The sequence below is a fragment of the Labilithrix sp. genome, from assembly GCA_019637155.1.
Taxonomy (GTDB): Bacteria; Myxococcota_A; Polyangia; order Polyangiales; family Polyangiaceae; genus Labilithrix.
Map to the genome: position 1 here is coordinate 1 of JAHBWE010000028.1, position 56699 is coordinate 56699.

The 56699-nt window shown below is 71.1% G+C and carries 53 protein-coding genes and 1 tRNA gene (1 of these 54 running past the window's edge); 32 read left to right on the top strand and 22 right to left on the bottom strand.

Translation table 11 applies throughout. The annotated features are described in order from the left end of the window. The 6 genes from KF837_40790 to KF837_40815 all read left to right on the top strand — a co-directional run. Positions 1 to 426, top strand: a 426-nt coding sequence (locus KF837_40790; GenBank protein MBX3233732.1) for an FHA domain-containing protein, incomplete at its 5' end; no start/stop codon positions are given. Next, on the top strand, positions 426 to 1349 hold the full coding sequence (locus tag KF837_40795; protein MBX3233733.1) for a hypothetical protein: 924 nt from the start codon (positions 426 to 428) through the stop codon (positions 1347 to 1349). The genes KF837_40790 and KF837_40795, both read left to right, overlap by 1 nt. A gap of 7 nt (positions 1350 to 1356) precedes the next feature. Further along, positions 1357 to 2445, top strand: coding sequence for a (Fe-S)-binding protein (locus KF837_40800; protein MBX3233734.1), 1089 nt, complete (start codon positions 1357 to 1359; stop codon positions 2443 to 2445). Then, positions 2429 to 4006, top strand: coding sequence for a HAMP domain-containing protein (locus KF837_40805; protein ID MBX3233735.1), 1578 nt, complete (start codon positions 2429 to 2431; stop codon positions 4004 to 4006). The genes KF837_40800 and KF837_40805 overlap by 17 nt, the downstream gene beginning before the upstream one ends. A gap of 379 nt (positions 4007 to 4385) precedes the next feature. Beyond that, positions 4386 to 5036, top strand: coding sequence for a universal stress protein (locus KF837_40810; GenBank protein ID MBX3233736.1), 651 nt, complete (start codon positions 4386 to 4388; stop codon positions 5034 to 5036). A gap of 45 nt (positions 5037 to 5081) precedes the next feature. Further along, on the top strand, positions 5082 to 6749 hold the full coding sequence (locus tag KF837_40815) for a cation:proton antiporter (GenBank protein MBX3233737.1): 1668 nt from the start codon (positions 5082 to 5084) through the stop codon (positions 6747 to 6749). Between the two features lie 3 nt (positions 6750 to 6752). On the opposite strand, the gene KF837_40820 is transcribed toward KF837_40815, so the two are convergent. Then, positions 6753 to 8351: a PilT/PilU family type 4a pilus ATPase gene (locus KF837_40820; GenBank protein MBX3233738.1), complete on the bottom strand. Its 1599-nt coding sequence runs from the start codon at positions 8349 to 8351 to the stop codon at positions 6753 to 6755. Between the two features lie 65 nt (positions 8352 to 8416). Next, positions 8417 to 8704 (bottom strand): ribosome-binding factor A, encoded by a 288-nt coding sequence (locus tag KF837_40825; GenBank protein ID MBX3233739.1) that lies wholly within the window; start codon positions 8702 to 8704, stop codon positions 8417 to 8419. Positions 8705 to 8785: 81 nt separating this feature from the next. Between KF837_40825 and rph the strand changes: the two genes are divergently transcribed. Beyond that, positions 8786 to 9559, top strand: a complete 774-nt coding sequence (rph, locus tag KF837_40830) for a ribonuclease PH (protein MBX3233740.1) — start codon at positions 8786 to 8788, stop codon at positions 9557 to 9559. Between the two features lie 87 nt (positions 9560 to 9646). Here rph and KF837_40835 read toward each other — a convergent pair whose 3' ends face one another. Beyond that, entirely contained in the window at positions 9647 to 10240 is a 594-nt protein-coding gene (locus KF837_40835; GenBank protein ID MBX3233741.1) for a biliverdin-producing heme oxygenase, read from the bottom strand. A 70-nt stretch (positions 10241 to 10310) separates the two neighbouring features. On the opposite strand from KF837_40835, the gene rdgB reads away from it, so the two are divergent. The 7 genes from rdgB (at position 10311) to KF837_40870 (ending at position 15497) form a co-directional block, all read left to right on the top strand. Further along, entirely contained in the window at positions 10311 to 10973 is a 663-nt protein-coding gene (gene rdgB, locus KF837_40840; protein ID MBX3233742.1) for an RdgB/HAM1 family non-canonical purine NTP pyrophosphatase, read from the top strand. A gap of 9 nt (positions 10974 to 10982) precedes the next feature. Continuing rightward, complete coding sequence (locus KF837_40845) at positions 10983 to 11297, top strand: AtpZ/AtpI family protein (protein MBX3233743.1); 315 nt, start codon at positions 10983 to 10985, stop codon at positions 11295 to 11297. Beyond that, positions 11290 to 11733, top strand: coding sequence for an ATP synthase subunit I (locus tag KF837_40850; protein MBX3233744.1), 444 nt, complete (start codon positions 11290 to 11292; stop codon positions 11731 to 11733). Before KF837_40845 ends, KF837_40850 begins: the two co-directional genes overlap by 8 nt. A 147-nt stretch (positions 11734 to 11880) precedes the next feature. Next, a complete protein-coding gene (atpB, locus tag KF837_40855; GenBank protein ID MBX3233745.1) occupies positions 11881 to 12711 on the top strand; it encodes a F0F1 ATP synthase subunit A in 831 nt (276 codons plus the stop codon). Positions 12712 to 12772: 61 nt separating this feature from the next. Further along, entirely contained in the window at positions 12773 to 13120 is a 348-nt protein-coding gene (locus tag KF837_40860) for an ATP synthase F0 subunit C (protein ID MBX3233746.1), read from the top strand. Positions 13121 to 13379: 259 nt separating this feature from the next. Beyond that, positions 13380 to 14174 carry a hypothetical protein gene (locus tag KF837_40865; protein ID MBX3233747.1) on the top strand — a complete coding sequence of 265 codons (795 nt, stop codon included), beginning with the start codon at positions 13380 to 13382 and terminating at the stop codon, positions 14172 to 14174. A gap of 174 nt (positions 14175 to 14348) precedes the next feature. Then, complete coding sequence (locus KF837_40870) at positions 14349 to 15497, top strand: endonuclease/exonuclease/phosphatase family protein (GenBank protein ID MBX3233748.1); 1149 nt, start codon at positions 14349 to 14351, stop codon at positions 15495 to 15497. Between the two features lie 6 nt (positions 15498 to 15503). On the opposite strand, the gene KF837_40875 is transcribed toward KF837_40870, so the two are convergent. Genes KF837_40875 through KF837_40895 form a run of 5 tightly spaced genes read right to left on the bottom strand, consistent with a single transcriptional unit; the run spans position 15504 to position 21832 of the window. Next, positions 15504 to 15878 (bottom strand): hypothetical protein, encoded by a 375-nt coding sequence (locus KF837_40875; protein MBX3233749.1) that lies wholly within the window; start codon positions 15876 to 15878, stop codon positions 15504 to 15506. Then, on the bottom strand, positions 15875 to 17605 hold the full coding sequence (locus tag KF837_40880; GenBank protein ID MBX3233750.1) for an AarF/ABC1/UbiB kinase family protein: 1731 nt from the start codon (positions 17603 to 17605) through the stop codon (positions 15875 to 15877). The genes KF837_40875 and KF837_40880 overlap by 4 nt, the downstream gene beginning before the upstream one ends. 19 nt (positions 17606 to 17624) lie before the next feature. Further along, positions 17625 to 18575 carry an SUMF1/EgtB/PvdO family nonheme iron enzyme gene (locus tag KF837_40885; GenBank protein MBX3233751.1) on the bottom strand — a complete coding sequence of 317 codons (951 nt, stop codon included), beginning with the start codon at positions 18573 to 18575 and terminating at the stop codon, positions 17625 to 17627. Positions 18576 to 18584: 9 nt separating this feature from the next. Continuing rightward, on the bottom strand, positions 18585 to 19910 hold the full coding sequence (locus KF837_40890) for a L,D-transpeptidase (protein MBX3233752.1): 1326 nt from the start codon (positions 19908 to 19910) through the stop codon (positions 18585 to 18587). After that, positions 19907 to 21832 (bottom strand): GAF domain-containing protein, encoded by a 1926-nt coding sequence (locus tag KF837_40895; protein MBX3233753.1) that lies wholly within the window; start codon positions 21830 to 21832, stop codon positions 19907 to 19909. Before KF837_40895 ends, KF837_40890 begins: the two co-directional genes overlap by 4 nt. A gap of 86 nt (positions 21833 to 21918) precedes the next feature. On the opposite strand from KF837_40895, the gene KF837_40900 reads away from it, so the two are divergent. Further along, positions 21919 to 22638 (top strand): polyprenol monophosphomannose synthase, encoded by a 720-nt coding sequence (locus KF837_40900; GenBank protein MBX3233754.1) that lies wholly within the window; start codon positions 21919 to 21921, stop codon positions 22636 to 22638. Here KF837_40900 and KF837_40905 read toward each other — a convergent pair. Continuing rightward, the gene (locus KF837_40905) at positions 22635 to 25367 is read right to left on the bottom strand and encodes a glycosyltransferase (GenBank protein ID MBX3233755.1); all 2733 of its coding nucleotides are present in this window, start codon (positions 25365 to 25367) and stop codon (positions 22635 to 22637) included. The genes KF837_40900 and KF837_40905 overlap by 4 nt on opposite strands. Then, the gene (locus tag KF837_40910) at positions 25364 to 27346 is read right to left on the bottom strand and encodes an SUMF1/EgtB/PvdO family nonheme iron enzyme (protein ID MBX3233756.1); all 1983 of its coding nucleotides are present in this window, start codon (positions 27344 to 27346) and stop codon (positions 25364 to 25366) included. The genes KF837_40905 and KF837_40910 overlap by 4 nt, the downstream gene beginning before the upstream one ends. 29 nt (positions 27347 to 27375) lie before the next feature. Between KF837_40910 and KF837_40915 the strand changes: the two genes are divergently transcribed. After that, positions 27376 to 27849 (top strand): hypothetical protein, encoded by a 474-nt coding sequence (locus KF837_40915; protein MBX3233757.1) that lies wholly within the window; start codon positions 27376 to 27378, stop codon positions 27847 to 27849. Between the two features lie 5 nt (positions 27850 to 27854). Here the strand turns inward: KF837_40915 and KF837_40920 are convergent, their stop codons facing one another. From KF837_40920 to KF837_40935, 4 genes are all read right to left on the bottom strand, one after another. Continuing rightward, positions 27855 to 28676 (bottom strand): hypothetical protein, encoded by an 822-nt coding sequence (locus KF837_40920; GenBank protein MBX3233758.1) that lies wholly within the window; start codon positions 28674 to 28676, stop codon positions 27855 to 27857. Continuing rightward, on the bottom strand, positions 28673 to 29413 hold the full coding sequence (locus KF837_40925) for a hypothetical protein (GenBank protein MBX3233759.1): 741 nt from the start codon (positions 29411 to 29413) through the stop codon (positions 28673 to 28675). Before KF837_40925 ends, KF837_40920 begins: the two co-directional genes overlap by 4 nt. Beyond that, entirely contained in the window at positions 29413 to 30819 is a 1407-nt protein-coding gene (locus tag KF837_40930) for a serine/threonine protein kinase (GenBank protein ID MBX3233760.1), read from the bottom strand. Before KF837_40930 ends, KF837_40925 begins: the two co-directional genes overlap by 1 nt. A 146-nt stretch (positions 30820 to 30965) precedes the next feature. Next, complete coding sequence (locus KF837_40935) at positions 30966 to 32195, bottom strand: glycoside hydrolase family 5 protein (protein MBX3233761.1); 1230 nt, start codon at positions 32193 to 32195, stop codon at positions 30966 to 30968. 254 nt (positions 32196 to 32449) lie between these two features. Between KF837_40935 and KF837_40940 the strand changes: the two genes are divergently transcribed. The 3 genes from KF837_40940 to KF837_40950 all read left to right on the top strand — a co-directional run bounded on the left by KF837_40940 (position 32450) and on the right by KF837_40950 (position 34203). Next, the gene (locus tag KF837_40940) at positions 32450 to 33361 is read left to right on the top strand and encodes a hypothetical protein (GenBank protein MBX3233762.1); all 912 of its coding nucleotides are present in this window, start codon (positions 32450 to 32452) and stop codon (positions 33359 to 33361) included. A gap of 4 nt (positions 33362 to 33365) precedes the next feature. Beyond that, complete coding sequence (locus KF837_40945) at positions 33366 to 33956, top strand: redoxin domain-containing protein (GenBank protein MBX3233763.1); 591 nt, start codon at positions 33366 to 33368, stop codon at positions 33954 to 33956. 170 nt (positions 33957 to 34126) lie between these two features. Continuing rightward, positions 34127 to 34203 (top strand) — tRNA-Arg (locus KF837_40950). An 80-nt stretch (positions 34204 to 34283) separates the two neighbouring features. On the opposite strand, the gene KF837_40955 is transcribed toward KF837_40950, so the two are convergent. Next, positions 34284 to 34784 carry a hypothetical protein gene (locus KF837_40955; protein ID MBX3233764.1) on the bottom strand — a complete coding sequence of 167 codons (501 nt, stop codon included), beginning with the start codon at positions 34782 to 34784 and terminating at the stop codon, positions 34284 to 34286. Positions 34785 to 35118: 334 nt separating this feature from the next. On the opposite strand from KF837_40955, the gene KF837_40960 reads away from it, so the two are divergent. Both KF837_40960 and KF837_40965 read left to right on the top strand, forming a co-directional pair. Beyond that, the gene (locus tag KF837_40960; protein ID MBX3233765.1) at positions 35119 to 35802 is read left to right on the top strand and encodes a hypothetical protein; all 684 of its coding nucleotides are present in this window, start codon (positions 35119 to 35121) and stop codon (positions 35800 to 35802) included. An 86-nt stretch (positions 35803 to 35888) separates the two neighbouring features. Further along, the gene (locus KF837_40965; GenBank protein MBX3233766.1) at positions 35889 to 36299 is read left to right on the top strand and encodes a type II secretion system protein GspG; all 411 of its coding nucleotides are present in this window, start codon (positions 35889 to 35891) and stop codon (positions 36297 to 36299) included. 19 nt (positions 36300 to 36318) lie between these two features. Here KF837_40965 and KF837_40970 read toward each other — a convergent pair whose 3' ends face one another. Further along, positions 36319 to 36825: a hypothetical protein gene (locus KF837_40970; GenBank protein ID MBX3233767.1), complete on the bottom strand. Its 507-nt coding sequence runs from the start codon at positions 36823 to 36825 to the stop codon at positions 36319 to 36321. 119 nt (positions 36826 to 36944) lie between these two features. Here KF837_40970 and KF837_40975 point away from each other — a divergent pair, with 119 nt between their 5' ends. From KF837_40975 to KF837_40985, 3 genes are all read left to right on the top strand, one after another. Further along, on the top strand, positions 36945 to 37136 hold the full coding sequence (locus KF837_40975; GenBank protein MBX3233768.1) for a hypothetical protein: 192 nt from the start codon (positions 36945 to 36947) through the stop codon (positions 37134 to 37136). A 57-nt stretch (positions 37137 to 37193) separates the two neighbouring features. Continuing rightward, the gene (locus tag KF837_40980) at positions 37194 to 37907 is read left to right on the top strand and encodes a 7-carboxy-7-deazaguanine synthase QueE (protein ID MBX3233769.1); all 714 of its coding nucleotides are present in this window, start codon (positions 37194 to 37196) and stop codon (positions 37905 to 37907) included. Between the two features lie 87 nt (positions 37908 to 37994). Beyond that, on the top strand, positions 37995 to 39230 hold the full coding sequence (locus tag KF837_40985) for a porin (GenBank protein ID MBX3233770.1): 1236 nt from the start codon (positions 37995 to 37997) through the stop codon (positions 39228 to 39230). On the opposite strand, the gene KF837_40990 is transcribed toward KF837_40985, so the two are convergent. Next, entirely contained in the window at positions 39224 to 40681 is a 1458-nt protein-coding gene (locus tag KF837_40990) for an amino acid permease (GenBank protein MBX3233771.1), read from the bottom strand. The two genes, KF837_40985 and KF837_40990, sit on opposite strands and share 7 nt — an antisense overlap. An 11-nt stretch (positions 40682 to 40692) precedes the next feature. Beyond that, complete coding sequence (gene fbp, locus KF837_40995) at positions 40693 to 41748, bottom strand: class 1 fructose-bisphosphatase (protein ID MBX3233772.1); 1056 nt, start codon at positions 41746 to 41748, stop codon at positions 40693 to 40695. Between the two features lie 96 nt (positions 41749 to 41844). Here fbp and KF837_41000 point away from each other — a divergent pair, with 96 nt between their 5' ends. Together KF837_41000 and KF837_41005 are read left to right on the top strand one after the other, a co-directional pair. After that, complete coding sequence (locus tag KF837_41000) at positions 41845 to 42771, top strand: class I fructose-bisphosphate aldolase (protein ID MBX3233773.1); 927 nt, start codon at positions 41845 to 41847, stop codon at positions 42769 to 42771. Positions 42772 to 43280: 509 nt separating this feature from the next. Further along, positions 43281 to 44036 (top strand): MBL fold metallo-hydrolase, encoded by a 756-nt coding sequence (locus KF837_41005; protein MBX3233774.1) that lies wholly within the window; start codon positions 43281 to 43283, stop codon positions 44034 to 44036. On the opposite strand, the gene KF837_41010 is transcribed toward KF837_41005, so the two are convergent. The 3 genes from KF837_41010 to KF837_41020 are packed head-to-tail and all read right to left on the bottom strand — an operon-like array spanning position 44023 to position 47351. Further along, positions 44023 to 44847, bottom strand: coding sequence for a hypothetical protein (locus KF837_41010; GenBank protein ID MBX3233775.1), 825 nt, complete (start codon positions 44845 to 44847; stop codon positions 44023 to 44025). The two genes, KF837_41005 and KF837_41010, sit on opposite strands and share 14 nt — an antisense overlap. Next, positions 44844 to 47201 carry a hypothetical protein gene (locus KF837_41015; protein MBX3233776.1) on the bottom strand — a complete coding sequence of 786 codons (2358 nt, stop codon included), beginning with the start codon at positions 47199 to 47201 and terminating at the stop codon, positions 44844 to 44846. Before KF837_41015 ends, KF837_41010 begins: the two co-directional genes overlap by 4 nt. A gap of 6 nt (positions 47202 to 47207) precedes the next feature. Beyond that, positions 47208 to 47351, bottom strand: coding sequence for a hypothetical protein (locus KF837_41020; protein MBX3233777.1), 144 nt, complete (start codon positions 47349 to 47351; stop codon positions 47208 to 47210). A gap of 24 nt (positions 47352 to 47375) precedes the next feature. Here KF837_41020 and KF837_41025 point away from each other — a divergent pair, with 24 nt between their 5' ends. The 3 genes from KF837_41025 (at position 47376) to KF837_41035 (ending at position 52600) form a co-directional block, all read left to right on the top strand. Then, positions 47376 to 48680, top strand: coding sequence for a CPBP family intramembrane metalloprotease (locus KF837_41025; protein MBX3233778.1), 1305 nt, complete (start codon positions 47376 to 47378; stop codon positions 48678 to 48680). Then, positions 48677 to 51517 (top strand): AAA family ATPase, encoded by a 2841-nt coding sequence (locus tag KF837_41030; GenBank protein ID MBX3233779.1) that lies wholly within the window; start codon positions 48677 to 48679, stop codon positions 51515 to 51517. Before KF837_41025 ends, KF837_41030 begins: the two co-directional genes overlap by 4 nt. A gap of 69 nt (positions 51518 to 51586) precedes the next feature. After that, positions 51587 to 52600 (top strand): hypothetical protein, encoded by a 1014-nt coding sequence (locus tag KF837_41035; GenBank protein MBX3233780.1) that lies wholly within the window; start codon positions 51587 to 51589, stop codon positions 52598 to 52600. 8 nt (positions 52601 to 52608) lie between these two features. Here KF837_41035 and KF837_41040 read toward each other — a convergent pair whose 3' ends face one another. Further along, positions 52609 to 54360, bottom strand: coding sequence for a PD40 domain-containing protein (locus KF837_41040; protein ID MBX3233781.1), 1752 nt, complete (start codon positions 54358 to 54360; stop codon positions 52609 to 52611). Between the two features lie 313 nt (positions 54361 to 54673). Between KF837_41040 and KF837_41045 the strand changes: the two genes are divergently transcribed. From KF837_41045 to KF837_41055, 3 genes are all read left to right on the top strand, one after another. Then, a complete protein-coding gene (locus KF837_41045; protein MBX3233782.1) occupies positions 54674 to 54856 on the top strand; it encodes a hypothetical protein in 183 nt (60 codons plus the stop codon). Positions 54857 to 55071: 215 nt separating this feature from the next. Beyond that, positions 55072 to 56469, top strand: a complete 1398-nt coding sequence (locus KF837_41050) for a hypothetical protein (GenBank protein ID MBX3233783.1) — start codon at positions 55072 to 55074, stop codon at positions 56467 to 56469. A 42-nt stretch (positions 56470 to 56511) separates the two neighbouring features. Then, positions 56512 to 56699 carry the 5' portion of an MBL fold metallo-hydrolase gene (locus tag KF837_41055; protein MBX3233784.1) on the top strand. 556 nt of this gene lie beyond the right edge of the window, so the window shows 188 of its 744 coding nt (coding positions 1–188); it begins with the start codon at positions 56512 to 56514; its stop codon lies off the right edge, out of view.

Genomic DNA, 56699 nt, shown 5'->3' on the forward strand with positions numbered 1-56699 from the left:
GGCGGTCCGCCGGGCATGCGCTCGAGCCCGCCCGGCAGCGCGGGCGGACCGCGCAGCGCGCCGCCTCCGATCCCGGGCGGACGCGCGCCCGGCTCGATGCCTCCCCTCCCCGGCGGCGGCGGCTTCAACGGCGGCCTCTCCTCCGGCGCGCCGCTCAGCATCATCTACCAAGGCGAGAAGCACGGCATCAACAAGGACCGCTACGTCATCGGCCGCGGCAAGCAGTCGAGCGACCTCACGTTGAAGGACCCGAACGTCTCGCGCCAGCACGCGATGATCGAGTACCAGAACGGCGTCTACTTCATGGTCGACATGGGCTCGACCAACGGCGTCGAGTACAACGGCCAGCGCATCGCGCGGAAGCAGATCGCCGAGGGCGACGTGTTCCGCATCTGCGATCACGACCTGCGCTTCACGTATCGCTGATGCACGTCGCCGTGTTCGGCGCCGGCGCGCTGGGCCTCGTCTACGGCGTGCGGCTCGCGACGCGCACGTCCACGTCGGTCACGTTCGTCGTGCGTCCTGCGCGCGTGACGGAGACAGCGCCGTACGCGATCGAGAGCGCGTGGAGCGGCAAGCGCGAGACGCTCGAAGCGCCGGTGCGCGCGGCGACGGTGCCGCCCGACGCGGACGTCGTGCTCCTCTGCGTCGGCACCGAAGACCTCGACGCGCTCGCGGGCCCACTCGCTTCTTCGAGCGCTCCGATCGTCGTCGTGACGCCGATGATGCCGCAGGACTGGAGGCGCATCCGCGGCGTCTACGGCGATCGCGTCCTCGCCGCGTTCCCGACGATGAGCTCGTACGTCCGCAAGGCCGACGGCGTCGTCCGCTACTGGCTCCTGCCGTCGCCGACGCTGATCGACGAGCCGCGCCCGCCGAGCGCTCCGATCGACGAGCTCGTCGGCGCGCTGAACCGCGCCGGCGTGTGGACGAAGCTCGCGCTCGGCGTGCACGAGTCGAACCCCGCGACGACGGTGGGCTTCATTCCGATCGGCATGGGCCTCTGCGTCGCGGGCAGCGGCGACGCGCTCGTCGCGGACGAGGAGCTGTGCGCGCTCGTCGCGCGCGCGGTCGACGAGGGCGGCCGCCTCGCGCATCGCATCGGCAAGCCGGAGCTCTTCAGCGTGTTCTTCCCCGTCGTCGCCTCGCGGTGGGCGCTCAAGCTCTGGCTCCGCGCGCTCCCCGCCGAGGCGCGCTTCTTCGCGGAGGACCACTTCGGCCGCAAGATCGCGGACCAGCACCGCGTGATGATCCGCCAGATGATCGAGCTCGCGATCGAGAAGCAGCTGCCGCACGAAGCGCTCGACCAGCTCGCGATCCGGCTCGACGCGTGCGTGGGAGCGGTATGATCGCGCCATGTCGCGCCCCGATGATCGGCCTCTGAGACGACTTCCGCAGCTCGAGGCGCGGAAGGCCGACCTCGAGCGCTGCGTCTTCTGCCCGAAGCTCTGTCGCAGCGCGTGCCCGGTCTCGAACGCCGACACGCGCGAGACCGTCACGCCGTGGGGCAAGATGAGCATGGCGTATTTCGTCGCGAACGAGAGCGTCGCGCTCGCGCCTTCGTTCGCGCAGCCGGCGTGGGCGTGCACGGGCTGCTTCGGCTGCCGCGAGCACTGCGACCACGAGAACGACGTCACCGGCACGCTCTTCGAGGCCCGGAGCGCGCTCGCCTCTGCGGGCGTCGCCCCGCCCGCCGCGCGGCGCGTGCTCGAGCGGTTCGATCCGCGCGCGGCGCTCGGGAAGATGCAGGTGCCGGACGTGGTTCTTGCCTCGGCCAAGACGATGGTGCTGGTGGGTTGCGAGCACGCGCGGCGCGGGACGCAGGCGGGGGTCGACACCGTACGCGCGACCGCGAAGCTCACGAACGGCAAGGTGTGCCTCGCGGAGGAGTGCTGCGGCGCTCCCCTCCTCTACGCCGGCGACAAGAAGCGGTTCGACGAGCAAGCGAGGCGCTTCGCGGAGCACGCCGCGCGCTGCGACCGCGTCGTCGTCGGCGACGCGGGCTGCGCAGCCGCCATTCGCGTGCATTCTGCACACAAAACGCCGCCCGTGCTCCACTTCTCCGAGCTCGCCGCGCGCGAGGTGGTGCGCCTCAAGCGGCTCGACGTGGGGGCGACGGTGCGGTGGCACGACCCCTGCCAGCTCGGCCGCGGCCTCGGCGTGTACGAGGCGCCGCGCCAGGTGCTCGCGCGCGTCCTCGGCCGCGCGCCGGCGGAGTTCTCCCGCGCGCGGGACGACGCGCGCTGCTCGGGCGCGGGCGGGCTCTTGCCGCTGACGATGCCCGACGTCGCGCGCGGCATCGCCGATCAACGCGTCGCGGACCACCGCGCGGAGGGGGGCGGGACGATCGTGACCGCGTGCGCGTCGAGCGCGCGATCGTTCGAGCGGAGCGGGGCGACGGTGCTCGACCTCGCGACGGTGGTGCTGCGTGCCCTCGAGCCGTGACAAGCCGAGCCGCACGCTCGCGCGGCGGATCTTGCTCTCGTTCGCGGTCACGCTCGTCGCGTTCGCGGTCACGGTCGGCTTCACCGTCGCGGCGCAGCGGCGCGCGGCGGAGGACAGCGAGGAGATGGCGCAGGGCTTCGTCCCCGTCGCGCTCAAGCTCGGGAAGCTGCGCGCGGTCCAGTCGACGCTCGCCTCGATCGTCGACGGCATCCCCGACGAGAAGAACCCGAACTCCACCCGCGACATCCTGAAGACGCTCGACGGCGAGCGCCGCTTGATGTTCGAGGAGACGCGCGCGGCGATCCAGGACGACCTGCGCGAGCTCGGGAGCGAGGAGACGCGCCAGCTCGCGCTCGTCCTCACCGGCGAGCTCGACGCGGCGGCGGCGGAGTGGGCGGGCGATCGCGAGGCGCGCGAGCGTGTCTTCGCCGCGCTCGAGTCGCTCGGCGAGGACGGCGCGGGCGATCGCGACGCCGTGAACCGCGAGCTCCTCGCGCTCGGCGCGATGGAGCACGCCGCCGACAAGCGCCTCCGCGCGCTCGCCGCGCACGTCGATCTCTCGATGAAGGCGCTCTCCGAGGCGGCGCGGAGCCGCGAGCGCCGCGCCGTCATCGAGCTCGCGCTCCTCGCCGCGCTCACGCTCGCGGTGGGCATCGGCGTCTCGGTCCACACGCGCCGGCTCCTCGGCCCGCTCGAGCGCGTGACGCAGCGCGCGAAGGCCGTCGCGCGCGGCGACCTCACGCCGCAACCCACCGAACAGACCGACGACGAGATCGGCGAGCTCGCGACCGCGTTCGAGGGCATGGTCGGCGCGGTGGCGAAGGCGCAGAACCGCGCCGTCGCGAACGAGCGCCTCGCCGCGATCGGCAAGATGGCCGCCCACGTCACGCACGAGATCCGGAACCCGCTCTCCTCGATCGGCCTCAACATCGAGCTCCTCGAGGAGAACCTCGCGGAGGCAGGGGCGTCGGGCGAGTCGAAGTCCCTCCTCGACGCGATCACGCGCGAGGTGCAGCGCCTCGAGCACCTCTCGGAGGAGTACCTGCGCGTCGCGCGCCTCCCCTCGCCGCGGATGGAGTCGGAGGACCTCGGCGGCAAGGTCCTCGAGATCGCGAAGTTCGCGAAGCCGGAGATGGATCGGGCCGGCCTCGAGCTGGTCCTCGACGTCGCCGACGACCTCCCGCTCGTGCTCTTCGACGACGGCCAGATCCGGCAAGCGATCCTCAACGTGCTCCGCAACGCGCGCGAGGCGATGGGCGACGGCGGCAAGATCGAGCTCTACGTGCGCGCGGAGGGCATGAGCGTCGTCGTCGGCGTCGACGATCGCGGCACCGGCATCCCGGAGGACGTCCGCTCCCGCATCTTCGATCCGTTCTTCTCGACGAAGGGCGAAGGCACCGGCCTCGGCCTCGCGATCACGCGCCAGATCATCGAGGCCCACGGCGGCAACATCGCGGTCGAGCCCCGCCCCGGCGGCGGCACCTCGATCCGCTTCCTCCTCCCCATCGCCCCGCACCGCAGCTCGATGCCGAACAGCGCGCGCCCGTCGCTCGTCGACTAGCGTTGGAGGCCGCCACGATCGATCGTGGCGAAATGGCCCGTCTGCCCGCGCGAGCTCTACTGCACCGCGATGCAGCTCTTGCATCGCGCGCAGCCGTTGCATCGGGGTGCGTGAGTCGCTCGATCGAGAATGCCTTTTGCGTCTTCTCGCCTCTACGCGCCGGCGCAGGTCGTCCCTACGTCGCCAAGAACGGCAGGTGGTCATGGGCACGTCAACCGCAAAGACAAACACGATCGCAAACGCGGTCGGGATCGCGATCGCGAAGGGGCCCCAGACGCGGCCGCCACAGCGGGCGCGAAGCGCCCCGAGCGCTCCGCGCGAGGGCCGTGTCTGGGGTGGGGGTGTCGGGGGCGAAGCCCCTGACGTTGAGACCATCTTTGTGTCGACCGAGGCGTCGCTGGGCGAGCTCTCGCGCGCGCAGCAGATCGCGAGCGCGAGGGGCGCGCTCCTCGCCGTCGCGCCGCCGGAGCAGCTGCTCGCCGAGCGCGACGACGACGCTCGTCCTGCGCTCGTGGTCGTTGGGGCGAAACACGACGGATGGTTCGGCGGGTTCCTCGCCGAGCACGCCCAGGCGAGCTTGCGCTGTCCGGTGCTCCAGGTCCGCGACGGGAGCTGCCGTCGCTACTCGCACCTCGTGCTCGCGACCGACGTCGAGTCCGCGCTCGGGGAGATGCTCACCGCCGCGCGCTTCGTCGCGCCCGAGCTGCCGGCGCTGTTCCTGCACGCGTACGACAACCCGTTCGAGGCGATGCTGAGGCTGAATGGCGCGAGCCAGGCGGCGGTCGCGCACTACCGGCGCGAGGCGGAGAAGGCGGCGCGCGAGCGCGTGCGCGCGCACATGGAACGCTGGCACCTCCGCGACGCGCCGCTTCGCCTCGTCCACGGCGCGCCGCGGTTCGTGCTGAAGCGGGTCCCTCGCCGCGCGCTCCTCGTGATCCATCGCGGCCGATCGCGGCTCAAGCACATGCTCTTCGGGAGCGTGACGCATTGGGCGCTCGAAGAGAGCGGCTGCGACGTCTTGGTCGTGTGAGCGTGAGCGGGGGCGCGTGTCTTGCTTGAGCCCGGAGACGGTTCCATGAACGAGCTGACCATCCTGACGACGTTTACCGGCGGGCTCGCGGCTGCGCTCGCGTTCGGTTTCGTCGCGCAGCGGTTGAAGATCGCGCCGATCGTCGGGTACGTGCTCGCCGGCATCGTGATCGGCCCGTTCACGCCGGGGTTCGTCGCCGATCGCCACGTCGCGGATCAGTTCGCCGAGATCGGGGTCATCCTCCTGCTCTTCGGGGTCGGCCTCCGCTTCCAGCTGCATGAGCTCTTCGCCGCGTGGCGCGTCGCCGTCTTCGGCGCGATGATCCAGAGCGCGGCGTCCACGCTCGTCCTCGCAGGATTGCTCCACTGGCTCGGCATGAGCTTCAGCACCGGCGTCGTGCTCGGCATGTCGATCTCGGTCGCGAGCACGGTCGTCATGGTGCGCGTGCTCTCGGCGCGGGGCGATCTGCGCGCGCCGATCGGGCAGATCGCGGTCGCGTGGACGGTCGTCGAGGACCTGATCACGGTCGCGGCGCTGCTCGCGCTGCCGATGCTCCTCGGCGCGGACGACGGACGCAGCGCGGCCCGCGTCTTCGGCGTCGCGGCGTTCCAGCTCGTGGCGCTCGTCGTCGCGGTCGTCGTCCTCGGCAAGTGGGTCATCCCGCGCGTGCTCGAGCGGATCGCGGTCGTGCGCTCGCGCGAGCTCTTCACCCTCGGCGTCCTCGTCATCGCGCTCGGCCTCGCGGTGGGCGCGGCGCACGTCTTCAACGTGTCGATGGCGCTCGGCGCGTTCCTCGCCGGGCTCGCGGTCGGCCGCTCCGAGTTCGCCGCGCGCGCGGCCGGCGACGCGCTCCCGACCCGCGACGCGTTCGCGGTCCTCTTCTTCGTCTCGGTGGGCATGCTGTGCGATCCGCGCACGATCGTCGACTCACCGCTGTTCATCGCGCTCATCGTCGGCGTCATCATGGTCGTGAAGCCGGTCGCGGCCTTCGTCGTCGCGCGTGTCCTCGGCAAGCCGATGGCGACGTCGGTCGGCATCGGCGCGGCGCTCGGGCAGGTCGGTGAGTTCACCTTCATCCTCGGCAGCGTCGGGCGCGCGCTCGGCGCGATCGACGACACCTCCTGGAACGCGCTCGTCGCCGCGGCGATCATCTCGATCGCGCTCAACCCGACGTTCTACACGATCGCGCGGCGCCTCTCCGGCGGAGCGTCGAAGCTCGGCAAGCGCACCGGCGTCAACGGCGTCGACCCGCGGCGCTGCATCCTCGTCGGGTACGGTCCGGTCGGCCGGCGCGTGCACGAGCGCCTGCAGGACGTCGCCGCCGACGTCACCATCGTCGAGCTGAACCTCGAGACGGTGCGCATGCTGCGCGCGAGCGGTCACGACGCCGTCTACGGCGACGCGCTCCGCCCCACCACGCTCGAAGAGGCGCAGCTCGAGACGGCCGCGACGCTCGTGATCAGCACGGAGCTGGAGGACGCGGCCGAGCTCGTGCGCCAGGCGCGGCGGCTCAACCCCTTGCTCCGCGCCTTCGTCCGCTGCTCGCACCTCTCGGACATCGAGCAGCTGCGCCGCGTCGGCGCGTTCGCGATCGCGGGCGAGGGAGAGGTCGCGATCGCGCTCGCGAAGGCGGTGGAAGACGGCTTCCCGCTCGACGCGCGGCCGTCGCTCCCGCCCGCGTCCACGTCCGAGGCCCCCGCCCACGCGACGTGAAGCTCAACGCTGCATCTGCATCGCGAGCGACGCAGGGTCGTTCGCGGCGGCGCGCGCGTCTTCGAGCCGGATCTCGCCGGCCGCGACGCGATCGGCGAGGCAGCGCTCGAGCGTGATCATGCCCTCGCGGCGGCTCGACTGGATGACGGAGCCGACCTGCGCGGTCTTGCTCTCGCGGATCATCGACGCGACGGCGTGGTTGACGCGCAGCACCTCGAGCGCGGGGACGCGGCCGCTGCCGTTCGCGCGCGGGACGAGGCGCTGCGCGACCACGGCGCGGAGCGAGTCCGCGAGCTGCGTTCGGATCTGCGTCGCGCGCTCGGGCGGATACGCGTCGACGATGCGCTCGACCGCCGACGCGGCGGAGCGGCTGTGGAGCGTCGCGAACACGAGGTGCCCCGTCTCCGCCGCGGTGAGCGCGAGGCCGATCGTCTCCGGATCGCGCATCTCGCCGATGAGGATCACGTCCGGGTCTTCGCGCAGCGCGTCGCGGAGCCCGCGCGCGAAGTCGCCGACGTCGCGGCCGACCTGACGGCGGCGGAGGACCGAGCGCTCGGTCGGCGCGAGCGCGTACTCGATCGGGTCCTCCAGCGTCACGAGGACGATCGAGCGACGGCGCAGCGCCTCCTGCGCGAGCGCGGCGAGCGTGGTCGACTTCCCCGAGCCCGCCGCGCCGCACACGAGCACGAGGCCGTGCGGCAGCGCGACGAGGTCGTCGAGCGGGATCGGGAAGTGGAGCGACGAGAGCGACGGCGCCTGTTGCGGGAGCAATCGAATCGACGCCGCGCGCACGCCGTCGGCGCGGAAGACGTGCGCGCGCACGCGGCCGACGTGCGGGACCTCGAGGCCGAGGTCGAGCGAGCCGCTCCGCGCCAGCGTCGCCTCCGCGTCGCCGAGCGGAAGGAGCGCCGCGAAGTCCACCGCGCCGACCTCGAGCGGCGCGAGCTTCCCGTCGATCCGCGCCATCGGAACCGCGCCCTCGGAGAAGTGGACGTCGCTCGCCCTCCGCGCCGCCGCGTGCGCCACCAGCTCCGCGAGCAGCGGCGACGCCCCAACCGCCGCGCCGCTTCCGAGGTCGCGCGCGCTCGATCGCGGGACCACGCTCGCGTCGACGACGGCCGCGCCGACGCCTTGCATGAGCCCGAGCCCGTGCATCGTCTCGCCGGCTGCGGGAACGCCGGCGTCGACAGGCGAGCCGCGCGTCGACGCCGGCGCCGCCTCCGCTGCGCGCACCGCGCCGCTCGCCGGGCCCGCCGCGACGCTCGCCGGAGCGGCGGCCGCCGCCGCGATCGCCTGCGCCGAGCTCTTGCGGAACACGACGTCGAAGCCGTCCGCGCGCGAGGTGAACGACACGGCGAAGGTCCCGAGCCCGGCCGCCTCGTAGCCGCCCTCGACGCGGCCGCGTTGCTCGAGCGCCTCCTGGCGTTCGGGCGTGAGCACGTCGCCGAGGAGGTCGCGCACCGTCTCGGCGTCCATCGACGGCAGCGCGAGGCGCTTCGCCGAGCCGTAGGCGAGCATGCGCGGCTCGCGATCGGTGCCGAGCCGGAGCTCGTTCGCGCCTTGGTCGAGGACGAGAGAGAGGAGCCGATCGATCTTCGCCATGCGCTCACGATACAGCGCGCGAACGGCTCAGTTATTCCGTCGCCTCCGTCATTCGGCCGCCTCCGTCATTCCGCCGCCGAGGGATCGATCTCCGCTTCGTACGTGAATCGCAGCTCGGGCGTGCGTTTCAGCTCGACGCCCTCCGCGAGGCGGGCGCGCAAGAAGCCGTTCGCGCGCGTGAAGGCGCGCTCCACCGCGCTGCGAGGCCGGCCGCGCGGCACGAGGTAATGGATGCGCGCGACCTTGCCGTCCGGCGCGAGGACGATCGCGCTGAGCCGCACGCCCTCGAGCTCGGGATCGGTGATGTCGTCCCGCACGATGCCGCGCAGCTCCTCCAGGATGGAGGCCTCCACGCGTTGATGTCGATGCTCGTTCAAGGCGCGAAACAGTGATACCCGGCCGGGCGATCGTCAAGGCGTGGTATGTGCGTCCACATGAGCGAGACCACCGCAGCAGGCCGCCCCGACGGACGCGAGCTCGACGTCCTCCGCCCCGTGGAGATGACGATCGGCTTCCAGCGCTACGCCGAAGGCTCCGTCCTCTACAAGGCGGGGCACACGGTGGTGCTGTGCACCGCCTCGGTCGACGCCAAGGTGCCGGCCTGGATGGAGGGCAAAGGCAAAGGCTGGATCACGGCCGAGTACCAGATGCATCCGCGCGCGAGCCGCGAGCGGCGCGAGAACCGCGACGGTCGCGGCAAGGCGCCGAGCGGACGCACGCAGGAGATCCAGCGCCTCGTCGGCCGCGCGCTCCGTGCGGCGGTGGACATGAAGAAGCTCGGCGAGCGGCAGATCACGGTCGACTGCGACGTGCTCGAGGCCGACGGCGGGACGCGCACCGCGTCGATCACGGGCGGCTTCGTCGCGCTCGCGGTCGCGCTCTCGAAGCTCTCCGCCGACGGGCGCCTCACCGAGCCGTGCGTGCGCGAGCCCGTCGCCGCGACGAGCGTCGGCTTCCTCGAGAGCGGCCTCGCGCTCGACCTCGTCTACCTCGAAGACTCGCGCGCCGAGGTCGACCTCAACATGGTCGCGACGCGCTCCGGCAAGATCATCGAGGTGCAGGGCACGGCCGAAGGCGCGCCGATCGCGAAGAAGGACGTCCTCGGGATGATGGACATGGCGCTCGTCGGCATCGAGACGCTCACGCACATGCAAGAGAAGGCGCTCGCGGCGGTAGGCGTCGACCTCTCGCGCCTCCTCATCAAGTAGAGGTCTCAACGCAGGGGCTGCGCCCCTGCACCCCGCTCGCACGATGCAGAAAAACGTCAGAACGTTTTTCTGCCGCGTGCTCGCTGTTCAGGGAGCGGGCGGTGGGAGCGAGACTGCGGCCGCGAAGGTGGAGGCGCAGGCGGCGATGGTGGCGCGCGCGGTATCGCAGGCCGACGTGCGCGCGGCCGGCGTCGCGCTCGCGCCCCACGTCTCGAGCGTCACGACGAAGTCGCGCCAGCGATCGGTGGTGCGGTCGCCGCGAAGCTCGAGGTAGCGGCGCGGCGCGGCGTTGCCGAGCGCCTTCGCGACGCTGCGCGCGATGAAGAGGCCGCGCACGGCGGAGCCCTCGAGGACGTAGGCGGCGCCCATCGCGTCCGCGATCGAGCGGAGCGCGGGGACCGAGGCGGGCGGGGCTTCGCTCGCGCCGAGCGCGACGAGGTCGGCGTGGATCGCGGAGGTGCGCGTGAGGCCGTCGGCGGCGACGCCGAGCCAGCACGCGATCGCGGCTTCGAGCGGCGCGACGAAGGAGCCGCTCGCGCGGAGGAAGCTCACGTAGCCCGGCAACGTGAGCGTCTCGGCGCGGAGCGCGAGGCGGCGGTCGAGCTCGGCGCGCGCGTCGTTCGTCGCCGCGCGCAGCGCCGCGACCAGAGCACCGTTCGATGCGGGTGAAGCCGCCGCCATGGTGGGAATTCAAGCACAGGCTTCGCCCTCGAAAATGCGGCATCGGCCGCACGTGCTAGGCTCGCGCGCGATGAAGCACTCGCTCGTCGTCGCCACCAACAACCGCGGAAAGCTCGAGGAGCTGAGGCATCTTCTCGCAGGGCTCGACCTCGAGATCCTCTCCCTCGCCGACGTCTCGAAGAAGAAGGTGTCCATCGTCGAAGACGGGGACACGTTCGAGGAGAACGCGGTGAAGAAGGCGACCGAGGTCGCCGGCCTCACGATGATGCTCACCCTCGCCGACGACAGCGGCCTCGAGGTCGACGTGCTCGGCGGCGCGCCCGGCGTCCGATCGGCGCGCTACGCCGGCGAACGCGCGACGGACTCCGAGAACAACGCCCAGCTCCTCGCCGCGCTCGACGCGCTCTCGAACGAGGACCTCACCGCGCGCGGCGACTTCACGGCGCAGTTCCGCTGCGTGCTCGCCCTCGTGGATCCTTTCGTGCGCGACGGAGAGCCCTTCGTCGTCGAAGGCGTGTGCCGCGGCAAGATCACGCGGACGCCGCGGGGCTCGGGGGGGTTCGGGTACGACCCGCTCTTCCTCGTGGAGGGCACCGACAAGACGATGGCGGAGCTCAGCGAGGAGGAGAAGAACCGCATCTCGCATCGCGCGCGCGCGGCGGAGAGCCTTCGCCTCACGCTCGAGAAGATGCTCACCGAGCGCGACGAGCTCACGCGCGCGGTCGTGGGCTGAGGTCGCGCCGTGGCCGGGATGCTGTTCGGATCGTCGAAGGGGATGAAGGCGTTCGGCCGTTACGGCTCGATCGGCTTCGAGCTCATCGGCTCGATCGCGGTGGGCTACTACCTCGGTCGCTGGCTCGACGGGAAGCTCGGGACGAGCTGGATCCAGGCGGTCGGCTTCCTCCTCGGTGTGTACACCGGCTTCCGCGCGCTGTTCCGCGCGGCGAAGACGATGCAGCGTGACATCGAGCGCGACGAGGCGCTCGAGCGCGGCGAAGATCCATGGGCGCCGCCGGAGCCGAGCGAAGACGAGAAGGACGAGAAGAAGGATGAGTGACGACACGCGCGAGCCGCATCCGTCCGACGACGTCACGCGCGCGGCGAAGGTGGCGGCCGTCCTCGGCGTCGTCTTCACCGTCGCCGCGCTCGGCCTCTACGACGTCCGCACCGCCGCGGGCGTCTTCGTCGGCGCGCTCATCGCGGTGGCGAACCTCGTCACGATGCGCGCGATCATCCGCGCGCTCGTGCAGACGCCGGAGAGCGACGACGCGAAGCCGGCGCCGTCGAACGACGAGCACAAGAGCGCGGGTCGCCGCGGCGGCGTCGCGTGGGGCATCTTCGCGGTGCTGAAGATCCTCGTGCTCTTCGGCGGCATCTGGCTCCTGCTCTCGCGGCAGCTCGTCGAGCCGATGCCGCTCGTGGTCGGTTACGGCGTCTTGCCGCTCGGCATCGCGGCGTCGAGCCTCCTGAACAGCCTCCGCGTCCGCCGCTGATTCGACGTACGGCTTTGACCGGACGCGGGGTCGACCCTACTCATCGCGCGTCGGCGGGAGCGAAATTCCACGCAAAACCTGCGCGGATCCGACGATGGAAGATCCGCTCCATTCCCGCCGGTGTCGTGTTATGAGGCGAGCCGCAAGATGCCTGAGCACACTTCGTTCCTCAGCTACTTGATCGCGATGTTCCCCGCGCTGGGGGAGAACATGCACAACTTCGGCGAGACGTTCCTCGGCCACAAGCCGGTGGACGCTCACGGAGCGGAGCCGATCGCAGCGAGCGTGCTCGTCTTCCTCGTCATCGTGCTCCTCGCGCTCGCGGCGCGGGCGAAGATCGTGAACTACGAGGAGTCCGTCGTCCCCGACGAGAAGCTCTCGCTCCGCACGTTCTTCGAGATCTTCATCGGTTACTTCTACAACATGATGAAGGACATGATGGGTCCGACCCGGGCGAAGAAGTACTTCCCCATCGTCGGGACCGCGGCCTGCTTCATCCTCTTCTCGAACTTCCTCGGGATGATCCCGGGCTTCCTTCCGCCGACCTCGAGCTGGAACATCACCGCGGGCTGCGCGGTGTGCGTGCTCGTCGCGTTCACGTACTACGGCTTCCAGGCGCAGGGCTTCGGGTTCGTCTCGCACCTCGCCGGCCCGTACATGGGCGTGGCGATGATCCCGATCAACATCCTGCTCTTCGCGATCGAGTTCCTCTCCACGTTCATCATCCGGCCGATCACGCTGAGCATCCGACTGATGCTCAACATCGCGGTCGATCACCTCCTCCTCTCGATCTTCCTCGCGTTCTTCGTGCTCTTCCTGCCGCTCCCGATCATGGCGCTCGGGACGCTCGTCGCGATCGTGCAGGTCCTCGTCTTCTGTCTCTTGACCTCGATCTACATCGCTCTGGCGACGGAAGGTCACGACGACCACCACGCCGATCACGGCGCCCATGGCGACAAAGCCGCTCACGCCCACTGATTTGGGCTAGCCATCCGCCAAGAACCCAGACTAAAAGCCCGTTTCCCAAAAGGAGTTTTCGATGAGCATCCGCAAGCTTGGTCCCGCCGCCCTCGCGTTCGTCGCCGCGTTCCTCGTTCCGCTCGCCGCGTTCGCGCAGGAAGCCGGGGGCAAGATGGGCGCGAACAAGTACGACGTGAAGATGTGGGCCGCCGCCGGCGCGGGTCTCGCGATCGGCCTCGGCGTCCTCGGTGGCGCGCTCGGTCAGGGCAAGGCCGCCGCCGCCGCGCTCGAGGGCATCTCGCGCAACCCGGGCGCCGCGCCCCGCATCCAGACGCCGATGATCCTCGGCCTCGCGCTGATGGAGTCGCTCGTGCTCCTCGCGTTCGTCATCGCGTTCTTCCTCCAGGGCCTCGCCTCGGCCGGCTGACCCGCACTCCCCGAAGCGCTCGAAGCGCCCGCAGGTCCCCACGGACCTCGCGGGCGTTTCACGTTCCCACGCACGCACGCACGGCGGCGCGACCCGACGGCGGGCGCGTCGTTGCACACGCGCTGCGGCGCGACCCGCGGCAGGCGCACCGTTCGCGTGCATGCGCTGCGGCGCGACGCAAAGCGTGCGTGCTGCGGGGGCGGTGCGGCGCTGCGATTGCGGCGCTGTGTGACGGCGTTGGCGTTGCATCTGCGGGCACATGCTCTCCGGCCGTCGCGGCTTTGCGCTCGTCCTTCCTCTCGTCGTCGGCTCTCTCGTCGGATGCGATGGGGCGCCGTCCGCGGCGAGCCCCAGCGTCGCGCCCGCGACGTCGTCGCCGGCCCGACCCGACGCCGATGCCGGCGCGGTGCAGCCTCAGCACGCCGCGAGCGATGCGCTCCGTCGCTGCGCCGAGGTCGCGGGTACGCCGGCGTCGATCGAAGACACGATGGCGCGACTCGGCGCTCTGCCGGCGCCGGCCGACGGTCCGTGTTTCGTCGCGACGCTGCCGCGGCCGCTCGCCGTCGTCGCGACCCGCGGCGTGACGAGCGCGCAGCCCGCGGCAGGTCCCTCGAGCCCGCGCCTCTTCTTCCTCCTACCGAAGCTCGTCATCAGCGCCGTGCCCGAAGGCGACGGGAGCAAGGTCCTCGAGCTCGGCGAGTGGGTGACTCCGTCGCGCACGCTGAAAGGAGAGATCGACCTGCCCATCACGACGCCGCCGGCAGCCGACGCAGCGTTCCGGCGCGTGCTCCAGGACAACGGCTCGACGATCTGCGCGACGTGCCATCGCGAAGAGGAGCAGCACGCCTCGATCGCGAACGGCTACGTCTCCGCCGCCTACAAGCCCGAGCCTGGAACATACGTGACGCTCGCCGCGCTCTCCTCGCTCCACGACGCGTGCACCCGCGACGACGATCCGAGCGCGCGCTGCGCGATGCTCCACGCGGTCTTCGACTTCGGCGCCGTGACCCAGGGCGACTTCGGCCCCGACGTCGGAACGTTCTTCTCACCCTGACGAGCCCGTGACCCCACGAGCCCCCGACCCCGAGAAAAATCCGTCCCTGGCTGGATCACGGGGGTCTCGATCGATCCACCCCCCGTTGCGCAACCATGCGCAATTGCTCGCGCCAGGAATCTGAAACCACCGGCATCCGACGTGCACCTACATGTGAGGAGAGCGGAGGAAGTCATGGTTCGTCGTCTGTTTTCGGTCGTGCTCGTCGGGTCGATGTTCGCTGGGATCGGCTGCGCCGCGCCGCCGGCGGAAGACGCGGACTCCGCCGAGAGCGCCGACGCGGTGAACGAGGCGGCCGCGTGCAACCCGCTCCCCGAGCGGACGACAGCGAACATCGGCGACGTCACCGGCATGACCGCGATGGAAGGCACGCCCTTCCCCTCGCTCGGCCCCGACGCGGCCGGCTACTTCCACCCGCCGTACGGCTACACCGAGGGCGGCACCTTCGCCGAGCCGAGCGACGGCAAGGACGGCGCATGGAAGGTCGAAGCGAAGGACGTCGACGCGGCCGCGCCGGCGGGCAAGCTCCGCGTGGTCGAGTGGAACGTCGAGCGCGGCAACAAGCTCGACAAGTCGATCCGCCTCATGAAGAAGAAGAACGCCGACGTCTGGCTCCTCAACGAGACCGACCTCTACGGGAAGAACAGCGGCGGCGTCGTCGTCGCGCGCGAGATCGCCCGCGCGCTCGGCTACTCGTATTACACCGGCATCGAGTTCTACGAGCGGCGCGACGATCGCCGCGGCACGAGCGGCAACGCGATCGTCTCGCGCTACCCGCTCACGAACACGAAGTCGATCGACATCCCGATGCTCACCGCCGAGGGCGGCCACGACTGGTCGAAGGACTCCGCCGAGCCGCGCTGCGGCATGCGCAACGCGGTCTCCGCCTCGATCGAGGCCCCCGGCGCCGCGGGTCCGCGCACGATCGACCTCGTCTCGCTCCACACCGAGAACAAGGCGAACCGCGAGGTGCGCCTCGCGCAGTTCGATCACGTCGTGAAGGAGCTCGTCACGCCGGGCCGCCCCACCGTCGTCGCGGGCGACCTCAACACCCTCTCGCCCGGCGAGGGCCCCGCCTTCCGCAAGGAGCTCGAGAAGCGCATCGCCGCGAACGGTCGCGACAAGTCGCTCTTCGACTGCTCGCGCGGCGACGACACGACCACCTTCAGCGCCGCCCTGATCGTTAACATGCGCATCGACTGGCTCCTCGTGCAGTCCGGCGAAGGCGCGACGGTGGACTGCGCGCCCGGCAGCTACGAGGTGCAGGGCAACGATCGCTCGAGCGACCACAAGCCGGTCGTCGTCGAGATGACGGTGAAGTGAGGCCGGCTACTTCACGTCGAGGCGCACGAGATCGACGAGGCCGTCCGGACCCGTGAACGTGATGTCGGCGACGCCGGGCGCCTTCGTGTCGACGTCGACGGCGTAGTCGCAGACCGCGTCGTGGCAGTCGACCTTCTGGTCCGCCACTACCGCCGACTCCGGCGCGTTCGACTCCGCGCGGAGGTTCGACTGCGCGCTCGTCCCCGTCGCGACGACGCGGAGGCGCGTCTCTGCCGCGACCGGCAGCGGATCGCCGCACCCGGCGCCGCGGCAGCCGCCCTCGAGCCCGATGTTCAAGGTGCCGGGCGGCGCCTCCGGGATCGCGAGGCTGTCGGTGCAAGCCGCGAGCGCGAGCACCATCGCGACGAGCGCTCGCTTCATTGCGCCTTCGGCCCTCGCCGGAGATCGAGCGCGACGTGGAAGACGAGGAGCGTCGCCGCGACCGCGAAGAGCGCGGCGCCGAGGGTGCGCTCTTGCGCGAACGAGAGCGCCCCGCCGATGGTGGCGGCGGCGACGACGAGCCCGGAGAACACGCGCCTCCCGAGCCGATCGGCCGCCGGCGCGAGCGAGCCCTCCGCGATGCGCACCGACAAGCGGCCGAGGCGCAGGTCCTCGAGCACCTCGCGCGCCTGGAGCGGCACGTCGTAGCCGGCGCGCGACAGCTGCTCGACGCCGCGAATGAGCTCGTTGCCGATCCGCTGCGGCGAGTAGCGCGCCTTCAGCAAGCGGACGAAATAGGGCTGCGCCTCGCCGAAGACGTCGAGGTCGGGATCGAGCTGCTTGCCGATCCCTTCGATCGTCATGAGCGCCTTGCCGACGAGCATGAAGTCGGTCGGGATCTCGAGGCCGTACTTCATCGCGCCCTGCACGAGGTCGCGGATCATCGCGGAGAGATCGATCTCCTTGAGCGGCCGCCCGAGGTACTTCTCGGCGAGGAGCGCGACCTCGGGGCGGTACTCGCGCATGTCGACCTTCTTCGTCGGCCGGCCGATCGCGTAGAGCGAGTCGGCGACGCCGTACGCGTCCTTCCGCGAGGCCGCGACCATCAGGTCGATCGTGCGGTCGCGGAGCTCGGGCGAGAGGCGCCCGACCATGCCGCAGTCGATGAGGCCGATGACGGGCTCGGTCCCCTCCGTGCCGCCCATGATGATGACGTTGCCGGGGTGAGGGTCGGCGTGGAAGAAGCCGTCCTCGAACACCATCTTGATGACGGCGCCGAACGCGTTCTTCGCGATCTGGGGGCCGGAGATGCCGGCGGCGACCGCCTTGTCGACCTTGAGGCCGTCGAAGAACTCGAGCGCGAGGATCTGCTTGCTCGAGGCCTGCTTGTAGACCTTCGGGAAGCGGACGAACGCGGCCTCCTTCGAGCCCTCGAAGTTCTGGGTGAAGCGCTCGCCGTTCTCGCCTTCGATCAGGAAGTTGAGCTCCGCGGTGATGGAGCGATCGAACTGCTGCACGAGCCCGACCGGCGAGTAGATGCGCGTCTCCGGGATCGCGCGCTCGATCGCGGCGGCCATGATGTGGAGCAGCTCGAGGTCGCGCTGCACGGTGGGGCCGACGTTCGGGCGCTGCACCTTCACGACGACCTGCTGCTCGCCGTCGGGGGTCGCGAGCACGGCGCGATGGACCTGACCAATCGACGCCGTCGCGAGCGGGTTCTCGTCGAACGACACGAAGACGTCCGCGATCGGCGCGCCGAGGCTCGTCTCGATGACCTTCTTGATGTCCTCGAACGGCACCGGCGGGACGTTGTCCTGCAGCTTCTTCAGCTCGGCGATGACCTCCGGCGGGATGAGGTCCGGGCGCGTCGACGCGATCTGTCCGAGCTTGATGAACGAAGGCCCGAGGTCCTGGATGACGAGGCGGACGCGCTCGGCGGTGGAGACGCGCGTCTTCTCCTCTTCGCCCTTGGCGAGGTCGTCGCTCGAGACCTCGGGCGCGTCGACGTCGGCCGGCGGCGGCTCGCTCTTGCCGGCGGACGACGGCTTCTTCGGCTTCCGCCCGAAGCCAGCGCGCGCGACGACCTCACCGAACCCATGCCGAACGAGGACACTCGTGATCTCGCGCAGCCGGCCGAGATCACGCACCGCGGAGACGACGGAGATCACGGGCGTAACCTACAGCGACTCAGGGATCCGCGCAGCAGCGAAACCCCGTCGTGTCGTCGCGGCCGTTGCGCGCGAACGCCGAGAAGTTATTGCACGCCCCCTCCGCGAGGTCCCACCCGCCGCCACGACGGAGACACGTCGCGGCGGCCTCGGGGCCACTGCACGCGTTCTCGAGCTCGCGAACGTTCCCGACCATGTCGTAGAGCCCGGCGACACCACCCGTGCACCGGTCCTTCTCCATCACGTCGAGCGGACGGTTGTTCGGGTCCTCGAACGAGTTGCAGCGGTTCGGCTCGAACGTCTTGCCGTACGCGAAGTCGTTGCCGCCGGGACCGAGACACGCGGCGTACCACTCGTCCTTCCCCGAGTTCCGGTAGTCGCCGCCGTTGGTCTTGATCGAGCCTCCCCCGATCGCACCGCAGAGCCGCTTCCCCGCCCAAGCGCAGAACGCATGCGCATCGCACCAATCGACGCAGACGATCGGACGGCCGAGCGTGGCGTCGCTCAGGAGCGGGCAGTGGAGCAACGCGCCCTGCGGCGGCGGCGGCGACGGGAGGTGATTCTGCTTGCCGGTGCAGCTCGCGTGCGGCGAATCGAACCGCGCGCCGCCCATCGCTTCGAGGAACGCCCGGTACTGCCCCTCCGTGACCTCCGTCGCGTCGATGCAGTAACTCGCGGTCCTCACCATCACCGGACCGCGCCCGCGCGGGCAGCCGCTCGTGTCCTTGCCGATCTCCGGCCCCACGTACCCGCCGGCGTCGACGGCGGGCGCCGCGTCCTCGACGTAGCCGCCGCCGTCGTCGAGCGCGCTCGAGTCCGGCTCCCCCGCGCCGCTGCTGCTCGTGCTGCTCCCGCCGCTCGTGCTCGAGGCGCCGCCGTCCGTCGGGGCGCTCGGGTTGGTGCCCGCGAGGTCGAGACCACAAGCGGCGGCGGCGAGGGCGCCGAGCACGAGGACGAGAGCGACGCGCACGCTCGAATGTTAGCGGACGCGAACGACCGCGCCTTGTTCGATCTTCGTCGGGAGCACGGCGGACCAGCCTTGCGGGAGGTGCGGTGAGGTGAACGCGAAGAGCCAGCGGGCGTCGAGCGGCGCGAGGTTCACGCAGCCGTGGCTGTGGAGGTGGCCGAATTCTCGGTGCCAGAACGCGCCGTGGAGGGCGATCGCCTTGTCGAAGAACTGCACCCACGGCACGTCTTCGATCGCGTAGTGCCTGTCCGCCTCTTCCTTGTCGAGGTTGTCCATTTTCGTCGTGAAGATCTTCACCCAGATGCGGAACGTGCCCGGGTGGGTGACGAAGTCGGGCGCGGGGCCCTTCCCCGTCGACACGATCGTCGCGAACACGGGCGTCTTGCCGACGTAGGCGATGAGCGTCTGCTGCGCGAGGTCGACGTCGATCCAGCGCTCGTCCTCGCCCGTCACCTCCGGCGGGGGCGCGACGAGGCGCACGCGCGCGACGTCCTTCGCGCGCAGCCACACGCCGTCGCCGACGCGGAGCGCGCTCCCCTTCTCCTCTTCGATGACGACCTTCTCGAAGCGGACGCGCAGGCCGCTCGCCTTGTCGAGCTTCTCGGACGTGAACGCGCTGACCTTGTCGTTCACGACCCAGCCGACGTTCGTCTCCTCCTTCAAGAGCTCGCCGTGAAAGAGGTTCGGACGCGCGGGGGAGAGCTCGCGCATCGCGACCCAGCGTCCCTTCTTCGTGCGCCCCCACTTCTGGCCGTGCGCGGTCGCCTCCTCCAGGAGCGCGACGGCGAAGCCCGGCTCGAGGTCCTGCTCGGGCGAGTCGTCGAGCGCGGTCTGGAGGTTCTGGAAGCCGTACGCGCCGTCGCGGCCCGCGAAGTAGTAGCGATACGGGAGCCCGTCGTCGCTCGCCGAGACCGGCTCGATCGGCGGCAGCGCGCGCGCGCCGGGTCGATGCGGCCGCGCGAGGTCCTCGCCCTCGGCGATCCACGGACGCGTGCCGAGCGCGGGCGTGCCCGGCTCGTCCGCGCTGAAGTCGCCGACGTCGGAGCACATCCACGCGAGCGGGCCGACGTTGAGCCAGCGGCCGCTGCAGCCGGGACCGCGCCGCGTCGCGAAGAGCGGGAGGCGCGCGCCGGGCTGGGCGCTGCCGCGACGGAGCTCGATCTTGCCGGGCTCGGCGTAGAAGGCGGACTCGGCGCGGCTCGGGACGACGGAGCGCGCCCACGTCGGGACCGGCACGTCGCCGGGATCGACCCAGACCGGCAGCTCCGCCGGCGGCCCCATCCGCGGGACGTCGGCGAAGAGCGGCGCCGCGAGGACGAGCGCCGCGAGCGCCTTCACTTCTCGTCCTTCGGCTGCGGGAGGCGCAGGGTGAAGGTCACGCCCTTCGGCGAGGACTTCACGCCGATCGAGCCGCCGTGCTCCTCCGCGATGCGGGCGGTGATCGCGAGGCCGAGGCCGGTGCCGCCCTTCTTGCCGCTCGTGACGAACGACTGGAAGAGGCGGTGCTCGATCTCCTTCGGGATGCCGGGCCCGGTGTCCGAGAACGAGACGACGAGCTCGGGCACGGCGCCCTTCTTCCGCGGCTTCGAGCGCGTGACCTTGATCGTGAACTTGCCGCCCTTGTCGCCCATCGCCTCCGCCGCGTTGCGGGCGAGGTTGTGGACGACGCGGAGGATCTTGCCCTCGTCGAACTTCGCGGTGCCCTTGTCCTGCACGTCGACGACGAGCTCGACGCCGCTCTTCGCGAGCTGCGTCGTGAGCTGCTCGCGGACCTCGGTGCCGAAGAACTTGTTGAGGTACACCTTGCGGACGAGGAGGTTGCGCTCGCCGCGCGCGAACTCCAGGACGTCGCGCATCATCGAGCCGATGTGCTCGAACTGCTTCAACGCGAGCTCCGCGTACTCGTCGCGGAGCGGGCGCTTGTCCGCGATCTTCATCATCTGGACGTAGCCGCTGATGACGGTGAGCGGCGTCTTGAGGTCGTGGATGACGCCCGACATGAGGCGCCCGATCGACGTGAGCCGCTCCTCGCGCTCGCGCTGCTCGCGCGCCATCTGGAGGCGGATCGCGGTCGACGCGTTCGCGGCGATCAAGAGGAGGAGCGCGCGGTCCTCCTCGTTGAACTCGTCCTCGCGCGGCGCGCCGAGCCCGAGGCGCGGCGACGAGCCGGGGATGCGCGCCTTGTTGTAGAGCGCGATCGCGCCCATCGCGTCGCCGTCCTCGCCCTCGAGCGGGACCGCGATGCAGCCGCGGAGCTTCTGTCCGAGGAGGTCGTCGGTCTCGGGCTCGTAGGCGGGGTGCGTCGTCGGCTCGTTCGTGAAGATCACGTCGCCGTCGGCGATCGCGGCGCCGGCGAGCCCCTGCCCCGCGCGGAGCGGATGGCGGTGCAGCTTCTCGTCGCCGGAGAACATCATGTAGAGCTGGATGCCCTCGCCCGCCTTCATCGCGAACGCGGCCGCGGTCGCGCCCGACGTGCGGAGCGCCTCGGTGAGGACGCCGGTGAACAGCTCCTCGAGCGAGGTCGCGCGCCCCATCGCGCTCTCGAGATCGAAGAGCAGCTTGAGGTCGCGGACGCGGTGCTCGAGCTGCTCCTTGATGTCGAGGAGCTCGGCGTTCTTCTGCGTCACCGACAAGAAGAGGCGCGAGTTGTCGATCGCGATCGACGCCTGGGTCGAGAGCGCGGCGAGCGTGATCGCGTCGTGGTCGTTGAAGGGCCCCGTCTTCTTGTTGAGGACCTGGACGACGCCGATCGTGCGTCCGAGGTGGTTCTTCATCGGCACGGCGAGGATCGAGCGCGTGCGGTAGTTGAAGGCGAGGTCCGGCGCGGGGTTGAAGCGCGGGTCGTTGTACGGATCGTTGACGAGGAGCGTCTTGCTCGTCTGCGCGACGGCGCCGGCGATGCCCTGCCCGACCTTGAGCCGGAGCTGGCGCGACTGGCCGCCTTGCATGACGCGCGAGACGAGCTCGCCCTTCCCGTCGAGCAGGTACAGGGTCGCGCGGTCGGCCTCCACCGCGTCGGTGATCTTCGCGAGGATCAGGTTGAGGAGCTCGTCGAGGTCGAGCGTGGTCCCGAGCGCGAGGCCGACCTCGCGCATCGCGACGCCGATGCGCCGCTCGCGGACGAGCTCCTCGTCGAGGTCCTTCAGCTTCTGTTCGAGCAGCTGGGAGCGCACGTCCTGCGCCCGCGAGCTTCGCCCCGTGAGGCTCCACTCGCTGTCCACGCTCGGCGCGGACGGCGGACGTTGCGATTTCAGTGCCACGAACGAAGGATAGACCCATCCGCGGGCGCCCGAACGGCTTCTTCGTTCATGCCGCACCGCAGCGGAAATGGTATGTCGGGCCCGTCTTGGCCCGTACGCTGATCGTCACCCCGACGTACAACGAGAAGGAGAACCTCCCGCGCTTCGTCGAGGCGGTCCGCGGCGCGCTCCCGGACGCCGACCTGATGGTCGTCGACGACAACTCGCCCGACGGCACCGGCGCCATCGCGGACGCGATCGCAGCGAAGGACGATCACGTCACGGTGATGCATCGCGCGGGGAAGCTCGGCCTCGGCACGGCGTACATCCAGGCCTTCCAGCAGGGTCTCGCGAAGGGCTACGAGCGCTTCTTCGAGATGGACGCGGACCTGTCGCACGACGTGAAGTACCTGCCGGACTTCGTGCGTGCGCTCGACGAGGGCGCGGACGTCGTCATCGGCTCCCGCAACATCCCGGGCGGCGGGGTGGAGGGCTGGGGCCTCGGCCGCCACGTCATCTCGAAGGGCGGCTCGCTCTACTCGCGCACGATCCTGGGGCTGCCGGTGAAGGACCTCACGAGCGGCTACAAGGCCTTCACCCGCCGCGCGCTCGAGGCGATCGACATCGACGGCGTCCACTCGAACGGCTACTCGTTCCAGATCGAGATGACCTACCGCGCCCTTCGCAAAGGCATGACGGTGCGCGAGGTCCCGATCATCTTCGTCGACCGCACCGCCGGGCGTTCGAAGATGAGCCGCCGCATCTTCGTCGAGGCGATCGGCGTCGTGTGGAAGCTCCGCGCCGAAGCGCTGACGGGGAAGATCTAGGCGGCGAGGCCGCAGATTCGCGTGTAACTTGCAGCCATTTGGCGCACGTCGAGCTGCGCGGCGGCGCGGGCGTGCGCGGCGTCGCCGAGGCGCGTGCGCTCCGCGGCGTCGGCGAGGAGCGTGTGCATGGCGTCGGCGAGGGCGGCGGGGTCGGCGCGGGGGACGATGATACCCGCGCCGCCGAGCTGCTCGCGCGCGCCGCCGTGATCGGTCGCGACGATCGGGAGCCCGGCCGCCATCGCCTCGAGCGACGCGTTCGGGCAGCCGGCGGGCTCCGCAATCATCGCGAAGGCGTCGATCTCCGCGAGGAGCGAGCGGGCGTCGCGTTCGCCGAGCCACGTGATCGGCAGCCCCGCGGTCGAGGCGCGGAGCTCCTCGGCGTACGCCTCGCTCCCGTGCTCCGCCGCGCCTGCGATGACGAGGTCGAACGGGCGGCGGCGCACGGCGGCGATGAGCTCCTCGAGCTTCTTGTCCGGTGCGATGCGCGCGAGCGTGCCGGCGACGACGCGCGCGCCGGCGCGGCGGCGGAGCGGGATGGGCGGGACCTCGACGCCGTTCGGGACGACCGCGACGTCGACGCCGAGCGCGGCGGCCGCGCGCTCGCGCTCGCCTTCGTACTTCACGATCGCGCCGCGCAGGAGGCGGCCGTAGTCGCGCAGGTTCAGGTACGGCGAGCCGACGCGGGGCCGCTGGAGGTAGCGCGCGAAAGATGCAAAGTACATCTCTCCGGGCGAGACGTCCCAGACCGGGACGCCGACGAGGAGGTCCGCGATGAGCACCTTGTGCTCGGGGATCACGTTCCAGAAGAGCACCGCGTCGGGCTCCGCGGCGTCGACCATCGTCGCGACCGCGCGCGCCGTGACGATCGGCGAGGCCGCGCCCGCTCGCGGCGCCACCGCGACCGGCACGCCCGCCGCCGCGAGCGCGCTGCGCCCCGGCGTGGGGTAAGCCTCCTGCTCCTCGATCACGATCGCGCGCACGCGCACGCCCTCGGCGCGGAGCTGCACGAGGAGCCGCCGCGCGCTCGACTGCGCGCCGCCGGTCGAGAAGTTGTTCGTGACGAGCACGACGCCGCCACGCAACCGCGCCGCCGCGCTCCCACGCTGCGCGCTCGCTCCGACGCGCGCATACAGCTCGACGTGGCGCTCGGCCATCACCCACGCCGTGAAGTCCGCCGCGAGCCCACCCACGCCCGCAACCTCCGACGCAAGCGCGGCACCGCCGCTGCCCGCGCGCTCGGCCCCACTCCGCGCGCCACCACTCAACGCGCGCTCGCCCCCGCCGCCCGCGCCGACGCTCCCCGCGCGCTCGGCGAGCGCCTCCGCGACCGCGGCGGCGAACGTCGGCGCGTCGGCATTGGGGGAGACTCGGTGCACGTCCGAGTGCTTCGCGGCGAGCTCGGCGGTGCCTGCCACGTCGGTCGTTACGAGCGGCACGCCTGCCGCGAGGGCCTCGAGGTGGACGAGGCTCAGGCCCTCGAAGGCGCTCGCGGAGACGATCGCGTCCGCCGCCGCGTACGCCGCGCCGACGTCGCCCTGCGAGCCCGCGAAGACCACGCGCTCCGTCACACCATGCTTCGCCGCCTCCGCGCGCACGTGCGCCTCGATCGCGAGCGCCTCCGGATCCGCGCTCACCGGCTCACCTACGAGCACGAGTCGCGCGTCACCTCGCGGGAGCGCGGCGAGCACCGCCGGGAGCCGCTCGAGCCGCTTCTGCGGGCGATGGTTCGCGATCGCGACGAGGACCGGCGCGTCGTCGTCGACGCCGAGCGCGCGCCGCGCCGTCGCGCGATCGATCGCCGGCGGCGAAGGGACGACGCCGTTCCAGATCGTCCGCGTCCGCGCGCCGAGCCCGGCCGCGTGGAGACCCGCCGCGACGTCGCGGCTGCACGCGAAGAGGAGCGGCGGCCGCGCCGCGGTCGCGACGTGGCGCAGGCGCGCCGGCCAGCCCGGCTCGGAGTTGTGGACCGTGACGACGACGGGCACGTCGCCGGCGCAGAGGCGAACCACGTCGTCGCCGTCGAAGAGGTGCACGTGGACCGCGTCCGCGCCCCGCTCCGTCGCGATACGCGCGAGCAGATCGAGGCGCTCGACGCGGCCGCACGCGTGATCGCGGAGGTGGATCGTGCCCGGCGGCGCGTCGAAGGTGGCGCGCGCCGGTCGATCGAGGACCGCGAGCTGCACGTCGTGGCCGAGCGCGCGGAGCTCGCGCGCGAGATCGAGCACGACCCGCTCCGCCCCACCGCGATGCAGCGTCGTCACCGCGAGCACGACGCGGAGCGCGCGGTGGTAGCCGACGTCGAGCGACGGCGCGCGCACCACCCGCGCGGCCGCGAGCGCGGCCTTGTCGACGGTCCCCGACGCCGCGACGAGCTCCGCGAACGAGCGCGGATCGAACGCGACCGCGCTGTCGACGCGCGGCGCCTCGTCGCCGACGCCGCGCGCGAGATCGCCGCCCGTGCGCGCGAGCACGCTGCGCCACCTCGTGCAGTCCGCGGTCGCGCCGACGGCGACGGTGGGACCGGTCGCGTGCGCGAGCACCGGCGCCGGCGGCGAGAACGGCCAGGCGCCGGCGCGCACGAGCCACACCGGCCGCGACGCCGACGCGACCCGCGCCGCGAGATCGCCGTTCGCCACCGTCGCGTCGATGCCCTGTCGCGCGAGCGCACGGACCGTGCGCGCGGCGAGCCACGGCTCCGCCGCCGCGTCGAAGACGATCGCGTCGATCATCGATACGCGCCCGGATAACCGACGAACGGCTCCGACGACGGCGCGGACGGCACGCCAGACGGCACCGCAGGAGCCACGCCAGACGGCGCCGCCGGAGGCACCGCAGGAGGCACGCCAGACGGCACCGCAGACGGCACCGCAGGAGGCACGCCAGACGGCACCGCAGACGGCACCGCAGGAGGCACGCCGGACGGCACCGTCGAAGGCACGCCGGACGGCGCGGCAGGAGGCGCGGCAGGTGGCACCGCAGACGGCACCGCAGGAGGCACGCCAGACGGCACCGCAGGAGGCACGCCGGACGGCACCGCAGGAGCCACGCCGGACGGCACCGTCGAAGGCACGCCAGACAGCACCGCAGGAGCCACGCCGGACGGCGCAACCGGTGGCGCCGCCGACTGCCGCGTGGACAACGCAGGAGGCACGCCGGACGGCGCGACCGGCGGCGCCGCCGACTGCCGTGTGGACGCCGCCGCGACGATGCCGACGCTGCGGCTCGATCCTCGCTCGCTCGGCCACGGCGATCGCTGCCCCATCGACGGCGAAGAGGCCGGCGGCACGACCGACGACGACGACGCAGGCGCGGGCGGCGTGATCTGCCGGTACGAGATCTGCGCCGGCGTCGAGGCCGCTTCGGTGATGCGGATCATCGACGGCGCGTCGCCGGTGAACACGAACGTCTCCTTGACGCCGTCGAGCGGGACGACGTCGCTCACCTCGCGCCCCTTGACGATGCATGTATACCGCACGCGTGCGCCGGGCGGCAGGTTCGGCGCCCGCACCCAGAAGCCGTCGGTGCTCGCGCGCGTCGTGATGCCCTGCGCGTTCGTGTGCCCGCCGCTCTTGCGCCGCGCGAGCATCCACGCGACGACGAAGCCCGCCGCCCCCGCGGGCGCGGCGACGAACGCCCAGCTGAAGCCCTCGCCGCCCGTGCTCTGGCGCAGGACCGGCGGCGGCGGCGCGATCGCGAAGCCCGCGTCGAACGCGCCCGGCGACGCCGACGCGGCCGGCGTCACGTCGTTCGTCGCGGTCGCGCCGGGCGTGGGAGCGATGACCGGCGCGTCCTCGACGACGACGCGGAAGCCGTTGTCCGCGTTGCGCGTGCCGGGCGTGTTCCGGACCCGAGCCGCGCTCCGGCCGCGCCGCGGATCGCGCATCCACGAGCCGCCGCGGAGGACGCGGCGCTCCGGATCGTTCCCCGTGTGCGTCGTGTTCTCGGGATCGGTCACGTCGGTCGCGGGCCACACCGCGTAGACGTCGCGGCACCACTGGTTGACGTTGCCGGCCATGTCGTAGAGGCCGAACGGGTTCGGCTTCTTCCTCCCGACGGGGTGCGTGCCGACCGCGGCGCCGGGCGCGGGACGGAACCAGCCGATCGCAGCCGCCTCCTCCTCCGTCTTCGCCGCGTACCACGGCGTCGTCGTCCCGCCGCGCGCGGCGTACTCGAACTCGGCCTCGGTCGGGAGGCGCACGCGGCGCCCGGTCTTGCGCGAGGCCCATTGCGTGAACGCGTTCGCGTCCCCGAACGTGACGACCGTGACCGGATCGTCGTCCCGCTGCACGAAGCCCGGGTTGCGCCAGTTGTACTGCTTGTCCTGCTTGAGCCGGACGCCGTCCCACCCCGCGCCGCCGCTCTGTCCCTTCTCCGCGTCGGTCTGGTGGCGCGTCTCGGCGACGAAGCGCGCGAACTGCGCGCGCGTGATGGGGTACTTGCCCATCCAGAACGTGTGGCTGATCGTGACGGTGCGCGGCACCTCGTCCGGCTCGCGGTACGGATCGTTCGGCGACGAGCCTTGCGTGAACGTGCCCTTCGGGATGCGACGGAGCTCCAGCTTCCGGAGCGGAGTCCCGGCGTCGGTCGGCTTGTCCGAGGCCGACCCGAGATCGAGGACGAGGTCGTCTTCGCCGGCGTGCGCGGCGCGCGGCGACAGGAGCGTCAACCCGGCGACGACGGCGAAGCTCGTCGCGAGGCGACCTCCCATGACGCCCGTTTTACGTCTATTCTCCGCCCATGAGCAAGGCCGCCAAGAAGGTGTCACTCGAGGATCACGCCGAAAAAATCCGCGAGAAGCTCAAGGTCCCGCGTCAGGACGAGCTCTTCAAGGCGGCGGTCGAGGCGGGATACCTCACCGCGCTCGCGGACGGCGGCATCGACGAGGCCGAGCGCGACATCCTCGTGAAGGCGGTCGAGCTCTTGAGCCGCGGGCTCGTCATCGAGTGGGAGACGGACTCCCTCATCGACGACTGCCAGAAGGCGGTCGAGGCGGACGGCCTCGAGGGCAGCGCCAAGCGCGTGGGCGAGAAGCTGAAGGAGCTCGGGTCCGCCGACGCCGGCATCTTCGTCGCCGCGCTCGTCGCGCGCGCGACGAAGGGCGTCGAGAAGTCCGAAGCGGAGATGCTCAAGAACATCGGCAAGAGCGCCGGCATCGACACGAAGAAGGTCGGCGAGATCGTCAAGCAGGCCACGTCGCTCACCGGCGACTGAGCGCGCTAGAAGCGGACGCCGCCGCCCGACGGGGTCACGAAGAGCCCCGTCGCCGGCGCCAGCGTCTTCGGCTTGAGCACGAAGTAGCTGATCGCGCCGACCGCGATCCCTACGAGGCCGATCGCGCCGAGCACGTCGCCGGCGGTCAGGAACGGCTGCACGCCGTCGAGGCGATCGCGCGAGCAGTTCGGCTTGCACTCGTCGAGGTCGCCGCGCTTCACCGCGCCGACGATGCCGAAGCCGATGCCCATCACGAGGAAGCCGGCGCCGACCGAACCGGCGATGAGCGACACGGTCGGGACCTTGCCGAACGGCGTCTTCTCGGTGGGGCGCGGGCACACCGCGCCGGGTTTGCCGAACGAGACGTCGATGTCGCGACGCTCTCCGAGCGCGAAGTTGATCGACTCGCTCTTCGCCTGGTTCGTCGCGGGATCGACGACGGTGACGGTGTGCTGCCCCGGCTCGACGAGGAGCGAGGCCCCTTCACCTTTGCGCGACGGACCGTCGACGCTCACCATCGCCTGCGGGAGCGGACAGCCGTCGGCCGCGCGGACGTGGAGGATGAGCGCGGGCAGCTTCCCTTTGATCTCGCCCGCCCACTTCGCGCACTCGGTCGTGAGGAGCGACGGGCACGCGGGCTTCGCGCAGCGCTCCGCCGCCTCGAGCGCCGACATGAGCTCGTTCTTCTGCTGGAGCCGCTGCGTCTGCTCGTACGCCGTCGCGCACTCGCGCAGCTCGTCGGCGCGCGCGACGGCCGGCGCGAGCACGAACGAGAGCGCGAGCGCGACGGTGAGCTTCATCGACGACGGCAGGATACGTGCGCTCATTGCTCGATGCAGTAGAGATGCGCTTGGACGTTGCACGGGACCGCGCACGCGTTCGTCCAGCTCGCCTCGGTGGAGACGACGCCGATGTACGTGCCTCCATTTTCGGACCTATAGTTCTCGCAGTCCTCCTCGGTCGAGATCGCGTTGCCGTCGACGCCGGTGTTGGTCCAGACCGGGATGACCGGCCCGGCGTCGCTGCAGCCCTCGAAGAGGGGAGCCGCCCCCGCGTCCGTCGCCTGGACCTTCTCCCCGCGCTCGTTGTTCTCGATCGGGAGGAGCAGCTTCCTGGTCTGGAAGTACGTCGTCCAGTTGTGGAGGACGGTGCGGTTCGCGGTGTCGACGATGCGCACGTCCGGACGGCCGCCGTCGTTCTGAAGGCCCGGGAAGCGCCTCCGCGGCGTCTCGTTGTCGACGCTGAGCCAGGCCTTGAAGGAGCCGCCGAGCCCCGCGCCGGTCGCGAGGAGCTGGCACCGATCGTCCGCGCCGGAGAGCCCGTTCAGGTTCCCGTTCGTCGTCGCGCTCGTGATGAACACGCGCTTCGTCGGCCGCGTGTCGATCGGCGGCGCGGCGTCGGGCTCTTCCGGCGGCTCCGTGTCCGCCCCCGCGTCGAGCACGTCACCGGCGTCCGGCCGCGGCGGCCCGTAGTCGTCGAGCGCGAAGAGCGCGAAGCATCCGCTCGCGCCGGGAAGCGCGAAGAAGAACATGAACGAGAGCGCGATGCGGCGAGCCGACTTCATCAGAGGCAGTGGAGCTTCGGGATCTTCACGCCCTTCGAGTCGATCACGAACGGCTGGGCGCAGTCGGCCGGTTTTCTCTTCTTACCGGATCCGAGCGGCGGCGGGGTGGGTCGCGGAGCGGGCGCGGGCGCCGGGGCCGGCGCGACCGCGACGGACGGCGCGGGCTCGGGCGGCTCGGGAGGAAGGTCGAGCGCCGGCGGGGGCTCGAGCGTCGGCGCGGGCTCGGGCGGCGGCTCGCTCGGCTCGCTCGGAGGCGGCTCGCTCGGCTCGCGCGGGATCTGCGCCACGCTCGGCGCGGACGCCGACACGCTCGCGGCCGCGGCGCTCCGGTTCGACGCCGGCTTGAAGGTCACGATCAACCCGAGCGCGACGAGGGCGACCGCGATCCCCGCCGACACGGCGGCGATCAGCTTCACCCTGTCGCGCCGCTGCTCCTCGAGCGCGCGCAGCGTCTCCTCGCGCGTCGTCATCGAGATCGCGGCGGAGCCGGTGGTCGGCGCCTCCGGGATCGGGACGAACGGGAGCTCCGGTTGGGAGGGCGCGACGCGCATCGGCTGCGACGGCGGGCCGATGATCGAGATGCGGCCCGTCGCGGAGACCGGACCGCCGCGCGCGAACGCCTCGAACGCGGCGCTCAGCTCCTGCGCGTCGGCGTAGCGCTCCTCCTTCTTCTTGCGGAGGCAGCGCGTGATGATCTCGTCGATCGCGGGCGGCAGGTGCGGGACGATCTCGAGGAGCGGGCGCGGCTCCTGCCGCGTCGTCGCGATCATCGTCGCGACCGCGGTCTCGCCGCGGAACGGCCGGATGTTCGCGAGCATCTCGTAGACGACGACGCCGAACGAGAAGACGTCGGTCCGCGCGTCGACCTGCTGCCCGAGCGCCTGCTCCGGGCTCACGTACCCCGGCGTGCCCCACATGTCTCCGCGCGACGTCGTGTTCGTCGTCGTGCGCTCTTCCTGCGGAAGCCCCGGCACCGCGGGCTGAGGCCGCTGCCGCGCGAGCCCGAAGTCGAGGACCTTCGCGAGGACGGTGTCGGCCGAGAGCGTGGTGAGGAAGATGTTCTCCGGCTTGATGTCGCGGTGCACCACGCCGGCGGCGTGCGCCTTCGCGAGGCCGCGCGCCATGTCGCGCGCGACGCCGATCGCCTCCTCCATCCCGAGCCGCCGCTCCATCAGCGCGCGGCGGAGCGCGATCCCTTCGAGGAGCTCCATCACGATGTAGAGGACACCCTCGAGCTCCTCCACCTCGTAGATCGTCGCGATGTTCGGGTGCTGGAGCTTCGCCGCGATGCGCGCCTCGCGCAGGAGTCGCTTCCGCTGGGCCGGGGCCTCGCCCTCGTCGTGGAGCACCTTCAGCGCGACGTCGCGCTCGAGCTTCTCGTCGAACGCGGAGTAGACGGCGCCCATGCCGCCTCGTCCAAGGAGGCGATCGACGCGGAATCGTCCGATCGTTGTCCCTGCAAGGGACGCGCTCACGCCTCCGAGTCTATCCGTTGCCTTCCCCCGCGGGCCAACGAAACCCCGGACAACCGTACGGTTTCAGGGTTCTGAAATCAGGGAAGGTACGGCGTGAGGAGGGCCATCTGCGGAGCGTCGACGCCGTTCTTCGGCTCGATCGAGAAGGGATAGCTCGGGTTCCAGCGGGGGCCGGCCGCCCACCATAGCCAGCCGACGATCACGTCGTCCGCCTCGTTCATCGCGTCGAGCATGTCCTTGACCGCGGCGTTGCAGAGGGCGTTGTCGCCGCCGGCGAACTCGCCGACGAAGCCCTTCAGGCCGTTCGCGCGGAGCCACGAGATCCAGCCCGCGAGGCGCTCGCGACCGATCTTGGCGCTGACGCACTGCCCCGTCTTCCCGCCCGAGTCCGGGTCGAGGTACTGGTGCACCTCGATCACGAAGTTGTCGCCGGGGTCCTTGATCGCGAGCATCGCCTTCGCGTTCGCGGTGCCGTACCAGGTCGAATTCCAGCTGTGCGCGCCGGTGTACGCGTTGCCGGGGACGTGGATCATGTTCTTCGCGCCGGCGGCGCGGATGGCGGCGATCGCGGCGTTGGCGGAGTCGACCCACTGCTCGGTGCGGAGGCCGGCCGGCTCGTTGACGAGGTTGAACATGACGCGCGCGTTGGCGGCGTAGCGGGTCGCGAGGCGCTTCCAGAGGTCGGCGAACGCGCTCGCGGGCACCGCGGCGGACCCGACGTGCACGCCGTAGTACTTCGCGAAGTTGTGCGGGTTGAGGACGACGTTCGCGCCGCGCGAGGTGGCGTAGCCGACGATGTCATCGAGCTTCGCGACGTACGCCGGCGTGAGCTCCGCGAACTGCTTCGTCTGGAGGCGCTCCCACGCGAAGCCGATGCGGAACGTGTTCATCCCCTTCGCCTGGAAGTAGTCGATCTCCGCGCGCGTCGGCCAACCGTAGTCGCGGCCCTCGACGCCGAGCGAGCTCGCCGTCAGGGTGCCGAACTCGGCGCCCGCGAGGTTCACCCCGCGGTACTGGAGGCCGCTCGGCTCCGCGATCGGCTCCGGCGCCGGATCGTTCGCCTCGCCCGCCGACGGCGTCTCGTCCGTCGACACCGGCGCGACGTCGCCGGTCGCGGTCACCGCCACCGACTTGGTCACGCTCGTGGTCGCGGTCGCGGGGCTGTCCGCGGTCGTGCTCGCGCTCGCCGCGCTCGGGCTCTCGCCCGTGTCGTCGGGCTCGCTCGAGCTCGAGTCGGAGGAATCGGCGGCGCCGCACGCGACGGCGAGGGAGACGAGGAAGGGCGCGAGGATACGGTTGAACGACATCAGTATATTTGTGGTTTTCGTGATTTCTGGTTCCGAGGTGACGAGTGGACTGTCACCCATCCTTCGCGCCTGACAAAGCGCGGCTGTGACGTTTGGAAGCAGCCCTCACCACATGCGGGCAAAGTGCCCCGCATCGGCTCCCCGCGAAAAACGCCGACGAAATCCGCTGGTGCAACTCGTCACGGAAGAGGTCGGCGCCCCGGAAAAATCGACTTAGCGCGAGCGCGTTGCGAACGCGCGCGAACCGGCGCAAGGTGTCCGGACTCGTGCTCCGGCCGCTCACGTTGCTCCTCACGCTCGCTGCGCTCGTCGCAGCGGAGCGCGTCGCGCGGGCGCAGGCGTGCTGCGTCGGAGCGAGCGGTCTCACGCCGGGCTGGCTCACGAACCACGAGCGCGCGCTCGTCGGTGCGCAGCTCCGTCTCTCGCAGACGCACGGCACCTACCCTTCCTCGGGCCCGTTCTACGTACCGACGCCGGGCCGCGACGCGCGCGTCGAGACGAGCCTGTTCGCGACCTATCGCCTCTTCCCGCGCGCGCAGGTGAGCGCCTTCATGCCGCTCGTGACGACGCGCCGCCGCTCCGGCGCCGTCACCGAGCACCGCACCGCGTTCGGCGACTTCACGCTCGTCGGCCGCTACGACCTGATTCGCGCCGGCGAGTCGACGATCCCGGGCATCGCGATCCTCGCCGGCGCGCAGGCCCCGACCGGCAAGGAGCCGAGCGCGGGCACGGGCCTCCTCGCCGCCGACGTGAACGGCATCGGCTCGTGGGAGGTCAACGGCGGCGTCTCGATCGAGCAGACGTTCGGCCACGTCGTCCTCCACGGCACCGTCCTCGCGGGCTATCGCTTCCCGGCCACGATCCTGGGCGAGGAGCAGCGCCTCGGACCGCGCGCGCTCTACCTCGTCGCGGGAGGCTGGGTCTTCGACAGCGACGTCGCGCTCCTCGGCACGCTCACGCACGCGTCCGACGGCGACGCGACCCTCGCGGGCGAGGACGCGGTCGGCACGGGTTTTCGCTCCACGCAGCTCGCGTTCCTCGTCGTCGCGCCGTTGACGGATACACTCAGGCTCCGGACCTCGGTCTTCACGGACGTCCCGCCGCTCGGCCGGAACCGCCCCGCGCTCGGCGGCACCTCCATCTCGCTCGCGAAGACCTGGTTCTGATCCGATGCTCCGTCCTCTCCTCTCTCTCTCCGCCTCTTGCGCCCTCGCCCTCCTCGCGTGCTCGCACGCCGGCACCGCGCCGCCCGCCGCCGCGCCGCTCGCCGGCACCTTCACGTTCGGCACGGAGGCGGGGACGGAGGAGTCGCTCGACGCGCTCCTCGCGAAGTCGCGCTACTCGGTCTTCCTCTTCTTCACCGCGGACTGTCCGGTGCAGAAGGCGCACGACGCGCGCATGCGCGCCACGGTCGCGAAGTACGCGCCGCAGGGCGTGGCGTTCTATGCCGTCGCGTCCGAGACGGGCATCGACATCGCGGCGGAGCGCGCGGAAGCGAAGCGTCGCGCGATCGACATGCCGCTGCTCGAGGACAAGAACGCCGTCTTCGCGGACGCGTTGAAGGTCGAGTACTCCACGCACGTGGTCCTCTTCGAGCCGAGCCGCGCGATCCGCTACTCGGGGGCGGAGGACTCCGAGCGCGTGCACCTCACGCCGAGCGGCACGCTCCACCTCGACCGCGCGCTCGACGCGGTCCTCGCGGGCAAGGAGCCTCCCGTCACCACGGCCGAGCCGCTCGGCTGTCCGCTGCGGAAGCACTGACCGATGCTCGCCCCGGCCTTCGTGCTCGACATCGCACAAACGACGCGGGGCCGAAGATCATCGAAGCCAACTGCCTGAACAGCTCCGGCTTCTACGCCGCCGACATCGCATCGATCATCGAGGCAGTCTCCACGCTCGCCTGACGCCGTGGTACATCTCCTCCGTCCCACGCGCCCGTAGCTCAGCTGGATAGAGCGTCGGCCTTCGAAGCCGAGTGTCGGGGGTTCGAATCCCTCCGGGCGTGCCACCCAACCCACGGCGATTGCAGGAGTTTCTTCCCACGCGGTGCCTTTCCGAGCGCGTAGGATCGCCGAGAGGCTACGACGCTCAAGGCCGACGCCGGCATTCTTCATCCCGCCATTCGATTCGGCCGGAGCACGGCTCGGCGAGCGCGATGAAGTCAGACGCGTCGCTCACCGTGCGCACCGCCGCGAACGCGCGGATCTCGACGTCCGGCCGCACGGACCAGATCGCCCACGCCGCGCCGAAGAGCTGGGCGCCGCGGGTGACCACGTCGTCGACGAGCGTGACCCTCGCCGGCAGGGAGAGCGGCTCGACGACGATCAAGCTCTCGAGGTGGGTGCGCGCCTTGGGTCGCGCCTCCGCCACCGACGTAGCTGCCTTCGCGACGGCCATCGTGCGCTCGAGGCACGGGAGCACCTGCGAGCCGAAGTCCCACGCGCGTAGCTCGCGCGCGATCTCCAGCGCGGGCCATAGCGCGCCTTCCGCAAGCAGGCCGCTTCGCGGTACAGGAACGAGCGCCGCGTCCGAGTCGAGGAAGGGATCGCGGAACGGGACGTCGTCACGCTCCCGGAGTCGGCGAGCCACGCGTGCGGATGCCGTCTCCCCGATACCGCCCCGAGCACGCCGGTTCTCCTTCAGGGCGACGACGAAGTCCTTCGCGCGCTTCATCTCCTCGGTGGTACCGCGCGGGCAGTACGCAAGGAACGACGCAACGCGAGCTCAGAACGAGGCGGCTTCACGGATCGCGTCCGTGGGCAGGATGTCGAGCAGGTCGGTCATGTCGCGGCCACTGCCAGCCGTACCAGGTCGAGGACGTGGATTGGGCGTGGGCGGTCCTCGGGACGAGCATAGAGACGCTGAAGGGTGCACGAAAATGCGGTATTTGCGCGCCATCCGGGGGGTGGCGTACCCTCCTTGCATGCGTCCGCGTTGGGTGTTGCTCGCGGTGCCGCTGTTCGCGGTGGCGTGCGTCTGGGGGCGGGCGCGGGACTTCGTGCGCGATGACGGGTCCGGGGACGGAGGCGTCGAGCCTGTGGAGACGGACGAGACCGGGACGACGGACGACGACGACTCCAGCGAGGAAGAGATCGAAGACGCCGGGTTCGACGCGGACGACGGGGCGCCGCGCCGCTACGTCTTCGTGACCAGCAGCGACATCGAAGGGAGCCACCCCGACGGCATCAAGCACTTCGATGGCATCTGCAACGGGTTCGCCGAAGGCGTGGAGCTGCTGGAAGGCAAGAAGTTCGCCGCCTGGCTCAGCACCAAGAAGGAAGGCGCCTTGACGCACGTGAAGGCCGACAGCTGGACCGGGCGCTACGTGCTCGTCACCGGCGAGATCGTCGCGCTGACCTCGTCGGACCTGACGCACGACGTGCTCCCGAAACCAATCAACGTCGACGCCTACGGGAACGTCGTCACGGAGCCGGACCGCGTGTGGACCGGCACCAACGACGACGGCGGCCTCGCCATTCCCGACTGCGTCGACTGGACCAGCTCCACCGCCAAGGGCTGGACCGGAAAGACGACCGGCGCCTGGACCCACGCCGCGCAGACCAATTGCGCGGATACGGCCCTCCTCTATTGCTTCGAGGTCCCCTAGGCCACACGCTGATGAAGATGCAATGCGCCGGATGCGGTAAGGCCATCTCTCTCGACGACGCGCTGTGCTCGGGATGCGGGCGCTTCGTGATCGGAGACCTCCCGCCGCTGCAGGTCCGCCAGCGCGAGGTGCGGCGCGGCGTCGGGACGAAGGTCGGAATCGCGATCCTGATCGGGTTCGTCGGCTGGATGTTCGCGATGGGCACGGTGGGCGCCCGCGCAGAGTCGCAGGCGATGAAGCCACGCCAAGCGAAGTACGACTGCCTCGCGCTCCATCCCGTCGCGGAGAAGTGGGTCGTCGACCATGCGGGCGAGTGTCCGACCGTCGCTCGGCTCCGCGCGGAGAGGGAGATCTCGCCGGGGTCGAAGATCACCGACCCGTGGGGCCACGAGTACGAGATCGAGTGCGGCGAGTCGGACGAGGTCGTCGTCCGCAGCTTCGGACCCGACGGCCGCGCCGGTACTCACGACGACATCGTCGTCGGACCGCTGGAATGACCGCTGGAGTGACCGCGCCTCACTTGCCCTTGAGCTCCTTCGACGCGACGGCGCGGACGCGAGCGGCGAGGGCCATGCGATCGCGACTGATGCGCTGGGCGCGCTCGTTGGTGCACGCGCCCGGGCCCGCCGCGTAGTACGCGACCGGGTGATCGGTGCACGCGCGCATCGATTGACGGAGGATCGCCATGCCGGCGCGGATGCACTTCTGCGGATCGTCGTTGAGCGACTCGTCGCCGCCCGACGACGCATGGATCTGCATCGTGCAGAAGGAGCGAGGGTGCGCGATGCAGCGACCTTCCTTCGTCTTGTCCACACAGTCCCCCTGCACGCGCTCGCGGAGGGAGCCCTCTCGCCACGCCACTGCGACGACGAGCGCGATGGTCTTTTCACGACTCGAGTCCTCTACGAAGAGAGGACGCTCGTCCTCGACCACATGCGCGATGGCGTCCGCCATCGTCGGATGCGGATGCTCGGGATCGACGGCGTGAACGGCAGCGAGCGCGAAGTCGAGGAGGGCAGCCATTTGGGGTCGCCGCCGCGTTGCAGATCGCGCGCCGACGCGGCGACCGCGTGTGTGCATCGTGCACCGACCTGAAGCATGGGTGGCATGAGCGCTGCGTCAGTACGAACGAGGAGGATTCCATGGTCACGATGACGCTCTCGGACACCGACGCTTCGTTCCTCTACGACGAGATCGCACGCCGCGCGCGCGACATCGAGAACGAGCTCGTGCACACGGATGCGCGCGCGATGCAGCGCGATCTCGCGGCCGAGCTCGAGAGGCTGCAGAGCATCCAGCAGTCGCTCGGCGCCGCCGCGCACCGCACGAGCTGACGCACCGAACCGAGGCAGTTTGGAGAGGCGCGGCGGCCGCGTTATGGTCGCGGCCCGATGCTGCTCAGCCGCATGAAGGACGGCGCGCCCGAGGTCTTCGCCACCGTGCAGGGCGAAGGCACGAGCGCGGGCGTGCCGAGCGTCTTCGTGCGTCTTGCAGAGTGCAACCTTCGCTGCTCCTGGTGTGACACGAAGTACACCTGGGACTGGTCGAAGCACGACAAGGCCACGGAGACGATCGAGCTCACCGTCGACGACGTCGCGGCGCGCGCGATCGAGCTCGCGGGGGACGGCGTGCGGAACGTCGTCTTCACCGGCGGCGAGCCGCTCCTCCAGCAGGACGAGCTCGCCGCGCTCGGCGCGCGCCTCAAGGAGCGCGGCTTCCGCGTCGAGGTCGAGACGAACGGCACCGTCGTACCGGCGCCGGCGATGGCGGCGGTCGTCGATCAGTGGAACGTCTCACCGAAGCTCGCGAGCTCCGGCAACGCCGAGCGCGCGCGCCACCGTCCGACCGCGCTCGCGTGGTTCGCGTCCGTCCCGCACGCGACCTTCAAGATCGTCCAGACCGGCGCGGCCGATCTCGCCGAGACCGAGGAGCTCGTGCAGGCGCTCGGCGTGGGGCGCGATCGCGTCGTCCTGATGCCGGAGGGCACCGAGCCCGTCGCCCTCGCCGCGCGCTCACGCGAGCTCGCCGAGACCTGCCGCGCGCACGGCTACCGACTCGGGACGCGCCTCCACGTCTTCCTCTGGGGTCAAGAGCGCGGGCGTTGACGCGCCGTGCGCGGATCCTGACGGCACAGATTCGTCACGGAACGGTCGCGGCGAGGTCGCAGCGATCGGGTCGTATGCGTTTCCCAAATGCCACGAGGAAGCTTCGGCATCGCCGCGGCCGCGCTACTTTGGTGTGCCTCCGCGCGCGCGCAGGACGACGGGACCTCGCCGAAGCCCGAGCGTCCGGCCCCTCACCTCGGCGCCGACTCGCCCGCTCCGACGTACCCGCCGAACCCGGAGCACGAGCGGCGCTGGTACGACCGCCTCACGCTCCGCGGCTACACGCAGCTCCGCTACAACCGGCTCGGCGCGAGCAACTCGCGCCTCACGAACCGCCAGGGCGATCGCACGCTCGGCGACGACGGCGGCCTCTCGATCCGGCGCGCGCGCCTCATCTTCCAGGGCGACATCGCCTCCTTCCTCTCCGTCTACCTCCAGCCCGACTTCGCGAGCGTGATCGACGAGACGTTCCAGGTCGCGACGCTCCGCGACTGGTACGCCGACATCTTCCTCGATCCCGACGAGAAGCGCTTCCGCGTCCGCGTCGGTCAGTCGAAGGTGCCGTACGGCTGGGAGCTGATGCAGTCGAGCGGCAACCGGCTCCCGCTCGATCGCACCGACGGCATCAACAGCGCCTTCGTGAACGAGCGCGACCTCGGCGTGTTCCTCTACTTCGAGACCCCCGCCGTCCGCGGCCGCTTCCGCCACCTCGTCGAGAGCGGGCTCAAAGGGTCGGGCGACTTCGGCATGGTCGCGTTCGGCGTGATGAACGGGCAACCGATGAACACGCGCGAGAAGAACGACAACAAACACTTCGTCGCGCGCGTCACCTATCCGTTCGACGTCGGCTCGCAGACGCTGGAGCTCTCCGCCGCCGCCTACTCCGGGCTCGCCGTCGTCTCGCGCGACGAGGGGATCGCCGGCCGCGAGGAGGCGCAGGACTTCCGCGCCCTCGCCAGCTTCGTCTTGTACCCGAAGCCCCTCGGCTTCCAGGCCGAATACAACGCCGGCTACGGACCCGAGCTCGTCGGAAAGACGATCGAGAAGCGGCCGCTCGCCGGAGGCTACGCGATGACGATGTGGCGGCAGCCGGTCTCGTGGGGCGCCGTCACGCCGTACGTCCGCGTTCACCACTACGACGGCGGGAAGAAGTTCGAGACGAACGCGCCGCGCTACGACGTGAAGCAGCTCGACGCCGGCGTCGAGTGGCAGCTCTTCCGCTGGATCGAGCTCACGACCGAGCTCATGCTCGCCGACCGCACGACGAAGGGCGACCGGCAGACCGGGCACGTCCTCCGCCTGCAGCTCCAGTTCAACTACTGAGCGGCGGCGACCTTGGAGCGCTTCGAGCCGTAGAAGAAGTAGATCGCGAGGCCGATCGCGAGCCAGACGAAGAGGCGGAGCCAGTTCGGCCAGCCGAGGCCGAAGATCATCGAGCCGCAGAGGAGCGCGCCCGCCGACGACACGAACGGCACCGCCTTCACGCGGAACGGCCGCGGCAGGTCCGGCTCCTTCTTCCGCATGACCCAGACGCCGACGCTGACGAGGATGAACGCGAAGAGCGTCCCGATGCTCGTCATGTCGCCGACGATGTCGCCGGGGATGAACGCGGCGAAGAAGCCGACGAAGCCGAGGAAGAGGAGGTTCGACTTCCACGGCGTGTGGAACTTCGGGTGCAGCTCGGAGAAGAACGGCGGGACGAGGCCGTCGCGACTCATCGAGTAGAAGACGCGCGACTGCCCCATCAGCATGACGAGGATGACGGAGGAGAAGCCGCCCAGGATCGCGACGACGACGAGGTTCGAGAGCCACTTGTGGCCCGGCATCGCGCGCTCGATCGCCTGCGCGACGGACGCCTCGCTCCCGGTCGTGCGGAAGAACTCGACCGGCGCGAGCCCGGTGAGGACGTGCGCGAAGAGCACGTAGAGCACGGTGCAGACCGCGAGCGAGCCGAGGATGCCGATCGGCATGTCGCGCTTCGGGTTCCGCGCCTCCTGCGCCGCGGTCGACACCGCGTCGAAGCCGATGAACGCGAAGAACACGATCCCGGCCGCGCCGAGGATGCCCATCCCGCCGCCGAAGTCGTGGCTGAGGCCCCTCTCGTCGACGTAGGTCTGCGGCGGCGGGATGTACGGCGTGTGGTTCGCGGGATCGATGAAGCTCCAACCGAGCCCGATGATGAGGAGCACGATCGCGACCTTCACGATGACGATGATCGTGTTCACGACCGCGGACTCGCTGATGCCGCGCACGAGGAGGAGCGTGAGGATGACGACGATCGCGAACGCGGGGAGGTTGACCATGCCGTGCACGCCGGTCACGTGATCGACCTCGAACGGAGAGTGACAGAGGCCGTACGGGATCCGGAAGCCGAAGATCTCGAGCAGCTTGTTCAGGTACTCGCTCCACGCGATCGCGACCGTCGCCGCGCCGACCGCGTACTCGAGGACGAGGTCCCAGCCGATGATCCACGCGATGAGCTCGCCCATCGTCGCGTACGTGTACGTGTACGCGCTGCCGGCGATCGGCAGCATCGCGGCGAGCTCCGCGTAGCAGAGGCCGGCGAACGCGCAGCCGATCGCGGCGACGACGAAGCCGATCGTGACGGAGGGCCCTGCGCTCGTGGCGGCGGCGGCGGCGGTGCGGACGAAGAGGCCGGCGCCGATGATCGCGCCGACGCCGAGCGCGACGAGGGCGCCGGGGCCGAGCGTGCGCTTGAGGCCCTTGCCCTCGGCCTCCTTCGTGAGGTCGGAGATCGCCTTGCGGGTCCAGATGTGGCGCACGGCTACTTCGCGCTCATGAAGTGAGCGAAGGCGCCGACGTCTTCCTTCGAGCCGATGACGAGCGGAGTCCGCTGATGGAGCTCCTCCGGCGTGATGTCGAGGATGCGGTGGACGCCGTTCGTCGCGCCGCCGCCCGCCTGCTCGAAGAGGAACGCCATCGGGTTCGCTTCGTAGAGGAGGCGGAGCTTGCCCTTCGTGCTCTTCGAGTCCGCGGGGTACGCGAAGATGCCGCCCTTGATCAGCGTGCGGTGCGCGTCGGCGACGAGCGAGCCGACGTAGCGCGCGCCGTACGGCGTCTCGTAGCCGTTCACGTGCGCGGGGGGCGGACCGTTCGGATCGCCCTTCACCCAGCGGACCCAGTTCTGGAGCTCCGGCGTCCAGCGCGAGTAGTTGCTCTCGTTGATCGAGTAGCAGTTGCCGCGCGCGGGGCAGCGGATGTCGGGCTGGGAGAGGAAGAACTCGCCGATGTTCGGGTCGAGCGTGAAGCCGTGCACGCCGTGGCCGGTGGAGAGGACGAAGATGGTGGACGGCCCGTAGAGCACGTAGCCCGCCGCCGCGATCTCGCGGCCGGGGCGGAGCGCGTCGCGCACGTGCGGGACGGAGAGCGTGGGCTCCGGCCGCCGCAGGATCGCGAAGATGGTGCCGATGCCGACGTTCGTGTCGATGTTGCTCGAGCCGTCGAGCGGATCGAAGAGCGCGACGTATTTGCCGTGACCGGGCGCGGGCTGGAGGACCGCCTCGTCGATCTCTTCGCTCCCGATGACGCCGCAGTGGCCCGAGCGCGAGAGGATGTTGAGCATGACCTCGTTCGCGAACGCGTCGAGCTTCTGCACGCTCTCGCCCTGTACGTTGGTCTCCCCCGTGTAGCCGAGGAGGTCGGCGAGGCCCGCCGCGCGGACGCGCGAGTTGATGATGCGGATCGCGAGCGAGATGTGGTTGAGGAGCGACGTGAACTCCCCCGTCGCGCCGGGCGCGGCGTGCATGCCGTGGAGGACGTGCTCGCGGAGGGTCGTCCCGACGACGGCAGCCGGGCGCATGGAAGGGATGCTATCGGGCATGGCGGCCCAGGGTTTCCCACCAGCGCGCTGCGGCCGCAAGAGGCAAGGACGGGCGGCGCGTTGATCTGGTGTGGGGGTCGGATTAGTGTGCCGGGCATGGCCCTCACCGACCGCGTCAAGCAGATCATCTCCTGGTACGGCTCCGACAACCCGGGCGTTCGCGCGAACCTCGTGCGGATGATGAACCACGGCACCCTCGCGGGGACCGGGAAGCTCGTCATCCTCCCGGTCGATCAGGGCTTCGAGCACGGGCCGATGCGCTCGTTCCAACCGAACCCGGAGGGCTACGATCCCGAGTTCCACGTGCAGCTCGCGATCGACTCCGGCTGCAACGCGTACGCGGCGCCGCTCGGCGCGCTGGAGCTCGTCGCGGATCGGTACGCGGGTCAGATCCCGCTCATCTTGAAGCTGAACAACTCGGACACGATGGCGAAGATGGACCAGCCCATCAGCGCCGTGACGGGCTCGGTGAAGGACGCCGTCCGCATGGGCTGCGCCGCGATCGGCTACACGATTTACCCCGGCTCCGGTCAGCGCAACCGGATGTACGAGGACCTTCGCGAGCTCATCCTCGAGGCGAAGGACTACGGGCTCCCCACCGTGACGTGGGCCTACCCGCGCGGCGCGGGCATCTCGAAGGAAGGCGAGCAGGCGGCGGACATCACGGCGTACGCCGCTCAGGTCGCGGCGCAGCTCGGCTCACACGTGATCAAGATCAAGCCGCCGAAGGACCACATCGAGCAGGCGGAAGCGAAGAAAGTGTTCGAGAAGTACAACATCTCGACGAAGACGCTCGAGGACCGGGTCCGTCACTGCGTGCAGAGTGCATTCAATGGCAAGCGCATCATCATCTTCTCCGGCGGCGAGGCGAAGGAGACGAGCGCCCTCCTCGACGAGGTGAAGCAGCTCGCGAAGGGCGGCGCCTTCGGCAGCATCATGGGCCGCAACGCCTTCCAGCGCCCGAAGGCCGAAGCGATCAAGCTCCTGCAGGACGTGATGGCGATCTTCAAGACTTCTTCATAGTCAGGGGCTTCGCCCCCGACACCCCCACCCCGCGAACACGGCCCTCGCGCTGCGCGCTCGGGTTGCTTCGCAACCGCTGTGGCGGCCGCGTTCGCGGGGCCCCGGGGGGCGCCCCACGCGACGCGCGCACCTGCCAAAGCGGCCTTGTTTCGCAAACCGCCGGGGCGTGGCCCGTTGAGTCGCCGAAAGGGTGCCCGACGTTGAGAATCAGAGCGTGATGTCGGGCTGGCTCTTGGCGCGAAGGCGGGAGAAGCCGGGCATGGTTTTGGGCTCGTGGAAGAGGCCTTCGCGTAGGGTGAAGGGGGACACTTCCTCGATGGGAGACTTCATCGTGGGCGGGGGCGCGGTACGACGCGACGGGAGAAGCGCACGGAGGAGGGTCTTCGTTGCGAGGAGGCGTTCCTTGTTCATACTGCGTGGTTCCTTCGGGTTTCGAGGGGCGTTGGGTGAGCCCCCACAGTGCGACCGCGAGCGTGCGGGCGCACGTCCCAGGAACGGATGATGAGGCGATGAAGCTCTATGTCCTCGGTGTAGGCGACACGTTCAGCGAGAAGCACGTCACACACGCGCTCCTCCTGGAGCACGACGGCTTCCGCCTCGCGATCGATTGCCCGGACTCGTATCGCCGCGTGCTCCGGCAAGCGCGCGACCGCATCGATCGCGACGACGACAAGAAGACGCTCGACCTCTTCGCGATCGACGACGTGCTGATCACGCACGTGCACGGCGATCACATGAACGGGCTCGAAGGGGTCGGCTACTTCAAGCACTTCGCGCAGAAGAGGCCGCTGAACCTCCACACGATCGCGCCGGTGAAGGAGGGACTCTGGGAACGACGGCTCGCGCTGCCGATGGGACAGCTCCTGAACGGGAGCGAGCTGCGGAGGCTCGCGTTCGAGGACTACTTCGCGTGGAAGGACGTGTCGCTCGAGCGCGCGACGACGATCGGACCTTTTACCGTGCGCGCGCGGATCACCAAACATCACGTGCCGACGAGCGCGCTGTTCGTCGAGTGCGGCGGAGGGAGCGTCGGGATCTCGAGCGACACCGCGTTCGATCCGGAGCTCATCGCGTGGCTCGCGCGCGCGGACCTCGTCGTGCACGAAACGAACTACGGTCCCGCCCACACCGCGTACGCCGATCTGCTCGGGCTCGACGCGGCGGTGAAGGAGCGGATGCGGCTCATCCACTACCCCGACGAGCTCGATCCGGCCACGACCGAGATCCGCTGCCTCCGCGAGGGAGAGGTGATCACGGTCGCTTGAACGTGCACACGAGGTCGTCGTACGAGACGTCGCTGCCGGCGCGGCCGAAGTCCATCACCCCGAGCGCGATGCGCGCCTCCGCGGGGACGAAGCCGAGCGGCAGCGGCGCGGAGTAGACGATGCGATCGGCGTAGCGCAGGACGAGGTCCGTGAAGTCGTAGTCGACCTGCACCTTCGTCCAGACGCCGACCGGCGGCGCGTCCACGAAGGTCGTGGCGCCGGGGAGCGGGCAGCCGCAGCCGCCGTCGGCGAAGTTCACGTCGATGCGCGCCCAACCCTCCACCCGCTGCGCGATCGCGATCTTCACCTCGAAGTTCTCGACGCCGGGCGCGGTGCCGATGACCTGGAAGAAGTCGAGCGGGCTGTCGATGGTGCGCGTGGTGTTGGGACGGACCTGGAACGTGCACGAGAGCGACGCCGGCACGAAGCCGATCGCGCGCTCGAGGTAGGCGGTGGGGATCGCGCTGCCGCCCGTGCCGGTGACGACACGGAGCGCACGCGGCGGGGAGACGAAGAGCTCCGTGTCGTAGTCGACGGCGCCGTTCGCGGCGCGCACCGCCGTCCACGCCCCGCCGATGCCGCCCTCGTCGAAGTCGTCGCAGAAATCGCCGGCGCAGCGATCGGGCGCAGCGTCGGCCGGCGCCGCCGGCCCGGCGTCGGCGTCGGCGATGGCGATGGCGTCGGCGGGCGCGTCGGGCGGCGCGTCGGCGGGAGCCGCTACCGGCTCGGCGAACCCGTCGAGGTCGTTGAACAGCGTACAGGCGGTGAGGGCTGCAAGCGTGGCGCTTGCGACGATACGGCGTGGCGTCATTCAGGGCTTGCGTCGATCGCCCGGCGATAGCGCTCGCGACGGGCGACGTCGCGTAGGATCTCATACGCCTCTTCGAGGACGACGACGATCTTCTTCACGTCCTCGGCGAGGTCATGGAGTCGCGGCGACAGGATGCGCGTCGGCTCGAAGGCACGGCGGAGCTCGACGAAGGCGCGCTTGACCTCGTAGCTATTGGCGTCGCGCGGGATGCCGAGGAGCGAGAAGTAATCGCCCTCGTCCACGAGCTCGAGGCGCGCCCGGACCCGCGCGCGGATCGCCTCGTCGTCGAGCGCCACCGACGACGAGGCCGCGAGCTCGCGTTCGCTCGGCGCGGGCGCCACGCGCGCCGGCTCCACTTGAGGCATGACGTCGAGCACGCCGAGGAGCGAGAGCGCATGGACGACGGACACGACGTCGGCCTCGGGCGAGCGCGCGAGGAGGTCGGCGACGCTGCCGCCGCGCGCGCGGTTGACGAGCTCGATCTCCGCGGGCGGGAGCGCGCACTCGGAGAGGAGGACCGCCTTCGGTCCGTCGCCGATGCGCGCGCCTTCTCCGCCGAGCGACGCGATCGCCTCCTCGCTCGACACCGCGCGCCGCACGAGCTCGACGAAGACCTCGCACCCGGTCGACGCGCCGAACACGCTCGGCTCGGAGCGGAGGCGCCCCGGCGGCTCGGCCTCGAGCTGCGCGGTGCCGCCCGCGGAGCGGAGCACGAGCGTCGCGAGCCACTCCGCGTGGGCGCGCAACGCGGCCCAGAGCTGGTCCTGCCCGAGCCAGCCGTGCGCGACGAGCGCCGCGCCGGCGTGGCGGCCATACGGCGGGATCTTCCCGGCGAGGCGATCGACCTCGTCGCGCGGGAGATCGCCGCGCGCGCCGAGGAAGCAGACGAGCGACTCCTTGTCGGCGCCGGAGGCCGCGGTCACGAGGTCGCCTTCGCGGAGCACGATGCGACGGACGACACGCTCGTGCTCGAAGCACAGAGAGCCGCTCGCGCGCCGTGCGATCGCCTCGCCGACGAAGCGGCGCGCCTCGACCGCGCGGAGGAGCACGACGCCGGCGCTCGACTGCTGCGGCGGCGCCTCGCTCCCGGCGCGCGCGGGGAGCGAGCTCGGACCGACGACGTCGACGTTGGAGATCGTGACGCCGTCGACGGACCTCGGCGGCTCGGGCGGCAACGGCGAGAGCCGCGGCGGCGGCGGAGGCGGCGGCACCGGCTCGGACGCGCGCCGTGACGGCGGGATCATCTCGCGCGTGGGGTGATCGACGCTGGTCGGATGGCTCGAGCCGGGGCGCCCGGGGTTCGTCGAGATCGGACGTCCGGGGCTCGTCGAGATCGAACGGTCCGGGCCCGACGAGGTCGGGCGATCGGGGCCCGACGAGATCGGACGGTCCGGGCCCGACGAGGTAGGACGGCCCGGGTTGGTCGAGATCGGGCGCGGGTTGGTCGAGATCGGACGTGGGTTGGTCGAGATCGGACGCTGGCCCGTCGCGGTCGTGTGCTTCGAACCGCCCGCGGTGGTGGGCTTCGCGCCGTGCGTGCCGGTGCCTTCGCGCTCGCCGTGTCCCGTGTGCGCGCGCGGCTCGTCGGGCTCGTCCTCGTCCGCTTCGATCGGCTCGTCGAGCGACGCGAGCACGTCGGCGGGGAGGACGCTCTCGATCTCCTCCTCCGGCGACGGAACGCCCGGCGGCTCGGCCACCTGCGCGGCGGCGTCCGCGCGCGCCTCGGCCTCGGCGAGGAGCTGTTGCAGCTCGTTCGACACCGCGCCGAACGACGCGAGCGAGCGCGGCGGCGAGTCGACGAGGTCCGCGAGCGACGGCACGCTCATCGGGAGCGGCGGACCCGGCGTGCGAAGGCCGGGCGCAGGGAGCGAGGGATTGCTGCGCGGCTCGGGCGGGACCGAGCCGGTGCGCGCCGGCATCGACGGCGGCGGCGTCGACGGACGGATCTCGGGACGGTGCACCGGCCCCCCGGTCAGCGCTTCGAGGCGGCGCACGACCGCGCCGATGTCGATCGGTCGCAGGAAGAACGCGCTGCCGCCGCTCGCGAGCGCGTCGTCCGCGTTTTTCACGATACCGCCGCCAGCGCCGAAAAACACGAAGTCGATCGCGCCCGAGCCGGGGAGCTTGCGCACGCGCGCGAGCTCGTCGAGCGCGCCGAGCGCGTCGACGTCGGCGATGATGACCTGCGGGCGCTGGACCTGGGTGCGGGAGAGGAGGAGCGAGAGCGCGACGTCGACGACGGCGTAGCCCGCGGCCCGCAGCGTATCGGCGACGTGCGACGCCTCGGCCGCCTCGTCGGTGACGAACACCGTGGGCGTACGCGGGATCGACGGTGCGCTCGGCTCCTCGGCCATCCCCCTTCATTCCCCCTTCGGCGGTTCTTCCTCTGGCGCGGGTGCGCGCGAGAGCGCGTTCGCGATCTTCGGCAAGAGGCCCGAGAAGTACACGAGCCCGAGGATGAACGCGATGAGCATCATCTCGCCGCGCGTCAGGTCGAAGCTCACCGTTCCTATTTACCACGTGCTCTCATGGCCTTCGTGGTCTACGTGCGAACCGGTAGCGACACCGTCTCGCGCACACCCGCGGACCTCGCGGCGGCGAGCGGCGGGCCCGATCGCATCGAGGCCGAGACGGAGGTCTCCCTCCGCGAAGAAGGCCCATTTTTCCCCGTCGCCCACGCGATCCGCGAGAGCGGCGCGCTCCGCGACGAGCTCGCCGGCGCGATCCCGATCCCGAGCCTCGCCGGCTATCGGCGCCTCCGCCTCGTCCTCGCCGCGCTCGCGGCGCCGCCCGCGCTCGCGTTGCTCGAGCTCGATCGGGAGCTCGCGTTCGCCGGAAAAGTGGGCCCCGGGCGCGTCGCCGCCGACCTGCTCACGGTCGCGTGGATCGTCTTCGAGCTGACGCGCCCCACCCCGCGCATGCCGCGCGTGGCCGCGACCTGCACCGCCGCCCTCGCCCTGCGCTGGCTCATCGTGGCCACGCACGCGTGCGGGCGCGGCGTGCATCCGCTCGTCTGGGCGTCGGCCACGTGCGCGGTCCTCGCGACCGGCATCTTCCTCGTGCGCGTGCCGCCGCGCGCGCGGGTGGTCCTCGAGCTCATGGGAAAGCTCGGCGTCACGCGCTCGCAGCTCTTCGCCGCGACAACGCGCCGCGAGCCACCGGGCGCGCTCGTCGCAGTTGCGGTCGCGTGCGCGGCGGGGCTGCCCGCGCTCCTCCACCTCGTGCGCGCGATCGGCGCGAGCTTCCTCGTACAGTGCCTCGCCTTCATCGGTTTCGCCGCCCTCGCCCCCGCCGCCGCGCGCCGCTTCGCCGACCCCGCGGCCGCGGCTGCGCGTCGCTTCGACGAGCCGCGCGCGAGCGTGGCGCCGGCGCGGATTCTCTTTGCCGTCGCGATCGGGCTCACGATCGCCGCCGCGACCGTCACCGCGGGGCGGCTCTTCTTCGACGCGAGCGCGGACCTCGCGCAGTGCGTGAACCGGCTCGACGCGGAGGCGCGGCTCGCGCGCGCGACCGAAGCGGCGGAGCTCGCGCGCGCGGTGGCACGCGTCCGCGCGTCGGTCCCGCTCTTCCTCATGACGGCGGCGGTCTTTCCGTTCGCGGAGGAGCGCATCTACCGCGGGCTCCTGCAGGACACGCTCGTCCGCAAATACGGCGACGCGTACGGCGTCTTCGCCGCGTCGCTCGCGTTCGGCGTCGCGCACCTCGGCGTCTACGAGGTCGCGCTCTACCAGACCGTGCTCCTCGGCATCGGCTTCGGCTTCGCGTACCTCGAAGGCGGGCTCCTCGCCGCGTTCTTCGTCCACGCGACGTGGAACCTCCTCCAGATCGGATGATGCTGCTCGGTCGCGACGAGGAGCGCGCCGCGCTCGCGGCGACGACCGCGCGGCTCGTCACGCTCTGGGGGCCCGGCGGCGCGGGGAAGACGACGCTCGCGCGCGCGGAGGCGGAGCGGCTGCGGGAGGAGGGAGCGACGGTGGTGTGGGTCGACCTCGCGAGCGCGCGGACGCGCGGCGACGTCGCGACCGCCCTCGCCGCCGCGCTCGGCCTCGACGCCGCCGCGGCCGCGGCCGACGACGTGCTCCGCGCCGCCGCCGCGTCGGGCGCGTCGTTCGTCGCCGACAACGCGGAGCAGGTCGACCGCGAAGGCCGCGCGCTCCTCGTCGCGCTCGCCGCGTCGCAGCGTGTGCTCGTCACGTCGCGTGACGCGCTCGGCGCCGCGGGCGAGGAGGCGCTCGAGGTGCGCCCGCTCGACGAGGCGTCGGCGATTGCGCTCTACATGCGTCTCACGAACGGCGCGGAGGACGACGTGGTGCGCGCGATCGTGCGGCGCCTCGATGCGCTGCCGCTCGCGCTCGAGCTCGCGGCCGCGCGGGCGCCGCTCCTCGGCAACGCGGAGCTCCTCGCGCGGCTCGATCGCAAGCTCGACGTGCTGAAGGATCGCGAGAAGAACCCGCGGCACGCGACGCTGCGCGCGGCGATCGCGTGGTCGTGGGACCTCCTCGCGGAGTCGGAGCGGAGCGCGCTGGTGGTGTGCGCGCAGTTCGCGGCGCCGTTCGACGCGGCCCTCGCCGAGACCGCCGCCGGCGACGACGCGCTCGACGACCTCGACGCGCTGCGGAGGCGCGCGCTCCTCCACGTCGACGCGGAGCACCGGCTGTTCCTCCTCGAGTCGGTCCGCGACTTCGCGCGCGAGCACACGACGACGCTCGACCGCTGGGCGGAGGCAGTGCTCGCGCGCGCCGAGCCGCTCGCCCTGCAGGTCCGCCGCGGCGAGCGGATCGATCCCGAGCTCGAGCGCCGCCGCCCCGACCTGCAGCGCATCTTCGACGCGCGCACGCTCACGCCCGCGACGCGCCTCCGCGCCTTCCTCGCCCTCGCCGCCACCGGCCACGACGCGCTCCCGATCGACATCGACGCGAGCCTCGCATCGGCCCCAACCCTCACACCACTGACCAACGCCGTGCTCGACAACGCACGCGCCCCCGAAGGCACAAGCCGCAGCCGCGACGCCGACGACAGGCGCGCACGCGCAGAGGGCCCGAGCCGCAGGAGCGACGCCAGCGATGCCGCAAGCCACGACGCCGGCGACGTGCATGCTCATGCTCGCGACGCCGGAGGCGCACGTCCGGGGCGCGGGGACGGCACCGCCACGATCGACCGCGGACGCGAGGCTGTCGGCGTGAACGCGCTCGGTGTTCGCGTCGCGGTCGCGGTTGCGCTTGCACTTCGCGCGACGGGGCGGCTCGCGGATGCGGACGCCATCGCCGCAGCGGCGCTCCGTACGATCGAGCAAGGCGAAGCGCCGGACGCGCGGAGCGACGCCAGCGGCACGGCGCGGACGACCTCGCCGCACGAGGCCGGCGATGCCCTGCGTGTCGCTGGCGTCGTCGCGCGGTCGCGCGGCGGCACCGAGGAGGCCGGCGATGTCCTGCGCGTCGCTGGTGTCATCGCGCGGTCGCGCGGCGATACCGAGCGCGCGAGCGCGCTGCTCGAGCGTGCGCTCGCGGCGTATCGCGCCGTCGGTGAAGATGCGTTCGCGGGGATCACGCTCGGCGAGCTCGGCGTCGCGACGCAGAGCGACGAGCGCCTCGCCGAAGGGATCGCCGTCCTCGTCGCGACGAAGAGCCTCCGCGCGGAGGGCCTCTTCCGCTCTCACCTCGCGGTGACCACGCACCGTCGCGGCGAGCCGCGCGCGGCGCTGTCGCTCCACGAGGCCGCGCTCGCGATCCATCGCCGGGTCGGGAGCCGCCGGCTCGAAGGCGCGGAGGTGCTCCATCGCGGCTTCGTCCTCCACGAGCTCGGCGAGCTCGCGGCGCGCGCGTCGATCGAAGAAGCCCGCCGCCTCCTCGCGCTCGCCGGCGCACGCGGCCTCGAGTCGTTCGCGAACGTGCTCCTCGCGCGACTCCTCATCGACGAAGCCAACGACCAAGCCAAGAACGCAGCCAACGACCGAGCCACGAACGCAGCCAACGACCAGGCCGCGAACGCAACCAACCACGTCGTCGAAGCGCGTATCGCGCTCGCGGAGGCTGCGCGGATCGCGCCGCCGGGCTGGCCGCGGCTCGAGGCGACGCGCCTCCTCGTGAGCGGGCACCTCGCGTTCACGCTCGGCGATCGCGCCGGCGCCGCCGCCGCATACGACGCCTCGCTCGCTGCGTCGCGCGACGTCGAGGTCGGCTTCGAGGCGCTGACGCCGGCCTATCGCGCGCTCGCGACCGGCGAAGCCGCCCCTCCCACGCCGTCGTTCAAGAACCCGCACCTCGCGATCGCGTTCGCGCTCCTGACCGGCGCCGCGCAGAGCGCACCGCCCGAGGCCGCCCGCGCGTCGAGCGAGGTCCGCCGCGCGCTCGCCTTCACCGCCGCGAAGCGCGCGCTCGTCGTCACCGCGACGTCCATCCTCCTCCCCGACGGCCCGACGATCGACCTCTCCCGCCGCAAGAACCTCCGCCTCATCGCGCAGTCCCTCGCGCGCGCCGGCTCCACTCCCGTCGACCCCGACACGCTGATCGCCGCCGGCTGGCCGGGCGAGCGGATGCGGGCCGATGCCGCGACGAAGCGACTCCACACCGCGATCTGGACGCTGCGAAAGCTCGGCCTCGAAGGGATCCTCCTCTCGTCCGAGGCCGGATACTGGCTCGATCCGGCCCTCGCCATCGAGCTGCGCGAATGATCGCGCAAGCGCCCTTTGAGCGCCTTTGAGTGGCTCGAGGTCCGGGCCGGTGCCAGAGCGTGGGTCGCGATGACGAAGCGACTCCTCTCTGCCCTCCTCGCCCTCCCCTTCCTCGCCGCCGCGTGCGCCGCGCCGACCGACGACGCCGCCACCGCCCAGGACGAGGCCAGCGAGACCGCCGGCGCCTGCGAAGCGCTCTCCCCGCGCACGACGCCGCTCGAGCTCTTCGTGCAGCCCGACGTCGGCGCCGCGCCGTTCGAGCAGATCATCGGCCGCGCCACGACCTCGATCGACGTGATGGTCTACCAGATGGGCTTCGGTCCCGTCCTCGACGGCCTCATCGCGAAGGCGCGCGCCGGCGTGCACGTGCGCGTCATCCTCGACCTCGCGCAGGAGCGCGTGAACAAGAAGTACAAGGAGAAGCTCGAAGAGGCCGGCGCGACGGTGATCTGGAGCGATCCGCGGTTCACCTTCATGCACGCGAAGGTGATCATGGTCGACGGACGCGAGGCGCTCCTCTCGACCGGGAACTACCACCAGAGCTACATGATGCGGGAGCGCAACTTCGCGGTCCTCGATCGCGACGCCGACGACCTCGCCTCGCTGAAGGAGATCTTCGAGGCCGACTTCGCGCGGCAGACGCCCGACGTCTCGTGCACGCGCCTCGTCGTCGCGCCGGTCAACGCGCGCGCGCGCCTCCTCGAGCTCATTCGCTCGGCGCGCACCTCGATCGAGGTCGAGTCGATGCAGCTCGGCGATCGCGACGTGCGGAGCGCCCTCGTCGAGCGCAAGACGGCCGGCGTCGACGTCCGCGTCCTCCTCGCCGACCCGAGCTGGATCGACGCGAACGCGGGGGCGGCCGAGTTCCTTCACCAGCACGGGATCACGCCGCGCTGGTACCCGCACGTCCACGTGAAGACGATCATGGTCGACGGCCGCGCCGCGTACGTCGGCTCCGTCAACATCAGCTGGAACTCGATCGATCGGAACCGCGAGATCGGCGTCGTCGCGACGGAGCCCGCGAACCTCGCCGCCGCGCGCGCCACCTTCGAGCACGACTGGGCGGCCGCGACGCCGTTCTGAGCGCGCCCCTACTTCACGATCTCTTCCGGGATCTTCAGCGTGTCCCACGCCGGGGAGTGGTTGTCCTCGTTCTCCGGCTGGTTCCAGAGGTAGAGCGCGGCGTACGTCGTGACGTTCGCGCCGTCGACGACGATCGGCGTGACGTAGAGGCGCGCGCCGAAGCGGATGTCGCCGTAGTTGCGAGCGGAGGAGAACACGAGGAAGTAGTACTTCTTGCCGCTCGCGTCGGTGCCGACGTCGGGCGACCACTTCGGCCACGCGTTGTAGACGCCGGGGCTCTTCGCGCCCGAGCACTGCGGCGGATCGTTCGCCGCGAGGCGCGTGGCGGTGCCGCCGCCGGACGGGATGACGTAGAGCTCCGCGTCGGGATCGCTGCTGCTGCTCTTCGTCGTCTGCGGCGCGCGATCGAACGCGATCATCGTGTCGTCGGGCGAGAACGACGGATAGAACTGGCGCGAGCCCGCGACGTTCGCGCCGGCGAGCTCGGTCGCGGCGCCGCCTTTCCTGTCCGTCCACGGCACGGTGAAGAGCTGGCCGCTGATGACGATGTTGCCGGCGGTGTTCGTCGTGTCGGTCGACACGTAGACGATCCTCGTGCCGTCGTTGCTCACGTTCGGCGCGGCGGCCCGGCGCGGATCGCCGGTGCGCGTGAACACGTCCCAGCCGGTGCCCTTCGCGTTGGAGATGGCCTCGAGGTCGGTCCAGATCATCTCGAACGGATCGGCGACGTTCTCGCCGTTGCGGAACATCGTCACGACGACGCGATCGCCGTCCTTGAAGTGCGCCTTCGAGAACGACGGCACCGACTGGTGCTCGCGCTGGAGCATCGCGCGCGCGGTCGCGGTGAGGTACGGCGGCGTCCCCACCCCGCCGTCGACGAGGCCGAACGCGATCGCCTGCGGCCCGTCGCCTTCGGGGACGGAGCGCGTCGTCGTCACCGCGTACACGCCGTCGGGCGTCGACGTGTGACACCCGACGCAGCGGACCTGCCCCGCGGGTTGGTTCGGGATCTGGCTCGGCGCGAGCACGTTCCGCACCGTCTCGTCGCCGACGCGGAAGCCCTTGAGGATGGGATCGTAGTTGCCAGTGCCGCCGCCGATCTTCGCGGTCGACCAGTAGACGATGGTCCCCGGCGCGTCGACGGGCGCGATCATGAGCGGCCCCGACGATCCCGCCGCCGCGTCCTCCAGCTTCCCGTTCACGAGCCTGCCGCCGCGGACGCTCATCGTGAGCGTGGTGCCGGCGACGCGCGTGCGGATCGTGTTCCACATCTCGCGCGGCATCGTCCACGACGGGTTCGCGGTGTAGACGACGAGGTCGTTCGCCTGGACGTCGGAGTGGACGCGGAGCTCGAAGAGGTCCTGCGATCCGCCGGCGTCGAGGATGGTGCCGCCGCCGGCGAGCGCGTTCGCCGCGATCCACTTGAAGCGCGGGCGCAGCCAGTTGCGCGGCAGCATCGAGCCGACCTCGGGCTCGAGGAGACACGGCCCCCCCGCGGTCGCGAACGTGGCGCCGGCGAAGATGGCGGCGGAGTCGGGCGGCGCGCCGGGATCGATGATCGGCTCGGCGGGAAAATCGGTCGGCGCGGCGTCCGGGCTCGGCGTGAACCCGGTCGGCACGGGCGGCGGCGACGTGTCGACCGTGCTCCCGGAGTCTTCGGGGAACGTCGACGTCACCTCGTCTCCGCACCCCGCCGCGACGGCGGCGACGGTGCATCCACCGAACAAAGCGAACAAGAGGAAGGAAAGAGCGCTCCTCATCCCTGACCGATAGCCGTGCTGCGCACCTGTGGAAAGTTCCGCGTACCTCGCGCCTGGTCGGGGCCGAGGGGCGAGGCTATCTGGCAGCAACCTCTCGGGTAATCGTGGGGGCGAGCCCTCCCGAGGATCGATCGCGCCCTGGATCACTTTTTCTGAAGTCCATGCCGCCGCGCCCGCGCACGGATCGAAATCGCTCCATCGACTGTTACGCGGGCGAGACGAATCGCTGGTTTGCCGCGCCATACACCCCGCCCAACTGCGCAACATCTCGCCGGCGGGGCGCGGCAAAGGATTTGCGATACGGGAAGTCACCGTGAAGAAGCCCCGCAGCAAGACCATCCGTGCCGCCAAGCGCCTCTCGCGCGGGTGGATGAACGACTTGGCGGACCTCGCGGCAGAGTCGCGGGGCGACGGAGGCATGGGCCTACAGCGCCTCCTCTCCACCGCAAAGTTCGACGAACGCCCCCGCCTCTCGATGGTCAAGCACGCGGCCTGAACGGACGCTCCCTCCTCATCTCGCTCATCCCTCGGCGCCTCCTGGCGCCGTTTTCGTTTTGGGGACGTGATCCGGATCCCGCCCACCGGTACCGCGAGCGCGTTCGCCCTACGAGACGACGTTGTCCGACGAGCGCAACGACGCGGAAAGGCGCGTGGCGTTCTCCGTGCAGTGGGGCGCGCATGCTCACCGTTCGCTCCTCGTCGTGGGTTTCATTGGCCGCTCTGCTCGTCGGGTGCACGAGCGCTGACGTCTCCGATCGCGCGCCTGCGGGCGAAGATCCTCTCGAGGCTCCGGCGACGAAGCCGGCGAGCGGCGGCGACACCGCGCCGAGCAGCGGGGCAGCCGACGAGGGGCCGAAGGGACCGCTCCGCGTGGCGGTGGTCGAGGGCGCGCGTGACGGGATCCCCGTGCTCTTCCACGACGCCGAGGGCGTCGTGATCGGTCAGACGAAGACCGACGCCGAAGGGATCGCGATCGCGCCGGACGAGCTCGCGCCCGCGCAGGTCTCGGCGCTGCTCGGAGACGGGGAGCATCACCTCACCGTGTCGTGGGTCGGTGTCGCGCGCGGCGACGTGCTCCGCGTCAAGAACCTCGCCCGGCCCACGTCGGGCGAAGGATCGTTCCAGTTGACGCCGCCAGGAGACGTGCCCGGCGCCGAATACTACGCGGCGGCGGACGGACGGTGCTTCGGCGGACCGCCCCTCTACAGCTCGAACGGCACAGCACCGCTCTCTTACTATTCGTGCTGGAGTGACAAGAACGCTGCGATCGTGAGGGCAGCGAACACGAACGACGGCGTCGTCGCGTTCTCGTTCGTGAAGGGCCTCCCCTCGCCGACGACGCACGGAGTGCCGGTGAAGCTCGAGACGTGGGTGACGCCCGCGAAGCTCGTGCTCGACACGGTGAGCGTGCCGGACGGAATGAACGCGTTCACGACGATGCGTCAGGACATCGACGGCGTCCTCCATCCGACGGACGGCCAGTCCGTGCGCAACGCGGACGGCACCTACGGCACGATGCGCGAGTTCTTGGTGCCGCCCGGGCTCGCCGAACGCTACGTCGGGAGGAGCGACGCATCCCGGCAAGATCCGGATGGCGGGCACCGGAACGTGCTCTCGATCGAACGAGCCCTCGTCGACGCTTCGAGCGGATCGACGATCGACTTCGCGCGCGCGCTCCCGGAGATCACCTCGGTCACCTCGAACGGCGAGGACCCGAAGCGCCCCGCGCTCTCGTGGGCGAGCGTCGCGCCGATCGCCGACGCCGACGGCGGCGTGATCTCGTTCGGCTGGGGCACGTCGTCGTTTTCGGTCGGAGGTCCGATGGGCTACTCACCCGACAGCGGCGCGTGGCGCGTGTACGTCCCGCCCGGCTCCGCGAGCGTGAAGCTTCCGATCCTCCCCGCGGAGTACGCGGCGTGGCTCCCGCTCGAGGGGACGATGCGCGGCAGCGTGCGCTTCGACGCGATCGACGATTTCGACGGATACGCCGCGTATCGGCAGGCGATCGGGGGAGAGAGCTCCTGGATCGGCGACCAGAACTGGCTCGTCTCGCCCGGCACGATCACGCCGAAGCAGGGCGACGTGCGTTCCTCCAGCAGGACCTTCTGAGTCCTCGCGGCGACACCCGCCGAGCGGTCTACTCTGTCGGACGTGCGACCCGAGGTCTTCGCGGTGACGGACACGGTCACGTGCATTCGCCGGCCGTCCTACTTCACGTGCTCGTACGTCGTTCGATCGGAGCACGGCGTCCTGCTCGTCGACGCGGGGATGAAGTCGGACGGCTCGGACGTCCTCGTCGCGCTCGAGGGCCTCGGCCTCGAGCCTTCGAGCGTGCGCGC

Excerpts from the sequence above, each read along its gene's own strand:
- KF837_40795 (MBX3233733.1), top strand. The coding sequence starts at position 426 with ATGCACGTCGCCGTGTTCGGCGCCGGCGCGCTGGGCCTCGTCTACGGC.
- KF837_40800 (MBX3233734.1), top strand. The coding sequence starts at position 1,357 with ATGTCGCGCCCCGATGATCGGCCTCTGAGACGACTTCCGCAGCTCGAG.
- KF837_40815 (MBX3233737.1), top strand. The coding sequence starts at position 5,082 with ATGAACGAGCTGACCATCCTGACGACGTTTACCGGCGGGCTCGCGGCT.
- KF837_40820 (MBX3233738.1), bottom strand. The coding sequence starts at position 8,351 with ATGGCGAAGATCGATCGGCTCCTCTCTCTCGTCCTCGACCAAGGCGCG.
- rph (MBX3233740.1), top strand. The coding sequence starts at position 8,786 with ATGAGCGAGACCACCGCAGCAGGCCGCCCCGACGGACGCGAGCTCGAC.
- KF837_40835 (MBX3233741.1), bottom strand. The coding sequence starts at position 10,240 with ATGGCGGCGGCTTCACCCGCATCGAACGGTGCTCTGGTCGCGGCGCTG.
- rdgB (MBX3233742.1), top strand. The coding sequence starts at position 10,311 with ATGAAGCACTCGCTCGTCGTCGCCACCAACAACCGCGGAAAGCTCGAG.
- KF837_40850 (MBX3233744.1), top strand. The coding sequence starts at position 11,290 with ATGAGTGACGACACGCGCGAGCCGCATCCGTCCGACGACGTCACGCGC.
- atpB (MBX3233745.1), top strand. The coding sequence starts at position 11,881 with ATGCCTGAGCACACTTCGTTCCTCAGCTACTTGATCGCGATGTTCCCC.
- KF837_40860 (MBX3233746.1), top strand. The coding sequence starts at position 12,773 with ATGAGCATCCGCAAGCTTGGTCCCGCCGCCCTCGCGTTCGTCGCCGCG.
- KF837_40865 (MBX3233747.1), top strand. The coding sequence starts at position 13,380 with ATGCTCTCCGGCCGTCGCGGCTTTGCGCTCGTCCTTCCTCTCGTCGTC.
- KF837_40870 (MBX3233748.1), top strand. The coding sequence starts at position 14,349 with ATGGTTCGTCGTCTGTTTTCGGTCGTGCTCGTCGGGTCGATGTTCGCT.
- KF837_40875 (MBX3233749.1), bottom strand. The coding sequence starts at position 15,878 with ATGAAGCGAGCGCTCGTCGCGATGGTGCTCGCGCTCGCGGCTTGCACC.
- KF837_40905 (MBX3233755.1), bottom strand. The coding sequence starts at position 25,367 with ATGATCGACGCGATCGTCTTCGACGCGGCGGCGGAGCCGTGGCTCGCC.
- KF837_40910 (MBX3233756.1), bottom strand. The coding sequence starts at position 27,346 with ATGGGAGGTCGCCTCGCGACGAGCTTCGCCGTCGTCGCCGGGTTGACG.
- KF837_40915 (MBX3233757.1), top strand. The coding sequence starts at position 27,376 with ATGAGCAAGGCCGCCAAGAAGGTGTCACTCGAGGATCACGCCGAAAAA.
- KF837_40920 (MBX3233758.1), bottom strand. The coding sequence starts at position 28,676 with ATGAGCGCACGTATCCTGCCGTCGTCGATGAAGCTCACCGTCGCGCTC.
- KF837_40925 (MBX3233759.1), bottom strand. The coding sequence starts at position 29,413 with ATGAAGTCGGCTCGCCGCATCGCGCTCTCGTTCATGTTCTTCTTCGCG.
- KF837_40930 (MBX3233760.1), bottom strand. The coding sequence starts at position 30,819 with ATGGGCGCCGTCTACTCCGCGTTCGACGAGAAGCTCGAGCGCGACGTC.
- KF837_40935 (MBX3233761.1), bottom strand. The coding sequence starts at position 32,195 with ATGTCGTTCAACCGTATCCTCGCGCCCTTCCTCGTCTCCCTCGCCGTC.
- KF837_40945 (MBX3233763.1), top strand. The coding sequence starts at position 33,366 with ATGCTCCGTCCTCTCCTCTCTCTCTCCGCCTCTTGCGCCCTCGCCCTC.
- KF837_40960 (MBX3233765.1), top strand. The coding sequence starts at position 35,119 with ATGCGTCCGCGTTGGGTGTTGCTCGCGGTGCCGCTGTTCGCGGTGGCG.
- KF837_40970 (MBX3233767.1), bottom strand. The coding sequence starts at position 36,825 with ATGGCTGCCCTCCTCGACTTCGCGCTCGCTGCCGTTCACGCCGTCGAT.
- KF837_40975 (MBX3233768.1), top strand. The coding sequence starts at position 36,945 with ATGGTCACGATGACGCTCTCGGACACCGACGCTTCGTTCCTCTACGAC.
- KF837_40980 (MBX3233769.1), top strand. The coding sequence starts at position 37,194 with ATGCTGCTCAGCCGCATGAAGGACGGCGCGCCCGAGGTCTTCGCCACC.
- KF837_40985 (MBX3233770.1), top strand. The coding sequence starts at position 37,995 with ATGCCACGAGGAAGCTTCGGCATCGCCGCGGCCGCGCTACTTTGGTGT.
- fbp (MBX3233772.1), bottom strand. The coding sequence starts at position 41,748 with ATGCCCGATAGCATCCCTTCCATGCGCCCGGCTGCCGTCGTCGGGACG.
- KF837_41000 (MBX3233773.1), top strand. The coding sequence starts at position 41,845 with ATGGCCCTCACCGACCGCGTCAAGCAGATCATCTCCTGGTACGGCTCC.
- KF837_41005 (MBX3233774.1), top strand. The coding sequence starts at position 43,281 with ATGAAGCTCTATGTCCTCGGTGTAGGCGACACGTTCAGCGAGAAGCAC.
- KF837_41010 (MBX3233775.1), bottom strand. The coding sequence starts at position 44,847 with ATGACGCCACGCCGTATCGTCGCAAGCGCCACGCTTGCAGCCCTCACC.
- KF837_41015 (MBX3233776.1), bottom strand. The coding sequence starts at position 47,201 with ATGGCCGAGGAGCCGAGCGCACCGTCGATCCCGCGTACGCCCACGGTG.
- KF837_41025 (MBX3233778.1), top strand. The coding sequence starts at position 47,376 with ATGGCCTTCGTGGTCTACGTGCGAACCGGTAGCGACACCGTCTCGCGC.
- KF837_41030 (MBX3233779.1), top strand. The coding sequence starts at position 48,677 with ATGATGCTGCTCGGTCGCGACGAGGAGCGCGCCGCGCTCGCGGCGACG.
- KF837_41035 (MBX3233780.1), top strand. The coding sequence starts at position 51,587 with ATGACGAAGCGACTCCTCTCTGCCCTCCTCGCCCTCCCCTTCCTCGCC.
- KF837_41040 (MBX3233781.1), bottom strand. The coding sequence starts at position 54,360 with ATGAGGAGCGCTCTTTCCTTCCTCTTGTTCGCTTTGTTCGGTGGATGC.